Source organism: Salinifilum aidingensis, assembly GCF_054782015.1.
In genome coordinates, this window is sequence record NZ_BAAGTH010000021.1 from 1 (window position 1) to 52,465 (window position 52,465).

49 protein-coding genes and 2 pseudogenes are annotated in these 52,465 nt (G+C 73.2%); 16 read left to right on the forward strand and 35 right to left on the reverse strand.

What is annotated here, in order from left to right:
* Positions 1–229: pseudogene (locus tag ACYVJE_RS21870) on the forward strand (serine hydroxymethyltransferase); the annotation flags it as partial.
* Positions 230–417: 188 nt separating this feature from the next.
* The gene (locus ACYVJE_RS21875; RefSeq protein ID WP_459156705.1) at positions 418–933 is read left to right on the forward strand and encodes a hypothetical protein; all 516 of its coding nucleotides are present in this window, start codon (positions 418–420) and stop codon (positions 931–933) included.
* Between the two features lie 142 nt (positions 934–1,075).
* Here the strand turns inward: ACYVJE_RS21875 and ACYVJE_RS21880 are convergent, their stop codons facing one another.
* The 3 genes from ACYVJE_RS21880 to ACYVJE_RS21890 form a co-directional block, all read right to left on the reverse strand.
* Complete coding sequence (locus tag ACYVJE_RS21880) at positions 1,076–1,759, reverse strand: DedA family protein (RefSeq protein ID WP_459156706.1); 684 nt, start codon at positions 1,757–1,759, stop codon at positions 1,076–1,078.
* Positions 1,760–1,935: 176 nt separating this feature from the next.
* Positions 1,936–2,427 carry a D-alanyl-D-alanine carboxypeptidase gene (locus ACYVJE_RS21885; protein ID WP_461145943.1) on the reverse strand — a complete coding sequence of 164 codons (492 nt, stop codon included), beginning with the start codon at positions 2,425–2,427 and terminating at the stop codon, positions 1,936–1,938.
* Positions 2,428–2,483: 56 nt separating this feature from the next.
* Positions 2,484–3,131, reverse strand: a complete 648-nt coding sequence (locus ACYVJE_RS21890; protein ID WP_459156708.1) for a LysE family translocator — start codon at positions 3,129–3,131, stop codon at positions 2,484–2,486.
* 91 nt (positions 3,132–3,222) lie between these two features.
* Here ACYVJE_RS21890 and ACYVJE_RS21895 point away from each other — a divergent pair, with 91 nt between their 5' ends.
* Both ACYVJE_RS21895 and ACYVJE_RS21900 read left to right on the forward strand, forming a co-directional pair.
* Complete coding sequence (locus ACYVJE_RS21895; RefSeq protein ID WP_459156709.1) at positions 3,223–3,726, forward strand: Lrp/AsnC family transcriptional regulator; 504 nt, start codon at positions 3,223–3,225, stop codon at positions 3,724–3,726.
* 244 nt (positions 3,727–3,970) lie between these two features.
* Positions 3,971–4,405 carry a VOC family protein gene (locus ACYVJE_RS21900; protein ID WP_461145944.1) on the forward strand — a complete coding sequence of 145 codons (435 nt, stop codon included), beginning with the start codon at positions 3,971–3,973 and terminating at the stop codon, positions 4,403–4,405.
* A gap of 72 nt (positions 4,406–4,477) precedes the next feature.
* On the opposite strand, the gene tesB is transcribed toward ACYVJE_RS21900, so the two are convergent.
* The 3 genes from tesB to ACYVJE_RS21915 all read right to left on the reverse strand — a co-directional run bounded on the left by tesB (position 4,478) and on the right by ACYVJE_RS21915 (position 7,887).
* Complete coding sequence (tesB, locus tag ACYVJE_RS21905) at positions 4,478–5,416, reverse strand: acyl-CoA thioesterase II (protein ID WP_461145945.1); 939 nt, start codon at positions 5,414–5,416, stop codon at positions 4,478–4,480.
* A gap of 140 nt (positions 5,417–5,556) precedes the next feature.
* Positions 5,557–6,978: a pyruvate kinase gene (gene pyk, locus ACYVJE_RS21910; protein ID WP_461145946.1), complete on the reverse strand. Its 1,422-nt coding sequence runs from the start codon at positions 6,976–6,978 to the stop codon at positions 5,557–5,559.
* Positions 6,979–7,200: 222 nt separating this feature from the next.
* Entirely contained in the window at positions 7,201–7,887 is a 687-nt protein-coding gene (locus ACYVJE_RS21915) for a DUF2461 domain-containing protein (protein WP_461145976.1), read from the reverse strand.
* A gap of 271 nt (positions 7,888–8,158) precedes the next feature.
* Between ACYVJE_RS21915 and ACYVJE_RS21920 the strand changes: the two genes are divergently transcribed.
* From ACYVJE_RS21920 to ACYVJE_RS21930, 3 genes are all read left to right on the forward strand, one after another.
* Positions 8,159–10,516 carry an ATP-binding protein gene (locus tag ACYVJE_RS21920; protein ID WP_461145947.1) on the forward strand — a complete coding sequence of 786 codons (2,358 nt, stop codon included), beginning with the start codon at positions 8,159–8,161 and terminating at the stop codon, positions 10,514–10,516.
* Positions 10,517–10,707: 191 nt separating this feature from the next.
* Positions 10,708–11,706 (forward strand): transglycosylase SLT domain-containing protein, encoded by a 999-nt coding sequence (locus ACYVJE_RS21925; RefSeq protein WP_461145948.1) that lies wholly within the window; start codon positions 10,708–10,710, stop codon positions 11,704–11,706.
* A 288-nt stretch (positions 11,707–11,994) separates the two neighbouring features.
* Positions 11,995–14,298: a HelD family protein gene (locus ACYVJE_RS21930; protein WP_461145949.1), complete on the forward strand. Its 2,304-nt coding sequence runs from the start codon at positions 11,995–11,997 to the stop codon at positions 14,296–14,298.
* Positions 14,299–14,384: 86 nt separating this feature from the next.
* On the opposite strand, the gene hxlB is transcribed toward ACYVJE_RS21930, so the two are convergent.
* The 4 genes from hxlB to ACYVJE_RS21950 are packed head-to-tail and all read right to left on the reverse strand — an operon-like array spanning position 14,385 to position 17,801.
* Positions 14,385–14,939 carry a 6-phospho-3-hexuloisomerase gene (gene hxlB / locus ACYVJE_RS21935; RefSeq protein WP_461145950.1) on the reverse strand — a complete coding sequence of 185 codons (555 nt, stop codon included), beginning with the start codon at positions 14,937–14,939 and terminating at the stop codon, positions 14,385–14,387.
* Positions 14,936–15,562 carry an orotidine 5'-phosphate decarboxylase / HUMPS family protein gene (locus ACYVJE_RS21940; protein ID WP_461145951.1) on the reverse strand — a complete coding sequence of 209 codons (627 nt, stop codon included), beginning with the start codon at positions 15,560–15,562 and terminating at the stop codon, positions 14,936–14,938. The genes hxlB and ACYVJE_RS21940 overlap by 4 nt, the downstream gene beginning before the upstream one ends.
* A gap of 2 nt (positions 15,563–15,564) precedes the next feature.
* Positions 15,565–16,506 carry a sugar kinase gene (locus tag ACYVJE_RS21945; protein WP_461145952.1) on the reverse strand — a complete coding sequence of 314 codons (942 nt, stop codon included), beginning with the start codon at positions 16,504–16,506 and terminating at the stop codon, positions 15,565–15,567.
* On the reverse strand, positions 16,503–17,801 hold the full coding sequence (locus tag ACYVJE_RS21950) for an MFS transporter (RefSeq protein ID WP_461145953.1): 1,299 nt from the start codon (positions 17,799–17,801) through the stop codon (positions 16,503–16,505). Before ACYVJE_RS21950 ends, ACYVJE_RS21945 begins: the two co-directional genes overlap by 4 nt.
* Before the next feature lie 62 nt (positions 17,802–17,863).
* On the opposite strand from ACYVJE_RS21950, the gene ACYVJE_RS21955 reads away from it, so the two are divergent.
* Positions 17,864–18,742: an IclR family transcriptional regulator gene (locus tag ACYVJE_RS21955; RefSeq protein ID WP_461145954.1), complete on the forward strand. Its 879-nt coding sequence runs from the start codon at positions 17,864–17,866 to the stop codon at positions 18,740–18,742.
* Positions 18,743–18,775: 33 nt separating this feature from the next.
* Here the strand turns inward: ACYVJE_RS21955 and ACYVJE_RS21960 are convergent, their stop codons facing one another.
* Together ACYVJE_RS21960 and gltB are read right to left on the reverse strand one after the other, a co-directional pair.
* Positions 18,776–20,278, reverse strand: coding sequence for a glutamate synthase subunit beta (locus ACYVJE_RS21960; RefSeq protein ID WP_461145955.1), 1,503 nt, complete (start codon positions 20,276–20,278; stop codon positions 18,776–18,778).
* Positions 20,271–24,821 carry a glutamate synthase large subunit gene (gltB, locus tag ACYVJE_RS21965; RefSeq protein ID WP_461145956.1) on the reverse strand — a complete coding sequence of 1,517 codons (4,551 nt, stop codon included), beginning with the start codon at positions 24,819–24,821 and terminating at the stop codon, positions 20,271–20,273. Before gltB ends, ACYVJE_RS21960 begins: the two co-directional genes overlap by 8 nt.
* Before the next feature lie 607 nt (positions 24,822–25,428).
* Here gltB and ACYVJE_RS21970 point away from each other — a divergent pair.
* From ACYVJE_RS21970 to ACYVJE_RS21980, 3 genes are all read left to right on the forward strand, one after another.
* Entirely contained in the window at positions 25,429–26,469 is a 1,041-nt protein-coding gene (locus ACYVJE_RS21970) for an ABC transporter substrate-binding protein (protein ID WP_461145957.1), read from the forward strand.
* Between the two features lie 94 nt (positions 26,470–26,563).
* Positions 26,564–27,619 (forward strand): FecCD family ABC transporter permease, encoded by a 1,056-nt coding sequence (locus ACYVJE_RS21975; protein WP_461145977.1) that lies wholly within the window; start codon positions 26,564–26,566, stop codon positions 27,617–27,619.
* Positions 27,616–28,431: an ABC transporter ATP-binding protein gene (locus ACYVJE_RS21980; protein WP_461145958.1), complete on the forward strand. Its 816-nt coding sequence runs from the start codon at positions 27,616–27,618 to the stop codon at positions 28,429–28,431. Before ACYVJE_RS21975 ends, ACYVJE_RS21980 begins: the two co-directional genes overlap by 4 nt.
* A gap of 63 nt (positions 28,432–28,494) precedes the next feature.
* Here ACYVJE_RS21980 and ACYVJE_RS21985 read toward each other — a convergent pair whose 3' ends face one another.
* From ACYVJE_RS21985 to ACYVJE_RS22020, 8 genes are all read right to left on the reverse strand, one after another.
* Positions 28,495–28,836, reverse strand: coding sequence for a type II toxin-antitoxin system PemK/MazF family toxin (locus ACYVJE_RS21985; protein WP_461145959.1), 342 nt, complete (start codon positions 28,834–28,836; stop codon positions 28,495–28,497).
* On the reverse strand, positions 28,833–29,072 hold the full coding sequence (locus tag ACYVJE_RS21990) for a hypothetical protein (RefSeq protein WP_461145960.1): 240 nt from the start codon (positions 29,070–29,072) through the stop codon (positions 28,833–28,835). The genes ACYVJE_RS21985 and ACYVJE_RS21990 overlap by 4 nt, the downstream gene beginning before the upstream one ends.
* A gap of 131 nt (positions 29,073–29,203) precedes the next feature.
* Positions 29,204–30,253 (reverse strand): prolipoprotein diacylglyceryl transferase, encoded by a 1,050-nt coding sequence (gene lgt / locus ACYVJE_RS21995; protein WP_461145961.1) that lies wholly within the window; start codon positions 30,251–30,253, stop codon positions 29,204–29,206.
* 218 nt (positions 30,254–30,471) lie between these two features.
* The gene (gene trpA / locus ACYVJE_RS22000) at positions 30,472–31,269 is read right to left on the reverse strand and encodes a tryptophan synthase subunit alpha (RefSeq protein ID WP_461145978.1); all 798 of its coding nucleotides are present in this window, start codon (positions 31,267–31,269) and stop codon (positions 30,472–30,474) included.
* Between the two features lie 11 nt (positions 31,270–31,280).
* The gene (trpB, locus tag ACYVJE_RS22005) at positions 31,281–32,537 is read right to left on the reverse strand and encodes a tryptophan synthase subunit beta (protein ID WP_459156727.1); all 1,257 of its coding nucleotides are present in this window, start codon (positions 32,535–32,537) and stop codon (positions 31,281–31,283) included.
* Positions 32,538–32,566: 29 nt separating this feature from the next.
* A complete protein-coding gene (gene trpC / locus ACYVJE_RS22010) occupies positions 32,567–33,376 on the reverse strand; it encodes an indole-3-glycerol phosphate synthase TrpC (protein WP_459156728.1) in 810 nt (269 codons plus the stop codon).
* Between the two features lie 327 nt (positions 33,377–33,703).
* Positions 33,704–34,309: a Trp biosynthesis-associated membrane protein gene (locus ACYVJE_RS22015; RefSeq protein WP_461145962.1), complete on the reverse strand. Its 606-nt coding sequence runs from the start codon at positions 34,307–34,309 to the stop codon at positions 33,704–33,706.
* Entirely contained in the window at positions 34,306–35,862 is a 1,557-nt protein-coding gene (locus ACYVJE_RS22020; protein WP_461145963.1) for an anthranilate synthase component I, read from the reverse strand. Before ACYVJE_RS22020 ends, ACYVJE_RS22015 begins: the two co-directional genes overlap by 4 nt.
* 139 nt (positions 35,863–36,001) lie before the next feature.
* Between ACYVJE_RS22020 and ACYVJE_RS22025 the strand changes: the two genes are divergently transcribed.
* Complete coding sequence (locus tag ACYVJE_RS22025) at positions 36,002–36,652, forward strand: TetR/AcrR family transcriptional regulator (protein ID WP_461145964.1); 651 nt, start codon at positions 36,002–36,004, stop codon at positions 36,650–36,652.
* Between the two features lie 103 nt (positions 36,653–36,755).
* Here the strand turns inward: ACYVJE_RS22025 and hisI are convergent, their stop codons facing one another.
* The 5 genes from hisI to hisH all read right to left on the reverse strand — a co-directional run bounded on the left by hisI (position 36,756) and on the right by hisH (position 39,694).
* Positions 36,756–37,106, reverse strand: a complete 351-nt coding sequence (gene hisI / locus ACYVJE_RS22030) for a phosphoribosyl-AMP cyclohydrolase (RefSeq protein ID WP_461145965.1) — start codon at positions 37,104–37,106, stop codon at positions 36,756–36,758.
* Positions 37,103–37,870 (reverse strand): imidazole glycerol phosphate synthase subunit HisF, encoded by a 768-nt coding sequence (hisF, locus tag ACYVJE_RS22035; protein ID WP_461145966.1) that lies wholly within the window; start codon positions 37,868–37,870, stop codon positions 37,103–37,105. The genes hisI and hisF overlap by 4 nt, the downstream gene beginning before the upstream one ends.
* 212 nt (positions 37,871–38,082) lie before the next feature.
* Positions 38,083–38,817 (reverse strand): bifunctional 1-(5-phosphoribosyl)-5-((5-phosphoribosylamino)methylideneamino)imidazole-4-carboxamide isomerase/phosphoribosylanthranilate isomerase PriA, encoded by a 735-nt coding sequence (gene priA / locus ACYVJE_RS22040; RefSeq protein ID WP_459156734.1) that lies wholly within the window; start codon positions 38,815–38,817, stop codon positions 38,083–38,085.
* A 56-nt stretch (positions 38,818–38,873) separates the two neighbouring features.
* A complete protein-coding gene (locus ACYVJE_RS22045) occupies positions 38,874–39,071 on the reverse strand; it encodes a hypothetical protein (RefSeq protein ID WP_459156735.1) in 198 nt (65 codons plus the stop codon).
* On the reverse strand, positions 39,068–39,694 hold the full coding sequence (gene hisH / locus ACYVJE_RS22050; protein ID WP_461145967.1) for an imidazole glycerol phosphate synthase subunit HisH: 627 nt from the start codon (positions 39,692–39,694) through the stop codon (positions 39,068–39,070). Before hisH ends, ACYVJE_RS22045 begins: the two co-directional genes overlap by 4 nt.
* Positions 39,695–39,782: 88 nt before the next feature.
* Between hisH and soxR the strand changes: the two genes are divergently transcribed.
* Complete coding sequence (gene soxR, locus ACYVJE_RS22055; RefSeq protein ID WP_459156737.1) at positions 39,783–40,256, forward strand: redox-sensitive transcriptional activator SoxR; 474 nt, start codon at positions 39,783–39,785, stop codon at positions 40,254–40,256.
* 205 nt (positions 40,257–40,461) lie between these two features.
* Here soxR and ACYVJE_RS22060 read toward each other — a convergent pair whose 3' ends face one another.
* Together ACYVJE_RS22060 and ACYVJE_RS22065 are read right to left on the reverse strand one after the other, a co-directional pair.
* Positions 40,462–41,142: a response regulator gene (locus ACYVJE_RS22060; RefSeq protein WP_459156738.1), complete on the reverse strand. Its 681-nt coding sequence runs from the start codon at positions 41,140–41,142 to the stop codon at positions 40,462–40,464.
* Entirely contained in the window at positions 41,139–42,764 is a 1,626-nt protein-coding gene (locus ACYVJE_RS22065; protein WP_461145968.1) for a sensor histidine kinase, read from the reverse strand. Before ACYVJE_RS22065 ends, ACYVJE_RS22060 begins: the two co-directional genes overlap by 4 nt.
* A gap of 170 nt (positions 42,765–42,934) precedes the next feature.
* Between ACYVJE_RS22065 and ACYVJE_RS22070 the strand changes: the two genes are divergently transcribed.
* Complete coding sequence (locus ACYVJE_RS22070; RefSeq protein ID WP_459156740.1) at positions 42,935–44,407, forward strand: cation:dicarboxylate symporter family transporter; 1,473 nt, start codon at positions 42,935–42,937, stop codon at positions 44,405–44,407.
* A 47-nt stretch (positions 44,408–44,454) separates the two neighbouring features.
* On the opposite strand, the gene ACYVJE_RS22075 is transcribed toward ACYVJE_RS22070, so the two are convergent.
* The 4 genes from ACYVJE_RS22075 to hisD form a co-directional block, all read right to left on the reverse strand.
* Positions 44,455–44,610, reverse strand: a complete 156-nt coding sequence (locus ACYVJE_RS22075; protein ID WP_459156741.1) for a hypothetical protein — start codon at positions 44,608–44,610, stop codon at positions 44,455–44,457.
* Between the two features lie 34 nt (positions 44,611–44,644).
* On the reverse strand, positions 44,645–45,265 hold the full coding sequence (hisB, locus tag ACYVJE_RS22080; RefSeq protein WP_461145969.1) for an imidazoleglycerol-phosphate dehydratase HisB: 621 nt from the start codon (positions 45,263–45,265) through the stop codon (positions 44,645–44,647).
* Positions 45,262–46,404 carry a histidinol-phosphate transaminase gene (locus ACYVJE_RS22085; RefSeq protein WP_461145970.1) on the reverse strand — a complete coding sequence of 381 codons (1,143 nt, stop codon included), beginning with the start codon at positions 46,402–46,404 and terminating at the stop codon, positions 45,262–45,264. Before ACYVJE_RS22085 ends, hisB begins: the two co-directional genes overlap by 4 nt.
* Positions 46,405–46,482: 78 nt before the next feature.
* The gene (gene hisD, locus ACYVJE_RS22090; protein WP_461145971.1) at positions 46,483–47,856 is read right to left on the reverse strand and encodes a histidinol dehydrogenase; all 1,374 of its coding nucleotides are present in this window, start codon (positions 47,854–47,856) and stop codon (positions 46,483–46,485) included.
* 207 nt (positions 47,857–48,063) lie between these two features.
* Here hisD and ACYVJE_RS22095 point away from each other — a divergent pair, with 207 nt between their 5' ends.
* A complete protein-coding gene (locus ACYVJE_RS22095) occupies positions 48,064–48,816 on the forward strand; it encodes a YqeB family protein (RefSeq protein WP_461145972.1) in 753 nt (250 codons plus the stop codon).
* On the forward strand, positions 48,813–49,634 hold the full coding sequence (locus ACYVJE_RS22100) for a class I SAM-dependent methyltransferase (protein WP_461145973.1): 822 nt from the start codon (positions 48,813–48,815) through the stop codon (positions 49,632–49,634). The genes ACYVJE_RS22095 and ACYVJE_RS22100 overlap by 4 nt, the downstream gene beginning before the upstream one ends.
* 52 nt (positions 49,635–49,686) lie before the next feature.
* Here the strand turns inward: ACYVJE_RS22100 and ACYVJE_RS22105 are convergent, their stop codons facing one another.
* The 4 genes and pseudogenes from ACYVJE_RS22105 to ACYVJE_RS22120 all read right to left on the reverse strand — a co-directional run.
* Positions 49,687–50,505: an IclR family transcriptional regulator gene (locus ACYVJE_RS22105; protein ID WP_459156747.1), complete on the reverse strand. Its 819-nt coding sequence runs from the start codon at positions 50,503–50,505 to the stop codon at positions 49,687–49,689.
* On the reverse strand, positions 50,502–51,215 hold the full coding sequence (locus ACYVJE_RS22110) for an iron-sulfur cluster assembly protein (protein WP_461145974.1): 714 nt from the start codon (positions 51,213–51,215) through the stop codon (positions 50,502–50,504). Before ACYVJE_RS22110 ends, ACYVJE_RS22105 begins: the two co-directional genes overlap by 4 nt.
* On the reverse strand, positions 51,212–52,246 hold the full coding sequence (locus ACYVJE_RS22115; protein ID WP_461145975.1) for an amidohydrolase family protein: 1,035 nt from the start codon (positions 52,244–52,246) through the stop codon (positions 51,212–51,214). The genes ACYVJE_RS22110 and ACYVJE_RS22115 overlap by 4 nt, the downstream gene beginning before the upstream one ends.
* 40 nt (positions 52,247–52,286) lie before the next feature.
* Positions 52,287–52,465 (reverse strand): annotated as a pseudogene (locus tag ACYVJE_RS22120) (NAD(P)-dependent alcohol dehydrogenase); the annotation flags it as partial.

Sequence of the window (52,465 nt, forward strand, 5' to 3'; positions counted from 1 at the left end):
CAACCGCAACGCGGTGCCGAACGATCCGCGGCCGCCGATGGTGACCTCCGGGCTGCGGATCGGCACGTCCGCGCTGGCCACCCGCGGCTTCGGCGCCGAGGAGTTCGGCGAGGTCGCCGACGTCATCACCGAAGCGCTGCAGCCGAACCTCGACGAGGCGAGCACGAAGAAGTTGCGGGCCCGCGTCGAGGCCCTCGCCGCGGCCAAACCGCTCTACCCGGGCCTGTGATCCGTCCGAGGCCGTGAGCAACAGCTGCTGATCTGCCGGTCCCCTCCGCTCCACCGGAGGGGACCGCGGCCCGATCGCGACGGGGCCGCGCTCCCGACCGGGGGCGCGGCCTCGATCGCGGGGCGATTCGACGACATCGCCCGCGAAACGCCCCGCGGACGTGGTCGCGGGTGCCATCCTGACGCGCCATGGAGACGATCACCCCCGACGTGCGAATCGCGCGCGAGCCCTCCGCCGCGCGGCGGATGTGGTGGTTGGCGGGAACGGCCGTCGGCGGACCCGCGCTGGCCGCCTGCTTCGCCGCGAGCCTGCTGATCACCTCGCAGCAGGGCGAGACCTGGTCGTACGGGTGGTGGTTCGGCATCTTCGCCTTCCTCTGCACCGCCCTGCCAGCCGTGCTGCAGGCCGTCGCGTGGCTGCCGGTGCTGCGGATGCGGGACCTGTCGATCACGTTCACCGCCGGCGGGTTGACCTACCGCACGCGGGAGACCCGGCGGACCGTGCGCTGGCCGGACGTGCGCTGGATCCGCCTCGGTCACCGGCCCGTGCTCGGCACCTCCCTGCACGTGCGGCTGAACGCCCCGCGGGGCAGCGCCCGGTGCAACGGCCTGTTCGTGCCGCTGGGCGCCGACGCACCACCACCGCACGAGCTGCGGCGAACCCTGATGCAGCTCAGCGGCAACACGGCGCGGCTCAAGAGCTGATCAGGCGAGCTCCTCGCAGAGCTCGGCCGGCGGTCGACCCGCCCGAGGCGCGCCGGCCGGTGGGGTCGCGCCCGCGAGCGGTCCGCACGCGCGGCGTGCGTCCCAGCTGAACGGAGCCGAAGCGCAGCGGCGGGCACCGCGCTCAGGCGGCCTGCTCGACGTCCTCGTCGGCCGCGACGGGTCCACCGGTCTCCTGCTGCAGCGCGGCCTCCTGCTTGCGGGCGCGCCGGTGGCGCCAGTACCAGATCGACACGCCCCCGACGACCAGCACCGTGGCGAACAGCCAGCTCGCCTGCCCCAGCGCGTGCTCGATCGCCTTGACCGAGGTGCCCGCCGCCCAGCCGACACCCACGTGCATCCCGGACCAGCCGGCGGCGCCGACCACGGAGGCGAGGAGGAAGCGGCCGTAGCCGAGCTGGCTCGTGCCCGCGGCGGCGGGCACGAGCGTGCGCACGACCGGCAGGAAGCGGGCCACGAGCACCGCGCCGATGCCGAAGCGCCGCAGCAGGCGGGTGGCCCGGTCCCAGTGCTGCTGGCCGAGCTTGCGCACGGCTTTGGTCTCGCGCACGCGGATGCCGTAGCGCCTGCCCAGCCAGTAGCCGATGTTGTCGCCGACGGCGGCGCAGAGGGTCACCACCAACGCGAGGGTGAGGAAGAAGCCCCAGCTGTCGACCGTGGCCGCCGAGATGAGCAGCCCGCTCTCCCCGGGCACGAGGAACCCGAGGCCCAGCGTGCACTCGGCGAGGACCAGCCCACCTGTCACCAGTACCAGCAGTGGTCTGGGCAACCCGGCGACGAGGGCCAGGAAGTCGCTGATGAACGCCACGCAATCACCTCGGGGAGCACACCGGCAGGCATCTTCCCGCAACGCTACCGGCCACGTGCTCGAGCACACTCAGGGATGTCCCCCACCTGGGCACGGATCCGCCCGGACACCGCGCACGGGGAACGTTCCCGACTTTCTCCGGCTGTGCGGCCGCGGTGGCGCGGCTCGCGGTGCCCTCACGGCACGGGTGCGCGCACCTCCTCGCCCCTCTCCACTTCCGAACGGTGCCCGGAGACCGCGGGGGAGGCGAGGCGGTCACGCTCTCCACCGTACGCAGCGAGCCGGGGCGCGAGGGCGTCTTCCGCCTCGCTCGGCGCCCGCGGTGTGACGAAGTCGTTGAGCACGACCGCGAACACCGGATCACGTCCGCGTGCCGCCGCGACGCAGCCGGGCAACGCCGACACCCCGCTCAGCAGCCCGTTCTTCGCGCGCACCGAGCCCTCCGCCGCACGAGGGGAACGACCGGCGACCACCGCCCAGTTCCACCGCGTTCGCATCGCACGCCCTCTCCGAGGAGCCCGCCACCGTCGGCGACTCACCGAAGCACGTCCCCGGAGCGTGGTCAACAACACGGCCACCACCGCGTCGGGGAGCCCGCGGGAGCGCCCGCGCGGGCGCGGCGTTCCAGCAGCCCCCGCGGGAGCTCCCGCGGATCGGGGCGGTCGCATCCGCGGCGGAGCGACCGGCCGGCGCCGCGAACGGCGCCACCGGCCGGGGCGGCCGCTCAGCCCATGGCGATGGACCCGGCCATCACCAGCAGCGCACCGCCGCAGCAGCGTTCGAACACGCGCCGCCGCCGCGGCTTCGCCAGCAGCGCGGAGAGCCGCTGCACCGAGGGCACGACGACGAGCCACCACGAGGCGAAGGCGCTCACCGCGACCGCGCTGAGCAGGGCGGCCTGCGGCATCGGCGCTGCGCCGGGGTCCATGGCCTGCGGCAGCAGGGTCAGGAAGGTCAGCATGACCTTGGGGTTGAGCACGTCGGTGAGCAGTGCCCGCAGGAACACCGCGCGTCCGGTCTGCGCCGCGTGCACGGCACCGTTGCCGCTGGTGGGAGGAACGGCGTTGTCGACGGTTCCACCGGAGCGCGTTCGCCGCGCGTTGTGCAGGATCCGCAGGCCCATCCAGCAGAGGTAGGCCACGCCGAGGCCCTTGACCACCCACAGCGCGGCCGGAACCGCCGCGACGAGCGCGGACAGGCCGAGCGTCGCCGCCGTGGCGTGCAGCACGAGCCCCGCCGTCACGCCCATCGCCGCCAGCCACCCCCAGCGGCTGCTGGTCGCCGCGTTGCTGGTGACCAGCACGAAGTCCGGTCCCGGCACGATCACGATCACCAGCAGGGCCAGCAGGAACGGCCCCCAGTCGATAGTCACCACACCTCCAGGTAGTCATTCGTTCGAGCAGTAATCCCATCGTGCCCCTCCAGTTCGCCGAACTTCCACTCGCCGCATACGATGTTCGGCAATGAGCGAAGCAGTGGAACTCGATTCGGTAGACTGGCGGATCCTGGAGGAATTGCAGAACGACGCGACGCTGCCGAACCGGACCCTGGCCGAACGCATCGGCCTCGCGCCCTCCAGCTGCCTGCAGCGCGTGCGGCGGCTGCGCGAGCGCGGCGTGATCACCGGCTCGCACATCGACGTCAACCCGGCGGCCACCGGACTGCCGCTGGAGGCGGTCGTCTCGGTCAACGTGCGCCCGCACACCCGGGACGTCGTCGACAGCTTCCGCGAGTTCGTCCTCTCCCAGCCCGAGACGCGCTCGCTGCTGCACGTCAGCGGGCAGGCGGACTTCCTGCTGCACGTGGCCGTGGCCGACACGACCCACCTGCAGAGCTTCCTCGTGGACAAGCTCGCCGGCCGCACGGAGGTCCGGCACTTCACCAGCTCGATCGTGCTCGAGCAGGTGCACACCCGCGCGCTGACGCCCCCGCCGCAGCTGCGCCCGCAGCGGCGCCGCCGCGAGTGAGCTCCGCGGAACCACGACCCGCTCCCGGCGGGTGCCGGTCAGCACCCACCCGCGGGACCGCGGCCGGCGAGCGGGGTCATCGCGCGGGCGTGCGCACGCGGGCGCCGGGCCGGGCCCGCGCACCGGGACGACGGCCGCGGGCCCGGGCCGGCCAGCAGCGCCGCCCCGGAGCCGACCGACACGCGCACCGCGGTGCGTGCGAACTCCGCGTGCGGTGCGCGGGGTTCTGGAACACTGCACCGCCATGGACCAGCGCACGCACGTGATCACGCTCGCCACCGACGACCTGCACGCGGCCCGCTCGTTCTACGTGGACGGGCTCGACTGGCAACCAGCGCTCGACGTCCCCGGCGAAATCATCTTCTTCCAGACCGCACCTGGCATGCTGCTCGGACTGTTCGACACCGAGCAGTTCCACGGCGACATCGGTTCCGCGACCCCGGGAACAGGTGCCACCGGGATCAGCCTGGCGCACAACGTGGACAGCACCGAGGAGGTCGACGCGACGGTGCGCGCGGCCGTCGAGGCCGGGGGAACGCTGGTCAAAACACCGCAGCGGGCGAACTTCGGGGGTTACCACGGCCACGTCACCGATCCGAACGGCGTGCTCTGGGAAATCTGCCACAACCCGTGGCTGCGCTTCGCCCCGGACGGCACGGCGGAGTTCCTCGCGGAGTAGGTGCTCAGACGCGCACCGGCCCCGGTGCCGGGAGTGGCCTTCCCGCACCGGGGCCGGTGTTCGAGCGGCGTCTCAGTCCTTGACCCGGAGCAGTCCCTCCTGCACCACGGTGGCCACGAGCCGCCCGTCCCGGGTGAAGAACCGGCCGGTGGCCAGCCCCCGCGCGCCGGAGGCGGCCGGCGAGGAGCAGTCGTAGAGCAGCCACTCGTCGGCGCGGAACGGCTGGTGGAACCACATGGCGTGGTCGAGGCTCGCGCCGGAGACGTCGTCCAGTCCCCAGTACACGCCGTGCCGGCCCAGGACCGAGTCGAGCAGGGTCATGTCCGAGGCGAACGCGGCGACGCACACGTGCAGCAGCGGATCGTCGGGCAGGGAGCCGTCGGCGCGCATCCACACCTGGCTCTTCGCCTCCCGCTCATCCTGCTCGCGCCGCACCCACGGCGGGGTGGTCACGTAGCGGACGTCGATCGGGCGGGGCTGGTCGCGCCCCAGCTTCTCGACCAGGTCGCCGATGCTCTCGCCGAACGAGGGCAGCGACTCGGGCGCGGGCACGTCCGGCATCTCGTCGGCGTGCTCCATGCCCTCCTCGGCGGCCTGGAAGGAGGCGGACAGCGAGAAGATCGTCTCGCCGCGCTGCTCGGCGACCACGCGCCGCGTGGTGAACGAGCGCCCGTCGCGCGTGCGGTCGACCTGGTAGACGATCGGGATGTCGGGGTCGCCCGGGCGGATGAAGTAGGCGTGCAGCGAGTGCACGTGCCGGTCGCTGGGCACCGTCCGCCCCGCGGCCACCAGCGCCTGCCCGGCGACCTGGCCGCCGAACACGCGCACCGGCGAACCGGGCGGGCTCACCCCGCGGAAGATGTTCTCCTCGATCCGCTCCAGGTCGAGCAGGGCGACCAGGCCGTCGACCACCGGCTGGCCGCACGGCATCCCGTTCACGTCGCGGGGGACGTCCTCGGTCTGACCAGTCGCTGCCAGATCAGCAGCCGCGGCTCGCGCTGCCTCGGTCACTGCGGACTCCTTGCGTTCGGGCGCCGCGCGGGCGCCGCCGGCCCGGCAACGCGAAGCGCCCGGTCGCACCGCCCCGGTCGACGCGGTGCGACCGAGCGGCGCGACCGGGCGCTCGCGCCGCGCCGGCTACTGTCGATCGTTCACACGTGGTCTTCTTCGCCCAACCGGTGCACCCGGATCAGGTTGGTGGAGCCGACGGTCCCCGGCGGGGAACCGGCCACGATCACCACCATGTCGCCGCGCTGGGACCGCCCCAGCGAGAGCATCGCCTGATCGACCTGGCGCACCATCTGGTCCGTCGTGTCCACCTTAGGCACCCGGAAGGTCTCCGTCCCCCAAGTGAGAGCGAGCTGACTGCGCACGGATTCCTCCGGGGTGAACGCCAACAGCGGCAGGTGCGTGTGCAGCCGCGCGAGACGGCGCACCGTGTCGCCGGACTGGCTGAAGGCCACCAGCGCCTTGGCGTTGAGCCGCTCCCCGATGTCGCGGGCCGCGTAGGAGAGCACGCCGCGCTTGGTCCGCGGGACGTGGCTCAGCGGCGGCGGCGTCGTGGACCCGGCCTCGACCGCTTCCACGATCCGCGCCATGGTCTGCACCGTCTCCACCGGGTACTCGCCGACGCTGGTCTCGCCGGAGAGCATGACGGCGTCGGTGCCGTCCAGCACCGCGTTGGCCACGTCGGAGGTCTCGGCCCGGGTGGGCATCGAGGCGTGCATCATCGAGTCCAGCATCTGCGTGGCCACGATCACCGGCTTGGCGTTCTCCCGCGCGATGCGGATGGCCTTCTTCTGCACCAGCGGGACGTGCTCGAGCGGCAGCTCCACGCCCAGGTCGCCGCGGGCGACCATGACGCCGTCGAAGGCCAGCACGACGGCCTCCAGGTTGTCCACCGCCTCCGGCTTCTCCAGCTTGGCGATCACCGGGACGCGCCGGCCGATGCGGTCCATGACCTGGTGCACCTGGTCCACGTCCGCGGGGCTGCGCACGAACGACAGCGCGATGAAGTCCACGCCCAGGCGCACCGCGAACTCGAGGTCCTCGACGTCCTTCGCGGACAGCGCGGGCACGGAGATGTCCATGCCCGGCAGCGAGAGGCCCTTGTGGTCGGAGACCTCCCCGCCCTCGGTGACCTCGCAGACCACCTCGTTGCCCTCGACGGCGGTGCAGGTCAGCCCGACCCGGCCGTCGTCGACCAGCAGGCGGTCGCCGGGCTTGGCGTCCTCGGCGAGCCCCTCGTAGGTGGTGGACACGCGGTCGTGCGTGCCCTGGACGTCGTCCACGGTGATCCGGACTACCTCTCCCGTCCGCCACTCCACCGGACCGTCGGCGAACGTGCCCAGCCGGATCTTCGGACCCTGCAGGTCGCCGAGGATGCCGACCGCGCGTCCGGACCCCTCGGCCTCGGCGCGCACCAGGTCGTACACGTGCTGGTGATCTTCGTGGGAGCCGTGGCTGAAGTTCATGCGCGCCACGTTCATCCCGTTGCTGACGAGCTCAGCCACCTTCTCCTTCGTGGCGGTGGCGGGGCCCATGGTACAAACGATCTTCGCTCGTCGACTCACGTTGTTCCAGCCTAGTCCGTTGACCGATGTCCGCAGCACTCCGCCGCCTCGATCCGAGCCGATCGAGTGCGCCCGCCGCCGGGCGAATCCCGTTCTCCAGCACCGCGGTGGCGAGCCCGTTCATCCTATTCCTTCCCGGATCAGGTGCGCCCACCGCACCCGCGGGACGGCAGCACCGCGCCGGATCCGCGCCCTCCGGCTCCGCGGCGCGCCCGGGAGCCGTCACCGGCGCCGGCGTTCGGTGACGCCGACGTGCGCTGCGCACCAGTCGTTGAGCGGGCGCAGCTGCTCCCACGAGTTGCGCACCCGCTCCAGGCAGGAGCGGCTGTGCAGCGCGTCGTCCGGTTCCCACGCCCACCAGGCGTGGAGCGTGCGGTGCCGCAGCAGCTCCGACCGCGGGTGGTCGGCGGGGACGCCGCGCGGCCGGGTCGCCAACCGGTCCCCGGCCAGGTGCCAGCCCCGACCGGTGAGCTCGTCGACGTGCCGGCGCAGTTCCTCGCCGTGCGGCTCGGCGTCCACGGCCGCGCGGAACCTCGCCAGCTGGTCGGGTTCGGTGTGCAGGCAGCCGCCCGCGACGAGCATCCCCGCGGAGCTGATCTCGAAGTAGAACGCACCTCCGCCCCGGCCCGGTTCGACGACGGCGGCGCAGTGCGTCTTGTACGGGGACTTGTCGTTGCTGAACCGCACGTCCCGGTGCGGGCGGAACACCTTGCCCGCGCCGAAGCCGGGGGCGAAGGCGGGTTCCAGCTCGGCCAGCAGCGCCTCCGCGGGGCGGCGCACGTGCTCGCGGTAGAGCGCGAGGTTGTCGTTCCAGTACGCCTTGGAGTTGTCCGCTTCGAGGCCCTCGAAGAAGTCGACCGCCCCCTCGCCGAAGCCCTCGAACCGCCGCTGCTCGGCGTCGCCGGCCACCGCACCTCCCGCATCGCCGTGCACCCCGCGCCGCCGCGGCACCTCCCCGGAGGCGCCTTCCGCCGCACTGCGCGGCACCACCGGACCACGCCCCACCTGCCCGGGCCCGGTCCGTCCGGGGGCCAGTCTGCCAAGGGCTCGACCACCCGTTCCTCCGGGGCGGCGCCTCCTCCGCACCTCGGGCACCACCAGACGTGCGAGAGCTCACGCGCCCGCCCATGTCACCGCAAGATCGCAGGTCACAGGGCTCGAACCGGGTTACGCTCGGGGCGTGGTCTCCATCGCGCGCGCCCGCCCCGGCGAGTCCTCGGGCAACCTCCCGGCCGACGTCACGACGTTCGTCGGCCGGCGTCGTGAGATCACCGCGACCAAGCGGCTGCTGGCCGAGTCCCGCGTGGTGACGCTCACCGGCCCGGGCGGTGTCGGGAAGACGCGCCTGGCGCTGCGCGTGGCGGCGAACATGCGCCGCACGTTCCGCGACAAGGCCTGGTTCGTGCAGCTCGAGGACCTCCGCGACGGTGCGCTCGTCCCGGACGCGGTGGTCGAGCAGCTCGGCCTCGGGGGTCCGTCCACCTCCGACGTCGCCACCACCGTCGTCGAGCACCTGCGCCACCGGGAGGCGCTGCTGGTGCTGGACAACTGCGAGCACGTCGTCGACGCGGTGGCGCAGCTGACCAGCGACGTCATCCGCTGGTGCCCGGGGGTCCGGGTGCTGGCGACCAGCCGCCAGTCGATCGGGATCGCCGGGGAGAGCACGATGGTCGTGCCGCCGCTGCAGGTCCCGGACGTCAACCACCTGCCGCCGCCGGAGGCCTACGAGCAGTTCGCCTCGGTGCGGTTGTTCGTCGACCGCGCCCGGGCCGCGGTGCCGGAGTTCGAGGTGAACTCGGACAACGCGCCGGCGCTGATGCGGTTGTGCCACCACCTCGACGGAAACCCGCTGGCGATCGAGATGGCAGCCGTGCGGCTGCGCTCGCTGTCGCCGCAGCAGCTGGAGCAGCGGCTGGCGCAGCGCTACGACGTGCTGGCCGAGGGGCGCCGCAGCGCCCCGCCCCGCCAGCGGACGCTGCGCGCGCTCGTCGACTGGAGCTGGGAGCTGTGCTCGGAGGCCGACCAGCGGGCCTGGTCCCGGGTCTCGGTGTTCTCCGGCGGGTTCGACCTGGAGGCCGCCGAGCACGTCTGCGGCGACGGGTGGTCCGAGACGGACGTGCTGCGCACGCTGCACTCGCTGGTGGACCAGTCGGTCCTCGCCCGCGAGGAGGTGGGCGACGTGGTCCGCTACCGCCTGCCGCACACGCTGCGGGAGTACGGGCAGGAGCGGCTCGCCGAGAGCGGCGAGCAGGAGCGCATCGCCCATCGGCACCGCGCCTGGTACCAGGAGCTGGCGGCGCGTTTCGCCGCGGAGTGGGTGGGCCCGGAGCAGGTGGAGTGGGTCGAGCGCATCCGCCGGGACCAGAGCAACCTGCGGGTGGCGCTGCACACCGCCGCGGGGGACGCGGCGACGACGTCCACCGCGCTGCGGATGGCCGCGGAGCTGAGCACGTACTGGGCCGCTCGGGGCCTGGTGGGCGAGGCGCGGCACTGGCTGCAGATCGCTCTGGAGGGCGCGCCCGCCGACGACCCGGAGCGCGGGCCGGCGCTGCGCTTGACGGCCTGGTTCGCCCTGCTGCAGGGCGACACCGCCGCGGCCGACGGGCTGCTGCACGAGGCCGAGGACCTGCTCGGCGGGGACGAGTCGAGCGCTCCGCGGGCGCACCTGGCGCTCATCCGCGGGCTGCGGCTGCTGTCCGGCGACGATCTCGACGGGGCTGCCGCGCAGCTGGAGCAGTCGCTGTCCGGCTACCGGCGCGGCGAGCTCGTCGCGGGGCAGCTCTCGGCCCTGTTCCTGCTGGGCCTCACCCGCGGCCTGCGCGGGGAGGTCGAACGCGGGCTCGGCCTCATCGGGGAGAACATCCAGATCAGCGCGGAGCGCGGCGAGCTGTTCTGGCGCTCCTACGCCCTGTGGGCCGCCGCGCACGTGAACTTCCAGCGCGGCAAGCGGGAGCGGGCCGAGGAGGCGGCCAAGGACGCGCTGCGCATGCAGCGCCGCATGGACAACCGGCTCGGCATGGCGTTCGCGCTGGACACGCTGGCCTGGATCGCCAGGCGGCAGGGGCGCAGCGCACGTGCCGCGCGGTTGTTCGGCGCGGCCGCGGCCGCGTGGGAAGCGGTGCGGGCGCAGCCGGGCTTCTACGCGACCTTCGCCCGCACGCACGCCGAGGAGGAGCACGCCGCCCGGCAGGACCTCGGGGAGACGGCGTTCCAGGAGGCCTTCGACCGCGGGTACCACACGCCGCACGGCCAGGCGATCGATCTGGCGCTGGAGAGCAAGAAGCACACCCGCGCCCGCAGCGAGAACGTGCACCCGATGCCGCTGACCCGCCGGGAGCGGCAGATCGCCGACCTCGTGGCCGAGGGCAAGACGAACAAGGAGATCGCCGAGGGCTTGGTGATCGCCCAGCGCACGGTCGAGGGGCACGTGCAGAACATCCTCACCAAACTGGACTTCACCTCGCGGGCGCAGATCGCCGGTTGGGTCGCCGGGCAGCGCGCGGATGAGGCGAGCCACACAGAGTCACAAGATCGTTGAAACACTGCGCAGTCGTTTTGCCGTTCTCCGTAATCCCTCGGTGCACATCTAGGTACAGATGCACGTAGAAACCTCCATGTGCGTACACGGTGAGTATCGGGAGCCTCGGAGGCATGGCCCCCGATTCATCTCATTCCCCCGAGGACGAGGGTCGGACGTCCGGTCGAGCGGGATGGCGCTTCTGGGAGAGGGTGGCGCACCCCGCGATTCAGACGACCCAGCGGACGTGCGACTGGTTCCGCTCCGCGTTCGCCGACCAGCACGGCCAGCACCGCGTGCCGCCCCGGATGCGCTCGGTGCAGGTCGGCACCGCCGCCGTCGCGATCGGCGTGCTGGGCGTGTTCGCCACCCCGAGCGAGCACGAGCCGCAGGCCGGTACCCAGCGAGCGGCCGTGCACCAGGCGGCCGAGGCGGCACCGCTGAGCGCCCCCGAGCAGCGCAGTGCTTCCGCCGGTACCGCTTCCGCCGACGCGGGGCGGTCGGCGGACTCCGCGGCCCAGACCCGCGCGGCCGCCGACAGCGGCGGTCACCGCGAGTCCCACCACCCGCGCCAGCGCTCGCAGGACCCCTGGGCCCAGCGCGACGCCTCCCAGCAGGGGGGTGGCGCGAAGCAGGGCGGTGACCGGAAGCGGGACGCGGAGCACCGCGAGGACGACGGCGACGAGAGCAGCGACTCCGGCAAGGGCGGCAGCTCCGACGAGGGCGGCAGCTCCGACGAGGAGAACCGCGCCGACGAGGGCGAGAGCTCCGGCAGGAGCGGCGGCACCGATGAGGACGAGGAGGCCGGCGACCGGGGTGGCGACCGCTCGCAGGCTCCCGCCGGCCCGCCGGAGGACCGGATCGACCGCTGGATCGACCAGGCGACGACCGTGCTGGAGCGCAACGGCGTGCCGCGCGAGCAGCTCGACCACGAGGCCATCCGGATGATCATCGAAAAGGAGTCCGGCGGCGACCCGAACGCCGTCAACAACTGGGACTCCAACGCCTCGGCCGGCACCCCCTCCAAGGGGCTGATGCAGACGATCGAGCCGACCTTCCGGCAGTACGCCGCGCCCGGCCACGGCAACATCCTCCACCCGGTGGACAACATCGTGGCCGCCACGCGCTACGCGATCGACCGGTACGGATCGGTCTCCGAGGTCCCCGGCGTCGACGGCGTCCGCTCCGGAGGTTCGTACCAGGGCTACTGATCGCACCAGGACCCGGCACGGGAACGGGGTGGACGAGCCATGCCACCCCAGATCGGTTCGGGGTTTCGAGTTTTCCGTGTCACACGGGGCACCTCCGCCGCTCGGCGGGGGTGCCCCGCTACGTTCGGCCCGCGTCCCCACCGCCCGCCACCGCGCTCCGCCCCGGAGGCCGTGCTCCGCTCGCGGAAACGGGCACCGCGGAGCACCGCGGTATATTGGTTGGTCGGACGCCGCGCCGAGCGGCCCGGTGACCGCACCCTCGTTGCCGAGCTGGAGCTCCAGTAAACCGTGACAGCATCGCCCGAACCCGTATCGTCCCAGGACCGGGACTCCGCACGTGAGCAGCACATCGCCGCCGAACAGGAGTACGTGGCGATGCTCTACGACAAGCTCGACGCGGTGCGCGAGGACACGACGCGGCGGCTCAAGGCGACACTCGCCGAAACCGGGGGGCCGCCGCAGGCCCGCACCGAGCGGGACATCTCCGCGCGCATGTACACCGAGCGGCTCAACCAGCTCAGCGCGGTCGAGCACGGCCTGTGCTTCGGCCGCATCGACCTCGACAGCGGTGAGCGCTTCCACATCGGACGTCTCGGCCTGTTCGACGAGGACAACGAGTACGAACCCCTGCTGGTCGACTGGCGCGCCCCCGCGGCCAGGCCGTTCTACCTCGCCACCGCCACCTCCCGCGACGGCGTGTGGCGGCGCAGGCACCTGCACACCGGCTGGCGCCGGGTCCGCGACCTCGAGGACGAGGTCCTCGACCTGGACGCGGCCGAGGAGGGCAGCGATCTCGGGCTGGCCGGCGAGGCCACCCTGCTGGCGCGGTTGGATGCCCGCCGCACGGGTCAGATGCAGGACATCGTCGCCACGATCCAGGCCGAGCAGGACGAGATCATCCGCGCACCGCTGAACGGGGTGCTCGTCGTGCAGGGCGGCCCGGGCACCGGCAAGACCGCGGTGGCCCTGCACCGCGCGGCCTACCTGCTGTACACCTTCCGCGAGCAGCTGACCAAGCGCGGGGTGCTCGTCGTCGGCCCGAACCAGACGTTCCTGCGCTACATCGAGCAGGTCCTCCCCTCGCTCGGCGAGACCGGCGTACTTCTGTCCACAGTGGGTGGTTTGTACCCGGGAGTCACCGCCACCGCCGAGGACTCGCCCCGCGCCGCCGAGATCAAGGGGCGCGAGTCCATGGTCAAGGTCCTCACCGGCGCCGTGCGGGACTACCAGCAGGTGCCGAAGGAGTACTTCGAGGTCACCTTCGACCGCGAACCGGTGCGCGTCGACCGCAAGGAGGTCAGCAACGCGCGCACCAAGGCCCGGCGCACCCGCAAACCGCACAACGTGGCGCGCAAGACCTTCCGCAACGAGATGTACTCGGCGCTGACGCTGCGCGTGGCCGACCGGCTCGGGCGCGACCTGCTCGACAGCCGAGACCTCGACGACATCGATCGCGAGCTCCGCGCCGACTCCGCCGTGGACCGAGCGCTGGAGCGGCTGTGGCCGCAGCTGGAACCGACCCGCGTGCTCGACGAGCTGTTCTCCGACACCGCGCGGCTCAAACGGGTGGTGCGCAAGCAGCTCGACGAGGACGAGCGCGCCGAACTCCTCCGCGAAGCCGGCTCCGCGGTCACACCGGCGGACGTGCCGCTGCTCGACGAGCTGGCCGAGCTCATCGGCGAGGACGACAGCGCGGCCCGCGCCGAGCAGGAGCGCCAGGAGCGCGAGGAGCTCGCCTACGCCGAGGGCGTGCTGCACATCATGGAGGAGGACGACGAGATCCGCGACGAGGAGCGCCTGCGGGTCAAGGACGTCCTCGACGCGGAGCTGCTGGCCCAGCGGCACCGCACGAGCAGCGATCTCAGCGCCGCCGAGCGCGCCGCCCAGGACCGCACGTGGACGTTCGGGCACGTGATCATCGACGAGGCGCAGGAGCTGTCGCCCATGGCCTGGCGCGTGCTCATGCGCCGGTGCCCGAGCCGCTCGATGACCGTGGTGGGCGACACCGCGCAGACCGGGGCGCTGGGCGGCGCGAGCTCGTGGGGCGAGGTGCTGCACCCCTACGTGCAGCGGCGGTGGCGGCTGGCCGACCTGACGGTCAACTACCGCACGCCCGCAGAGATCATGGACATGGCCGGCAACGTGCTCGCGGCCACGGACGCGGACGCCTCCACGCCGATGTCCGTGCGCAGCAGCGGTCACGAACCCTGGTTCCGGCGGCCGGCCGCCGGCGGGCTGGTCGCGGAGCTGCCCGCGGTGCTCGCGGCCGAGCGGGAAGTCCTCGGCGACGGCAAGCTCGCGGTGCTCATGCCGGGCGAGCTGCTCGCCGAGCACGGCGAGTCGCTGGCGGCGGCGCTCGGCGAGGCGAGCGTGGGCGCCGAGCCCGAGAACCTCCAGTCCCCGACGGTGCTGCTGAGCGTGGAGCAGGCCAAGGGGCTGGAGTTCGACTCGGTGGTGCTCGTCGAACCCGCGGCGATCCTGGAGGAGTCCGAGCGCGGCCACAACGACCTCTACGTCGCGCTCACCCGCGCGACCCAGCGCCTCGGCCTGGTGCACACCGGCGACCTGCCCGCGGAGCTGCAGGTGGAATGATCCCGGCGGGGCTCACCCGGGCCCGCGCACACCCCGGCGGGCCCCGCGGAAATGTCCACCCACCCGGGTGCGCGCTCGGGGCGCGGTCACTCGCCGGAGACGTGCGCTGCCTTGGCGGCGGCGTTGTCCACGTCGCGCCGCGCGGCCAGGCGCAGGCACACCGCGTCGAACAGCACGTGCGTGCACTGGTCGAACAGACTCGACAGCGGCTGCGCCGTCGCGGCCTCGCCCGCACGCCGGTGCTTGGTCGCGGCGGGCACGAGCAGCACGTCCCGCGCGAGAGCGGCCAGTGACGAGTCCTCGTCGGTGGTCACGGCGAGCACGCGCGCCCCGCGGCCGGCCGCGTCCTCGGCCGCGCGCACGGTTCCGGCGGTGCCCCCGGAACCGGACACCGCCACGAGGACGTCACCGGGGCGCACGACCGGTGCGGTGGCCTCGCCCACGACGTGCGCGGTGAGTCCCAGGTGCACCAGGCGCATGGCGAAGGCGCTCGCCATGAACCCGGACCGCCCCGCTCCGCTCACGAAGACCCGCGAGGCGGCGTCGATCTCGGTGGCGAAGCGGTCGACCGCCTCCCGGTCGGTTCCGGCGAGCACGCCGGCGATCTCGTCGCGGATGAGCTCCAGCGGATCGGTGGTCACGACACTCCTCCCATGGCTGCGGTGAATTCGCGCGCCCGCGCCGCGGGGTCCGCGTCGCGGGTGATCGCCGAGCCGACGATCACGCGCAGGTCCGGGTACCCGCGCAGTCCCGGCAGGTCCGCGCGGCGCAACCCGCCGGCCAGCGCGACGCGGCGGTGCCGCGCCCACGTGCCGAGCGCCTCCGCGGCGGCCGCTCCGCCGCCCTGCACGTCCTTGCCGAGGTGCGCGGCGAAGACGACGTACCCGGGCAGGCGGTCGAGCAGCTCGGTGCGGCGCGCCCCGTGCACGGCCAGCAGGTCGACGACGACCTGCGCCCCGGCCTGCTCCGCCACCTCGGTGCACCGGTCGAGCGTCGCATCGGCGGCGGCTCCGAGCACCGTCGCCGCGCGGGCCCCGTGGTCGAAGGCCATCGTGAACTCGGTCGCCGCGTCGTCGGCGGTCTTCAGGTCGGCCAGCACCGGCACCTCCCCGGCCGCCGCGGAGACCTCGGAGACGCTGCGCATGCCGTAGCGCTTGATCAGCGAGGTGCCGACTTCGACCCAGTCGGCGTGCGGCGCCGTCGCGCCGGCGATGTGCACCGCCTCGTCGAGCGCGATCCGGTCCAGCGCGACTTGCAGCTGCATCGTCATCCCCTCCCGGCCGCCGCCAGCTCGTCCAGGGTGCGGCGTGCGGGCAGTCCGTCCATGTCCCCTTCGCTCGTGGTGGCCAGCGCGCCGACCACGCAGGCCCGCCGCAGGGCGTCGGCGTCGTCGGCACCGTCGAGGCGGGCGCTGATCCACCCGGCGGCGAACCCGTCACCGGCGCCGACGGTGTCGACCACGTCGACGGGGAACGCCGGCTGCCGCACGACCCCGGCGGGGCCGTGCACCGCGGCGCCGTCCCCACCGAGCTTGACGACGACGTGCGAGGCCCCGCGGGAACGGTAGAACGCGGCGATCCCGCCGGGATCATCGGTGCCGGCGAGGATCCGCCCTTCCCCGGCGCCCGGCAGCACCCAGTCGGCGCGCGCGGCGAGATCGTTGAGCACGGCGGTCATCTCCGCCCCGTCCGTCCACAGTGCTGGCCGCAGGTTCGGGTCGAACGACACGGTCGCACCCGAGCTCCGCGCCACCTCCGCCGCGCGGAAGGCGAACTCCCGCGTCCGCTCGCCCAGCGCCGGGGCGATGCCGGTGAGGTGCAGGTGCCGCGTGCGGCGGACCGCGTCCTCGGCCGCAGCGCTCCAGCGCAAGCGGGAACCGGCCGATCCGCGGCGGAAGTACACCACCTCCGGATCGCGGCCGGACACCCGCTCCTTGAGCTGGAAACCGGTCGGGGCCGCGGGATCGGTGGACAGCGCGGAGACGTCGACCCCCTCCTCCCGCAACCGCGCGCGTGCGCGCCGGCCGAACGGGTCCTCGCCGACCACGCCGAGGTAGCGCACGCGGTGGCCGAGCCGGCTCAACCCCACCGCGACGTTCATCTCGGCCCCGGCCAGCCGCGCGTCGAAATGGTCCATTTCGGACAGATCTCCGCCGTCGCGGGCGACGAACATGGCCATGACCTCGCCGAAGGTGAGCACCTCGGTCACCGGTGCGCCACCTCCTCCTGGCCGCCGGCGCGCTCGTACGAGCCGGCGCGCACCAGCGGTGTCAGCACCGCGGAGAGCACGAGGGTGCCCGCCATGAGCACGAACGACGCGGCGTTGCCACCGGTGGTGTCGTTGAGCCAGCCGACGAGGTAGGTCCCCGTGAACCCGCCGACGGAACCGGCCGTGTTGACGACGGCCACCCCGGCACCGGCGAAGTTCGCCGGCAGGCTCTCGGAGACGTAGGCGAAGTACGGCCCGTACGGCGCGTACATCGCGCCGCCCGCCACCACGAGGAGGGCGAACGCGATCCAGAAGTGGTCCGGGCCGACCGCGTAGGACAGGAAGAAGACCAGACCGCCGAGCGCGAGCCACGGCCACACGTACCGCGGACGGCTGCCCGAGCGGTCCGAGGCGCGCGAGTTCACCACCATGGCCAGGGCCGCGACGCCGAACGGGATCGCCGACAGCAGTCCGCTCATCCCGATGCCCCGTCCGGTGCCGGCGGTGACGATGCTGGGCAGCCAGAACACGAGCCCGTACACGCCGATGCTCCACAGCAGGTACTGCAGCGAGAGCACCACCACGACCCGCGAGCGCAGCGCGGCGAGGAACGAGTTCGCCGGTGTCCTGCCGCCGCGCTCGGCGGCCAGTTCCGCGGTCAGCCCGCGCCGTTCGGGTTCGTTGAGCCAGCGGGCCTGCTCCGGGTGGTCGGTGACCAGGGCGCGGAAGACGAACGCCCACACCACGGCGGGAAGCCCCTCGATGATGAACATCTCGCGCCAGCTGGTGAGCTCGACGATGTAGCCCGAGACGGCGTTGAGCCACATCACGGTGATCGGATTGCCCAGGATGAGCACCGCGTTGGCGCTGCCGCGCTCCCGCTTGGTGAACCAGCGCGCGAGGAACACGACCATCGCCGGCAGCACGGCGGCCTCCACCGCACCGAGCAGGAAGCGCACGAGGACGAGCAGCCAGGCGCTGTGCAGCAGCCCCTGCGCCGCCGCGAGCAGACCCCAGGCGAGGGTGCACCAGAAGATCAGCTCGCGGACGCTGCGGCGTTCCGCGTACAGCGTGCCGGGGATCTGGAACAAGCAGTAGCCGAGGAAGAACGAAGCCCCGATGAGCGAGGACACCGCACCGCTGAGCTGCAGGTCCTGCTCCATCCCGCCGGCGACGCCGATGGCGAAGTTGGACCTGTCGAGATACGCCAGCGAGTAGGTGACGAACGCGACCGGGAGCAACCGGAACCAGCGTTGCCTGCCGAGCTCGGCCGGTTCTGCCGCGGAAGTGTGCACGGGCCGACTCCTTCGTCGCCAGTTTCCGCAATACGGGAAACTTTCCTGTATGATGAAAACCTGTGCTGACTTTACGAAGCGGCCACAACGCGGTCAACACCACCACCCGCACCGATACGATGCGCGGCGGCCGACGAGGCGAGGAGGAACAGTTGACGGGCACGTCCGAAAGTCCGGAGCCGCCGGAACCCCCGCGCGGGGACATGGCGGCGAAGGCGCTGCGCCTGATCGCGCTGCTCAGCGAACAGCCGCGCGGAGTCACGCTGTCCGAGCTGGCCCGCCAGGCGGGCTACCCCGTCAGCACCACCCACCGGTTGCTCACCACGATCGCGCGCGAGGGGTTCGCCGCGCTCGACGAGCAGCGCCGCTGGACGCTCGGACTGCGCATGTTCGAGATGGGCCAGCGGGTGCTGCAGGCGCGCGGACTGGCCGACGTCGCCAAACCGGTGCTGCAGCGCGTCACCAGGCACACCGGCGAATCCACGCTCCTATCCGTCCTCGACGGACAGCACCAGCTGTACGTGCACTTCGTCGAAGGCGCCGGCCAGGTGCAGATCACCGGCCAGCCCGGCAGGCGCGGGCCGCTGCACTGCACCTCCATGGGCAAGTGCCTCATCGCGTTCTCCCCCGACGACGTGCGCGAGGAACTGCTCTCCGAACTCGAGCTCACCGAGCTCGGCCCGAAGGCGATCACCGACCGCGCGCGGTTCCGCGAGGAGATCGACGCGGTCCGGCGGGACGGCTACGCCCTCGCCGACGAGGAGCACGAGCAGGGCATCCTGGCCATCGGCGTGCCCGTGCTCGGCGCGAGCGGGGTGGCCGCCGCCGCGCTGTCCACCGCCGTGCCCTCGTTCCGCAGCACCACCGCGCAACTGCACGCGCACCTGCCGGTGCTGCAGCGGGCCGCCCGCGAGCTCGCGGTGGGACTGCCGCACCGGTGAGCGCGCTGCGGCAGGCGGGACGTGCCCGTCCGCTCACACCGCCAGCGGAAGCGCGGTGGGGTGCACCGGCGAGGGCAGCTCCGAGGCGCCCGTCAGGTACGAGTCCACGGCGCTGGCCACCGAGCGCCCCTCGGCGATGGCCCACACGACCAGCGACGCCCCGCGGTGCGCGTCACCGCAGGCGAACACGCCCGGTTCGGTGGTCTGCCAGTCCGCGCCCACGCCGAGCGTGCCGCGGCGCGACAGCTGCAGGCCGAACTGCTCCAGCACCGGCATCCGCTCGACGCCCTCGAAACCGATCGCCAGCAGCGCCAGGTCGCACGGCAGCTCCTCGGCCTCCGCCGAGACCGGCACGACCTGCCGCCGGCCGACCCCGTCGCGGCGCACCTCGACCTCGCGCAGCCGCACCGCCCGGACCCGGCCCTCGCCGTCGTCGACGAACTCCTCGATCGCCACCGCGAACCTGCGCTGACCACCCTCCTGGTGCGCGGGGTAGGTCCGCAGGACGTGCGGCCACGTGGGCCACGGCGAGAGCTCGTCGTCGCGCTCGGTCGGCGGTTGCGGGTAGTTGTCCAGCTGGACCACGTCGCGCGCGCCCTGCCGCAGCGCGGTGCCGTAGCAGTCGGCACCGGTGTCGCCGCCGCCGAGGACCACCACGTGCTTGTCCGCGGCGGTGATCCGCGCGGGGCCGTCACCGGCGCACTCCCGGTTGGCCGGGACGAGGTGCTCCATCGCCAGGTGCACCCCGTCGAGCTCGCGGCCGGGGATGCTCGCGTCGTCGCGTCCGCGCAGCGCGCCGACGGCGAGCACGACCGCGTCGTGCTCGGCGCGCAGCCGGTCCACCGGCAGGTCGACGCCGACTTCGCAGTTCGTGACGAACTTCGTCCCCTCGGCGCGCATCTGGGCCAAGCGCCGGTCCACGACGGACTTCTCCATCTTGAACTCGGGGATGCCGTAGCGCAGCAGGCCGCCGATGCGGTCGTCCCGCTCGAACACGGTGACTTCGTGGCCGGCGCGGGTGAGCTGCTGCGCCGCGGCCAACCCCGCCGGTCCCGAGCCGACCACCGCGACGCGGAAGCCGGTGTCGTCCTCGGGTCCGCGGGTGGCGACGGTGCCGTTCTCCCAGTTGACCTCGGCGATCGTCTCCTCGACGCGCTTGATGGTGACGGGTCCGCCGGCCTCCGGGGAGATGGCGAGCACGCAGGCGGACTCGCACGGCGCGGGGCACAGCTTCCCGGTGAACTCGGGGAAGTTGTTCGTCGCGTGCAACCGCTCCCCCGCCTCGGACCACTGTCCACGGCGGACCAGGTCGTTCCACTCGGGGATCAGGTTGCCGAGCGGGCAGCCCGCGGACCCCGAGTGGCAGAACGGGATCCCGCAGTCCATGCAGCGCGAGGCCTGGGTGCGCACCGCCTCATCGCGTTCCGATGTGGACAGCGCGGCGTACACCTCGCGCCAGTCGCCCAGCCGCTCGTCGGTGGGGCGCTTGGGAGCCTCGGCGCGCTGGAATTCCAGGAAGCCCTTCGGGTCAGCCACGGGAAGCCTCCATGATCGCCTCGTTCACGTCCCGGCCCTCGTTCCGGGCCAGTCGCGTCGCCTCCAGGACCCGCCGGTAGTCGCGGGGCATCACCTTCGTGAAAGCCGTGGAGCGGCGCTTCCAGTCCCCGAGCAGGGAGGCCGCCACCGCGGAGCCGGTCATGTCGTGGTGCCGCCGCACCACCTCCCGCAGCCACTCCAGGTCCTCGGCGTCCGGGGCCTGCAGGTCGACCATCGCCGTGTTCGCCCGGATCGGGTCCAGGTCGAGCACGTAGGCGGTGCCGCCGGACATGCCGGCCGCCGTGTTGCGCCCGGTGCCGCCGAGCACGACGGCGCGCCCACCGGTCATGTACTCGAACCCGTGGTCGCCGACGCCCTCGCACACCAGCAGCGCACCCGAGTTGCGCACGGCGAAGCGCTCGCCGACCTGCCCGCGCAGGAACAGCTCCCCGCCGGTGGCGCCGTAGCCGACCACGTTGCCGGCGATCACCTGCTGCTCGGCGGCGAACCCGGCGTCCTCCGGCGGCCGGACGACGATCCGCCCGCCGGACAGGCCTTTGCCGACGTAGTCGTTGGCATCGCCGCGCAGGTCCAGCGTGACGCCGCGCGGCAGGAACGCGCCGAGCGACTGGCCCGCCGATCCGTTCAGCCCGATGTGGATGGTGTCCTCGGACAGGCCCTCGCCGCCGAAGCGGCGCGTGACCTCGGCGCCGAGCAGGGTGCCGACGGTGCGGTTGACGTTGCGCACCGGCAGCTGCAGGCGCACCGGGTGCGCGTCCTCCAGCGCGGCCTCGGACAGCTGGATCAGCGTGCGGTCCAGCGCCTGGTCCAGGCCGTGGTCCTGCTCGGTGGTCCGCCGCCGGTCCGCGCCGCAGGGCGCCTCCGGCTCGGCGAACACCGGGGCGAGGTCCAGGCCCGCGGTCTTCCAGTGCCGCACCGCATCGTCGGTGCGCAGCGCGGAAACCTGGCCGATCGCCTCGTCCAGGGTCCGGAAACCCAGCTGCGCCAGGTACTCCCGCACCTCCTGGGCGATGAACTCGAAGAAGTTCACCACGTGCTCGGCCTGGCCCGCGTAGCGCTCGCGCAGCTGCGGTTGCTGCGTGGCCACGCCCACCGGGCAGGTGTCCAGGTGGCACACCCGCATCATCACGCAGCCCTCGACCACCAGCGGCGCCGTGGCGAAACCGTACTCCTCGGCGCCGAGCAGCGCGGCGACGATGACGTCCCAGCCGGTCTTGAACCCGCCGTCGGCCTGCACCGCGATCCGGTCGCGCAGACCGTTGAGCAGCAGCGTCTGCTGCGTCTCGGCCAGACCGACCTCCCACGGCGTGCCCGCGTGCTTCAGCGAGGTCAGCGGTGCCGCGCCCGTGCCGCCGTCGTGGCCGGAGACGAGCACCACGTCCGCGTGCGCCTTCGACACGCCGGCCGCCACCGTGCCCACGCCCAACTCGCTGACGAGCTTGACGTGCACCCGCGCCCGATCGTTGGCGTTCTTCAGGTCGTGGACGAGCTGCGCCAGGTCCTCGATCGAGTAGATGTCGTGGTGCGGCGGCGGCGAGATCAACCCCACCCCCGGCGTGGAGTGCCGCGTCCCCGCGATCCACGGGTAGACCTTGCCCCCCGGCAACTGACCGCCCTCGCCCGGCTTGGCCCCCTGCGCCATCTTGATCTGCACGTCATCGGCGTTGACCAAGTACTCGCTGGTCACCCCGAACCGCCCCGAGGCCACCTGCTTGATCGCCGAACGGCGCTCGGGATCGTGCAGCCGCTCGACGTCCTCGCCGCCCTCGCCGGTGTTGGACTTGCCGCCGATGCGGTTCATCGCCACGGCCAGGGTCTCGTGCGCCTCCGCGGAGATCGCGCCGTAGCTCATCGCACCGGTGGAGAAGCGCTGCATGATCTCCGAGACCGGTTCGACCTCCTCGACCGGGACGGGTTCGCGCTGCGGCGCCAGCCGGAACAGGCCGCGCAGCGTGCCGCCCTCCGCGGACAGCCGATTCACCTCGGCGGTGTAGCGCCGGAACACGTCGTAGCGGCCGGACTTGGTGGAGTGCTGCAGCAGGAACACGGTCTCCGGGGAGAACAGGTGCAGCTCGCCCTCGCGGCGGTAGGAGTACTCGCCGCCCGCCTCGAGTTCGCGGTGCACGCGCGCGTTCGGGTTCTGCGGGTAGGCCAACCGGTGCCGCTGCGCGACCTCCTCGGAGAGCGTGTCCAGGTCGACCCCGCCGAGCTTCGAGGCGGTGCCGGCGAAGTAGGCCGACACGACGTCCTCGGACAGGCCGACGGCCTCGAACACCTGCGCGGCGGTGTAGGCGCCGACGGTGGAGACGCCCATCTTGGACATCACCTTGCGCACGCCCTTGACCAGCGCACCGATGTAGTTGCGCACGGCGACCTCTGCGGACACGCCGGTGATCTGCTCATCGGCGAGCAGGTCCTCGATCGACTCGAACGCCAGGTACGGGTTCACCGCGGCCGCGCCGTAGCTCAGCAGCGCCGCGACGTGGTGCACCTCCCGGGCGTCACCGGACTCGACGACCAGGGCCGCGCGCAGCCGCTCCTTGGTGCCCACCAGGTGGTGGTGCACGGCCGAGACGAGCAGCAGCGAGGGGATCGGCGCCCTGCGGTGGTCCGAGTCGCGGTCGGACAGCACCAGCACGCGGGCGCCGCCGGCGATGGCCGCGGAGGCCTCCGCGCAGACGCGGTCGATCGCCTCGGCCAGCGCGGCGCCGCCACCGCCGACCTCGTACAGCCCGGACAGCACGGCGCTGTCGAACCCGGGCAGATCGCCGTCGTCGTTGATGTGGATGAGCTTGGCCAGCTCGTCGTTGTCGATCACCGGCTGCGGCAGCGCGATGTGCCGGCACGACGCCGGGGACGGGTCCAGCAGGTTCTGCTCGGCGCCCATGACCCGCGACATGGAGGTGACGACTTCCTCGCGGATCGCGTCCAGCGGCGGGTTCGTGACCTGCGCGAACTGCTGGACGAAGTAGTCGTAGAGCATCCGCGGGCGCTGCGACAGCGCCGCGGGCGGCGTGTCCGAGCCCATCGAGCCGAGGGCCTCGCCACCGTCCTGCGCCATCGGCGTGAGCAGCAGGTCCAGCTCCTCCTGGGTGTAGCCGAAGGCCTGCTGGCGCCGCCGCACCGAGGCGTGGCTGTGCACCACGTGCTCCCGGTCCGGCAGCTCCTCGAGGCGCAGCAGCCCCGCGTGCAGCCAGTCCGCGTACTGGTGCTGCTCGGCCAGCTCCGACTTGATCTCGTCGTCGTCGACGATGCGGCCGCGCTCGGTGTCCACGAGGAACATCCGCCCCGGCTGCAGGCGCCCCTTGGCGACCACGTCGGAGGGTTCGACGTCGAGCACGCCGCTCTCGCTGGCCAGCACCACGCGGTCGTCGCGGGTGCGCCACCAGCGCCCGGGTCGCAGGCCGTTGCGGTCGAGCACGGCCCCGACCTGCGCGCCGTCGGTGAACGTGACGCACGCCGGACCGTCCCACGGCTCCATCAGGCTGGCGTGGAACTCGTAGAAGGCGCGGCGCTTCGGATCCATCTCCTCGTGGTTCTCCCACGCCTCCGGGATCATCATCAGCACCGCGTGCGGCAGGCTGCGCCCCCCGAGGTGCAGCAGCTCCAGCACCTCGTCGAACGAGGCCGAGTCCGAGCCCTCCTCGGTGCAGATGGGAAACAGCCGGGAGAGCTCGCCCGGGATCGCGTCCGACCGCAGCAGCGCTTCCCGGGCGCGCATGCGGTTGCGGTTGCCGCGGATCGTGTTGATCTCCCCGTTGTGCGCGACGTAGCGGAACGGGTGAGCCAGCGGCCACGACGGGAAGGTGTTCGTGGAGAACCGGCTGTGCACGATCGCGATGGCGCTGGCGGTGCGCTCGTCGGTGAGGTCGCCGAAGAAGTGCGGGAGCTGCCCGGTGGTGAGCATGCCCTTGTACACGACCGTGCGGCTGGACAGGGAGGAGAAGTACAGCTCGAGACCGAGCCGTTCCGCCTCGTGCTCGGCGCGCTTGCGCAGCGCGAACGCGCGGGCGTCGAGTTCGCGGCCCGCCTGCCCGTCCGGACCGGTCAGCAGCGGCATGGCGAAGTGCGGCATGCAGCGGCGCGCTGTCTCACCGACACCGGCGAGGTCCGGGGTGGTGGGGACCTCGCGCCACCCGAGCAGCCGCAGGTCCTCCTCCGCCGCGAGGTCCTCCACCAGCTCGACCGCCCGGGCGCGCTCGTCGGCGGCGGCGGGCAGGAAGGCCAGGCCCGTCGCGTACCGGTGCTGCCCGGCGGAGTCCGGCTGCGGCAGCGCCACCGGGCTCCCCGCCCGCAGCAGCTCGTCGGGCAGTTGGAGGAGAATCCCCGCACCGTCCCCGCTCGTCGGCTCCGCCCCGGCGGCCCCGCGGTGTTCGAGGTTCTCCAGCGCGGTCAGCGCATCGGAGACGATGCCGCGCGAACGACGGCCCTGGACGTCGGCGACCACGGCGACACCGCAGGAATCGCGTTCCGCGGAGGGGGCGTACAGCCCTTGGGCTGGTGGGAAGGCGGAGAAGACCACTGCGCAGACCTCCCTGTGACGAGCGCGTGCTGGGAGCTTCCAGTCAATGGACAGCACACGGGACGGCACTGGCCCGCGAGAACACGTGATCCGGCAGGCAGAAGCTGCCGAAAAAGAAATACCCGGCTGATTTCCCGGCGAAAACCGAGAGCGTTCCGAAACTTTAGCAGCCCTCACCACTCTCGAGCACTAACGGAGAAGTGAGACTCACCTCTTGTTGACAGCGTCCCCGTTGACCGACCGTCCCCGTTGACCGCCTGCTCCGCGGACCGACCGTCCCGGCTGATCCCCGTCGGCGTTGAGCCCTGACGGCGGATCCCGGTCGTCGCACCTGTCGTCGGGAATCCCGCCACCGGTGGCGTCCCCCGCGGGAGCCACCGGCGGGGGCGTCGGCGGAGCTGCGACGCGGTTTCACTCGGACGGGTTGCTGCTCGTCCCGCGCCCCGCGGGACCCGCACACCTTCCCGCGCGTCCCCAGCGGACGCGACTGACCGATCGTCTCCTGATATCTTTCCAGCTCAGACACTCGTTGTCACGGGTGCGCAAGAGGCCGCCCCGGCCGGCCCGCATCCGGGTGGCCACGATCGCAACCGATCCGAGGAATGAGATGACCCGGTTCCGCCGTCTGTTCGCACTGCTCTTCGCCCTGACGCTGCTGTTCGGAGTCGGCGCCTGTGCCAGCCGGCCGCACTCGGACCCGCAGCCCCCGGCGCACGATCCGGCGTCCGCGTTCCCGGTCCGCGTGGAGCTGCCCGGCCAGGACCCCGTGACCCTGCCGCAGCAGCCGAAGCGCATCGTCTCTCTGTCGCCGACCGCGACCGAGACGCTGTACGAGATCGGTGCGGGCAGCGAGGTCGTGGCCGCGGACGAGCACTCGAACCACCCGCAGCGGGCTCCGCGCACGGAGATGTCCGCGCTCACCACCGACGCGGCCGCCGTGGCCGGGCACGACCCGGACCTGGTGATCGCCCCGGACAGCGCGCAGGACCTGGCCGAGGGGTTGCGCGCGGCCGACGTCCCGGTGCTGCTCACCCCCTCCGCCAACGACCTCGACGAGGCGTTCCAGCAGATCGAGGTGCTCGGGCGGGCCACCGGGCACGGGCAGCGGGCCGAACAGCTCACGCAGCAGATGCGCACCGAGATCGATCGCATCGTCGAGGAGACGCCGAAACCCGACCGGCAGCTGAGCTTCTACCACGAGGTCAGCCCCGACGGCTACACCGCGGGGCCGGAGAGCTTCGTCGGCAGCATCTACGAGCGCTTCGGGCTGCGCAACATCGCCGAGGGGCCCGGGAAGTTCCCGCAGTTGTCCGAGGAGCGCGTGGTGCAGGCCGACCCGGACCTGGTCTTCCTGGCCGACACGAAGTCCACCCCGGCCACGGCCGAAGGCGTCCGCAACCGACCGGGCTGGAACACGCTCACAGCCGTGCGGCGGGACAACGTCGTCGAACTCGACGAGGACGTCGCCTCGCGGTGGGGGCCGAGGGTGGTCGACCTGGTCCGCAGCATCGGCAAGGCCGTGACCGAGGCGCAGGGGCCGAGCACCACGCGGAGCCCCGGCAGCGGGAACGCCAGCGGGACGCAGCAGCCCAGCGAGGAGCAGCGATCCGGCGAGGAGCCGGGCCAGGGCGGGAACGGCTCCCCGTGAGCCAGGCGACCCGGCGCACCCCCCGGTGGGCGGCGCCGCCCGCGGCGCGGGCACCGTGGTCGCCGTGTCCACACGCAGGGCGAGCACGAGCGGAGTGAGCGCGCACGGCGCGAGCACGACCGCCCCGCAGGCCCCTGCAGCCCGGCGCTCGCGGCTGCGCGCACGTCACCTGGTGATCGCGCTCGCCGCCCTGGCGGTGAGCGTGCTCGCCTCGCTCGTGCTCGGTGCCGCCGAGCTCGGCGCCGAGCGCGTTCTCGCCGAGATCGGCGCGCAGCTCACCGGCGGCGTCTCCCCGCTGTCCGAGCGCGAAGCCGCCATCCTGTGGGAGCTGCGGGCCCCGCGCGTGGTGCTCGGGGTCCTCGTCGGCGCCGCGCTGGCCGTGTCCGGCGCCGCGTTCCAGGGCGTGTTCCGCAACCCGCTGGCCGACCCGTACCTGCTCGGGGCCGCTTCGGGTGCCGGGTTGGCGGTGACGGTCGTGCTGACCACCGCTCCCGCCGCGGGTTCCTCCGGTCTCGTGCAGCTGGTCGCCTTCGCCGGCGCGCTCGCCGGTGTCGGCCTCACCTGGCTGGTGGGCCGCTCGGCCGGCCGGGACACGGGCACGCTCGTGCTCGCCGGGGTGGCCGTGGGCGCGTTCCTCACCGCGGTGCAGAGCTTCACCCAGCAGCTCAACCTGGAATCGCTCGACGCCGTCTACCTGTGGATCCTGGGCCGGCTGAGCACCACCGGCTGGAGCGAAGTGCTCATCGTGCTGCCGTACCTGGCTGTGGCCGCGGCCGTGCTGCTGCCCAGCGCCCGGCTGCTGGACCTGCTGGGCACCGGGGACGAGGAGGCCGCTTCCCTCGGCGTGCGCCCCGGGCGGGTGCGCCTGCTCGTGCTGGGGGCGGCGTCGCTGGCCACGGCCGCGGCGGTGTCGGTGGCAGGGCTGATCGGCTTCGTGGGGCTCGTCGTGCCGCACCTGGTGCGGCTGGCCGCGGGCGGCAGCTTCCGCATCATCGTGCCGCTGTCGCTGCTGATCGGCGGGATCTTCCTGGTGTGCGCGGACATGCTGGCGCGCACCCTGCTGGCCCCGGCGGAAATCCCGATCGGCGTCATCACCGCGTTCACCGGCGCCCCGTTCTTCGCCGTGCTGCTGCACCGGAGGGGCTCATGAGCGAGCTGCGCGTCACCGACCTCACCGCCGGGTACCGCAGCACGCCGGTGCTGTCCGGCGTGTCCGCCGAAGTGCCCGCGGGCGGCTGGCTCGGCGTCATCGGACCGAACGGCTCCGGCAAGTCGACCCTGCTGAAGGCGATCGCCGGGCTGGTGCGCCACGGCGGGGAGGTCGCGGTGGACGGGCGCTCGGTGGACGTGCTGTCCCGCCGGCAGCGCGCCCGCGTGCTCGGCTACGCCCCGCAGATCCCGCAGCTGCCGATCGGGCTGACCGTCACCGACTACGTGCTGCTCGGCCGGACCCCCCACCTGGGACCGCTCGGCCGCGAGGGGCCCGCGGACCTCGAGCTGGTGCGTGAGCTCCTCCACAGGCTCGACCTGACACGACTGGCCGACCGGTGGCTGTCCACGCTGTCCGGCGGCGAGCGGCAGCGGACCGTGCTGGCGCGCGCCCTGGCCCAACGGGCCGGGGTGCTGCTACTCGACGAACCCACCACCGGCCTGGACGTGGGTCACGCGCAGGGGCTGCTGGACCTCGTCGACGAGCTGCGGCGCGAACTGGGCACGACGGTCGTGTCCACCCTGCACGACCTCACCCTGGCCGCCCAGTACGCCGAGCGGGTGCTGTTCCTGCACGAGGGCGGTGTGGCCGCCGCGGGCGCGCCCGGGGAGGTGCTCACCGCCGAGACGCTCGGCGAGCGCTACGCGGCGCGCGTGACCGTGCTGCACACCCCGCAGGGAGCGCCCGTGGTCGCGCCCGTGCGCCCGGACGGGTCCGCTCGGTCGGAGAGCCCCCTGCCTTCGGAGGGGTGAGCCCGCCGCGGAGCAGGCCGGGCCGGCCGCGCGCAGCACCGCGGCACCAACCGGGTGCTTCGGTCACATGTGCAGCATGCGCGCCAGCGCGGAGCGGATCTCCGCCATCTCCTCGTCGTCCGGGTCCAGCTCGGCGGCCCGGCGGCGGAACCTGTCGCGGGCGAGGGTGCGCACCTGCTCGGTCATGACACACCCCCCGGAGGAGAGCCGAACATGATGCAGCCACCCGGGACGCGCGCGGTTCGTCATGGGCAGCACGGTGACGAGTTCGCCGCCGGTGGCGGTCAGGTGCAGAGCACTGGACATGACCAGCACGGGCCGATCGCCAGCTTGTTCGCGCCCGCGAATCGGGTCGAGGTCGGCGAACCACGCGGCGCCCGCGACGACGGCCTCGCCCCCGCTCATTCGGACGCCTCGTCGGGCACTGGTGCTTGCGCATCGGCGGTGTGCTTGGCCTCGGCGATGTAGGCGGCCCAGTCCTCGGGCTCTTCCTGGCGCGTGCGGTGCACGGCTTCAACGACGGTGCGTTCCCAGTGCTCGTCCAGGAGCCGCTGAATCGTCTCGTCGGCCGAAGCGCCGCCGAACTCCTCACGCCCCAGCTTCTGCACGCGTCGACGGGTGTCGTCGCTGACTCGAATCATACCGCCAGTCTACACATAGGTTTACAAAAGCGGTAAACAGCATTCGTCGACAGGCGGGGCGACTCCCGCGAGCGGTCGCGCCGCCCCAGAAGCCCCGGGACGCGCCGGGACTCCGTCGCCCTCGAACCCTGCTAGGAACCGCCGCCGCTCCCTCCGGAGGGCCGCTCGTCCTCGGCGGAGCCGCCGCGCTCCTGCTCGGGCCCCCCGGCGGAGCCTTCCGCCGCGTCGCCGTTGCGCGCGGTGGCGAGGTCCTGCTCGTCCTCCTCGCCCGGCGCCGGCAGTCCGCGCAGCTCGGACGGGTCCTCCCGCCGGCCGCGGACGAGGAGGAGGTAGGCAACGGCGAGCAGGAACACGATGGCCGAGGTGAACACGTTGATGCGCACGCCGAGGACGTGCGTGGCCTCGTCGGTGCGCATCATCTCGATGAAGAACCGGCCGAAGGTGTAGCCCGCGACGTAGAGCGCGAACACCCGGCCGCGGCCCATGCGGAGCGCGCGGTCGGCCACCACGACGGCCACGCAGACGAGCACGTTCCACACGAGCTCGTACAGGAACGTGGGGTGCACCACGGCGATCGGGGTGTGGTCCAACGCCACCCCGCCGATCGGGTCGGCCAGCCCCGTCGAGGGGTCGATGCGGCGGTAGATCTCCAGCCCCCACGGCACGTCCGTGGACGCGCCGTAGAGCTCCTGGTTGAACCAGTTGCCGAGCCGGCCGATGCCCTGGGCGAGGACGACGCCCGGGGCCACCGCGTCGGCGAAGGCGAGCAGCGGGATGCGCCGGCTGCGGCAGCCGAGCCACGCGCCGAGCGCGCCGAGCGCGACCGCGCCCCAGATGCCGAGGCCGCCCTGCCACACCTTGAGGATGTCGAGCGGGTTCTGCCCCGGCCCGAAGTACTTGTCGTAGTCCGTGGCCACGTGGTACAGCCGTCCGCCGACGAGGCCGAACGGAACCGCCCACACCGCCACGTCGATGACCGTGCCCGGACGGCCGCCGCGGGCCACCCAGCGCCGGCTTCCCCACCAGACGGCGACGATGATGCCCGCGACGATGCACAGCGCGTACGCGCGGATCGGGACCGACACGTCCAGTCCGGGTACCGGTACGTACCAGACCCCCCGATCCGGGCTGGGGATGGTGGCCAGATGCGCGTTCGCCGAGGCGACAACCGGGGCACTCACGAGGCACACCGTATCGCCCCGGACCGCCCGCACGGGTCCGGGGCCGCAGTCGGTGATCAGCGGGCCGGGCTCCGCGCGGAGCGCTCCGGAGGCGGGTCGGCGCGGGTGCGCCACGGGCGGTGCACCGCACCGCCGCTCCCCCGAGCCCGGCTCGGGGACCGCTGCCGCGCCGGTGCTGCGCCACCGCGAGCTCCCACCGCGGCGGCTCGAACGGACGATCAGCCGCGCACGGCCTCGCGGCCGCGCGCCACGCCCCCGGCGAGCTCGGCGGCCAGCTCGCGCACGCGCTGCACCGCCTCGTCGGTGGAGCCGGCAGCGCGGACCCGGTCGACGAACGCCGAACCGACGATGACGCCGTCGGCGAAGCCGGCCACCTCCGCCGCCTGCTCCGCCGACCGCACGCCCAGTCCCACGCACACCGGCAGGTCCGTGTGCGCCCGGGTGCGGGTGACGAGTCCGGAGGCCGCGGCGCCTACGCTGTCGCGGGCGCCGGTCACGCCCATGACCGAGGTGGCGTAGACGAAGCCGGTGGTGGCCTTTGTGGTCAGCGCCAGCCGCTGCTCGGTGGAGGACGGAGCGACGAGGAAGATCCGGTCCACGCCGTGCGCGTCGGTGGCGGCGATCCACTCCTCGCCCTCGTCCGGGACGAGGTCCGGGGTGATCGCTCCGAGCCCGCCGGCGGCGGCGAGGTCGCGGGCGAAGGCGTCCTGGCCGTAGCGGTGCACCGGGTTGAAGTAGGTCATCGTGACCGCGCGTCCGCCCGCGGACGACACCGCGGAGACGACGTCGAACGCGTCCGCGGTGCGGAAACCGGCGCGCAGCGCCGTCGTGGTGGCCGCCTGGATCGTGGGCCCGTCCATGACCGGGTCGGAGAACGGGAGGCCCACCTCGACGAGGTCGCAGCCGCCCTCGACCATCGCGGCCAGCAGCCGCTTCGACTCGGCGGTCGTGGGGAAACCGGCGGGCAGGTAGCCGATGAGCGCGGCCCGCCGCTGCTCGCGGCACTCGTGGAACATCGCGTGCAGGCTCACGCCGTCTCCTCCCCGTCGACCAGCCCGAAGTAGCGGGCGGCGGTGTCCATGTCCTTGTCGCCGCGTCCGGAGAGGTTCACCAGCACGACCCCGTCCGGCCCGAGATCCGGGCCGATCCGCAGGGCGCCGGCGAGCGCGTGCGCCGACTCGATGGCGGGGATGATGCCCTCGGTCCGGCACAGCAGCTGGAACGCGTGCATGGCCTCGTCGTCGGTGACCGGGCGGTACTCGGCGCGACCGCTGTCCTTCAGGTACGAGTGCTCCGGCCCCACGCCCGGGTAGTCGAGCCCGGCCGAGATCGAGTACGCCTCGGTGACCTGCCCGTCGTCGTCCTGCAGCAGGTAGGACCGCGCGCCGTGCAGCGTGCCGGCGCTGCCCTCGCTGAGGGTGGCGCCGTGCTCCCCGCTGTCGATTCCGTGCCCGGCGGGTTCGCAGCCGACCAGGCGCACGTCCGGGTCGTCGAGGAAGCCGTGGAAGATGCCGATGGCGTTCGACCCGCCGCCGACGCAGGCGGCGACCGCGTCCGGCAGCCGGCCGAGCCGTTCGAGGCTCTGGGCCCGGGCCTCCTCGCCGATGACCCGGTGGAGGTTGCGCACCATGAGCGGGAACGGGTGCCCGCCGGCGGCGGTGCCCAGCAGGTAGTGCGTGGAGTCGACGTTGGCGACCCAGTCGCGCAGCGCCTCGTTGATCGCGTCCTTGAGCGTGGCCGAGCCGTTCTCGACCGGGACGACCTCGGCGCCGAGCAGCCGCATGCGGGCCACGTTCAGCGCCTGCCTGCGGGTGTCGACCGCGCCCATGTAGATCACGCAGTCCAGCCCGAGCAGGGCGCAGGCGGTGGCCGTGGCCACGCCGTGCTGGCCCGCGCCGGTCTCGGCGATGACGCGGCGCTTGCCCATCCGCCGGACGAGCAGCGCCTGCCCGAGCACGTTGTTGATCTTGTGCGATCCGGTGTGGTTGAGGTCCTCGCGCTTGAGCAGCACCCGCGCGCCCGCGTGCTCGCCGAACCGGCTCGCCTCGGTCAGCAGCGAGGGGCGGCCCGCGTACTCGCGGAGCAGCCGGTCGAGCTCGGCCAGGAACTCCGGGTCCCGCTGCGCCTTGGCGTACTCCTCGGCCAGCTCGTCCTGCGCGGCGATCAGCGCCTCGGGGAGGAACCGGCCGCCGTACTCGCCGAAGTGCCCGGCCGCATCGGGGTCGTGACCTTCGGGGACCGGCTTGCCCGGCTGGTGCGTACGGCCGATGTCCGCGCCGCTCATCGCTGCTGCCTCCTGCTCTCCTCGTCCGGTCAGCGGCTCGACCGCGGACAGGCGGGGTGCGACCCCGCCGTGACCAGCTGCGTCACCGCCGTCTTGGGGCTGTCACTGGTCACCAGGCCTTCGCCGACCAGCACCGCGTCCGCCCCGGAACCGGCGTAGGCCATCAGGTCGCTCGGTCCGCGCACCCCGGACTCGGCGACCTTGAGCAGCTCCAGCGGCAGGCCGGGCGCGATCCGCCCGAACACGTCCCGGTCGACCTCCAGCGTGTGCAGGTTCCGGGCGTTGATGCCGACGATCTTCGCACCGGCCTCCATGGCCCGGTCGGCCTCCTCGGCGGTGTGCACCTCCACCAGGGCGGTCATGCCGAGCGACTCGACCCGGTCCAGCAGGGCCTCGAGGACGTTCTGCTCCAGCGCGGCGACGATGAGCAGCACCATGTCCGCGCCGTGCGCCCGCGCCTCGTGCACCTGGTACGGCGTGACCACGAAGTCCTTGCGCAGGATCGGCACGTTCACCCGGCTGCGGACCGCGTCGAGATCGGCCAGCGAGCCGCCGAACTTGCGGGGCTCGGTGAGCACGCTGATCACGCGCGCCCCCGCGGCCGCGTAGTCCGCGGCGAGGTCCGCGGGCTCGCCGATGTCGGCCAGTTCGCCCCGCGAGGGGCTCTGCCGCTTGACCTCCGCGATGACCCCCACGCCGGGTTCGCCGAGCGCGGCGAGCGCGTCGCGCGGCGGCTGCGCCAGAGCGGACAGCCGCTTGATCTCCTCGAAGGAGACCGCGGCCTCCCGCTCGGCCAGGTCCTCGCGAACGCCGTCGATGATGGATTCCAACACGCTCACGCGAACACCTCGCAGGCCGATTCCGGAAGAACCCGCGGTTGTGCGTTGACGAACTCGTTGCGCCAGATCACGACACTCCCCTTCCCGCCGTGCCGTCGCATCGCTGATGCTAAACCTCGCGCACCGCCGGCCCGTCCCAGGGGTCGTCCGAACGTCCCAGCACACCAGGGACCTTGGTCCGTGTTTCGCAGTGGTCGTCCGCACCCGAGTGCCCTCCGCGAGCGGGACCGCGCCCGCACCGCAGCCCTGCGGTTCCGCGCGCCGCGCCGGCGCGGCGGCACGACCGGAGGCCGTCCGATCCGTCCCGCTGCGGGCGCCCTGACCGATTCAGTGGCGATCGTCCTCGTCCCGGACTGTGGGATCGCGCCCCTCGTCCAACTCGTCCCACAACACCCGATCGGGGTCCTTCGGTCGTTCCTTCGCCGCGCCGGGGGCCGAGTACTTCGCGCCCATCACGGGCAGTCGGTGCGCCCAACCGAGCACGAGCGCGCCCGCCACGAGCAGCACCACTCCCGCGGCGAGCGCGAGCAGCGCACCGAGCGGGTGAACCTCGGGCCGCCCCAGCGGCGTCGTCCCCGCGGGCACGCGGTCGTCGCCGAGCGCCCCGCCGAGCACGCGAGCGGCGACCCGCCACACGAGCAGACCACCCGCCAGGGCGACGAGCACGCCCACGAGGCGCCGCAGCCACCGGGCCGTCGCCAGCACCGCCGCGACCGCCGCCAGCGCGGCCAGCGCGATCGGCACCAGCTCCGGGAACAGCCGCGCGCCGTCGGCGGTGACCGCGTCCTGCCGACCGAAGGTGTCCCGGTACGCCTGCTCGACCCAGGTCGTGGAACTCGCTCCCCAGAGCAGCCCGGCCGCGGCGAGCGCGAGCAGGACGACCGCGCTCAGCAGGCCGCGGCTCGCCGTCCGGGGCGCCGAGCCGGTGCTCAACCTCGTCCCCCCTGCAGTTCGGAGTCCGCGGGCAGGCGCAGGGTCTCCGCGGTCGCCACCGCGTTCAGCACCGCCCGGGCCTTGTTCAGGCACTCGTCGTCCTCGGCCGCCGGGTCCGAGTCGGCGACGATCCCGCCGCCCGCCTGCACGTAGGCCGTGCCGTCCCGCACGAGCCCGGTGCGGATGGCGATGGCCGTGTCCGCGTTGCCCGCGAAGTCGAGGTAGCCCACGACCCCGCCGTACAGGCCGCGCCGCGTCGGCTCGAGGTCCTCGATCAGCTGCAGCGCGCGCGGTTTCGGCGCGCCGGACAGGGTTCCGGCGGGGAAGCACGCGGTCACCGCGTCGAACGCCGTGGCCCCCTCGGCCAGCGCCCCGGTCACGGTGGAGACCAGGTGCATGACGTGGCTGTAGTGCTCGATCCGGAAGAAGTCGGTGACGCGCACCGATCCCGCCTCGCACACCCGCCCGAGGTCGTTGCGCCCCAGGTCGACGAGCATGAGGTGCTCGGCCCGCTCCTTCTCGTCGCCGGCGAGCTCCTTCTCCAGCCGCAGGTCCTCGTCCTCGTCCACGCCGCGCCACCGGGTGCCGGCGATCGGGTGCGTCGTGGCCTGGCCGTCCCGGACGGTGACCAGCGACTCGGGGCTGGAGCCGACGATGTCGAACGGCGTCCCGCCCTCGTCGCTCATGCGCAGCAGGTACATGTACGGGCTGGGGTTGGTGGTGCGCAGCACGCGGTAGATGTCCAGCCCGTCGGCCCCGGTGTCCATCTCGAACCGCTGCGAAACGACGACCTGGAAGGCCTCGCCCGCGCGGATGGCCTCCTTGGCCCGCTCGATCGCGCCGAAGTGCTCCTCCCGGGTGCGCCGCCGCCGGAAATCGGGGCGGGGCCGGGAGAACGTCGCCACGGTCGGTTCGCTGGCGGTGCACAACCGCTCGGTCATCTCGTCGAGCCGGCGCACCGAGTCGTCGTAGGCGGCGTCGACCCGCTCGGGGCTGTTGTCCCAGTTCACCGCGTTGGCGATGAGCGTGATCGTGCCCTCGTGGTGGTCCAGCGCCGCCAGGTCCGTGGCCAGCAGCATGCCCATCTCGGGGATGTGCAGGTCATCGGTGGTGTCCGCGGTGATGTCCTCCAGCCGCCGCACGATGTCGTAGCCGAGGTAGCCGACCATGCCGCCGGTCAGCGGGGGCAGCCCCGGCAGCGGTTCGGTGCGCAGCAGCCGGTCGGTCTCCCGCAGGGCGGCCAGCGGATCGCCGTCGGCGGGCAACCCGACCGGCGGCGTGCCCGTCCAGTGCGCCTGCCCCTCGCGCACGGTCAGCGCGGCGGCGCTGTGCACGCCGATGAAGGACCACCGCGACCAGGAGCGCCCGTTCTCCGCCGATTCGAACAGGAACGTGCCCGGGCGGTCCCCCGCCAACTTGCGGTACACGCTCAGCGGGGTTTCGTCGTCCGCCAGCAGCCGCCGCACCACCGGGATCACCCGGTGGTCGGTGGCCAGCTCGCGGAATTCCTCGCGTCCCGGGCTGACGCTGCCGATGTCGCCGTCGCCGACCATGGCAACATTGTGCCTGCCGTCCCGGTCCCGCTCGGCGGCGGCTCCGCCGAGCAGGCCGACCCCGGCGGCACCGCTCCCCCGCGCACCCCGCGCCGGGGAGGCCGTTGCCCACCCGCGTTCGCCCGGCGAGGATGCACCCGTGCACGATTCCGAGTCCCGGGACCGCGAGGCGCGCCGCGGGCGGCGCGGTCGCGAGGAGGACACGCGCGCCGCACTGCTGGAGGCGGCGCGCGCGGTGTTCCACGAGCACGGCTACGACCGCGCCACGGTGCGGCTGATCGCCGGGCGCGCCGGGGTGGACCCCGCCATGGTCAACCACTGGTTCGGCGGCAAGGACGGGCTGTTCACCGCCGCGGTGGCGCTGCCGGTCAACCCGGCGGAGCAGGTCTCCCGCGTGCTGCAGGGGGACCCGGAGCGGATCGGCGAGCGCATCGTGCGCCGGTTCCTCACCGCCTGGGACGAGGCCGGCGGCGGCGCGTTCGCGGCGCTGGTGCGCAGCCTGGCCGGGCACGAGCAGGCGGTGGCGATGCTGCGCGAGTTCCTGCAGAGCGCCCTGTTCGAGCAGGTCACCACGTGGCTCGGGGCGGACCGCCCCGAGCTGCGCGCGGCGCTGTGCACCACGCAGATGATCGGTCTGGGCATGGCCCGCTACGTGCTGCGGCTGGATCCGCTGGCCACGGCCGGGCACGACGCGGTGGTGGCCTCGATCGCCCCGAACCTGCAGCGCTACCTCACCGGCGAACTGCCCGCCGAGACCGTCGCGGGCACCTCCGCGAACGCCCCCGAGTGACGCACCGCGCGGCGGTGCGGTCGGGCAGAGGGGTGGTACTCATCGCAGGCGGGTGGGCATCCAGGGGCACGAGCCACCACAGGGCCCGCGAGCCACCCCGGCCTCAGCTCTCGGGCGCCAGCAGCACGTCCTGGTCGAAGCAGGTGGGATCCCCGGTGTGGCAGGCGCCGTCGACCTGGTCGACGACGAGCAGCACCGCGTCCCCGTCGCAGTCCAGCCGCACCTCGTGCACGTACTGGGTGTGCCCGGACGTCTCGCCCTTGACCCAGTGGCTGCCGCGGCTGCGGGAGTAGTAGGTGGCGCGCCGGGTGGTCATCGTGCGGTGCAGCGCCTCGTCGTCCATCCACGCCAGCATGAGCACCTCGCCGCTGCCGCGCTGCTGCACGACCGCGCTCACCAGCCCCTGCTCGTTGCGCTTGAGGCGGTCGCCCACCGCCGGGTCGAGCCCGCTCATCGCACCGTGATCCCTTCCGCCGCCATGGCCGCCTTGACCTCGCTGATCCGCATCTGTCCGAAGTGGAACACGCTGGCGGCGAGCACCGCGTCGGCCCCCGCGTGCACCGCGGGGGCGAAGTGCTCCACCGCTCCCGCACCACCGCTGGCGACCAGCGGCACGTTCACCACCTCGCGCACCGCGCGGATCATCTCCAGGTCGAACCCGGCCTTGGTCCCGTCGGCGTCCATCGAGTTCAGCAGGACCTCGCCGACGCCGAGCTCCTGCCCGCGGCGGGCCCACTCGACGGCGCACACGCCGGTGCCCCTGCGGCCGCCGTGCGTGGTCACCTCGAACCCGGAGGCCGTCTCCGCCTCCTGCGCCCGGCGCGCGTCCACCGACAGCACGACGCACTGGGCGCCGAAGCGCTCCGAGGCCTCGCGCAGCAGCTCCGGGCGGGCCAGCGCGGCGGTGTTCAGGCTCACCTTGTCCGCCCCGGCGCGCAGCAGCCGGTCCACGTCGTCGGTGCTGCGCACCCCGCCGCCGACGGTCAGCGGGATGAAGACCTGCTCGGCGGTGCGGCGCACCACGTCGAAGGTGGTCTCGCGGTCAGCGGAGGACGCGGTCACGTCCAGGAAGGTCAGCTCGTCCGCGCTCTCCCCGTTGTAGAGCTGCGCCAGCTCGACCGGATCGCCCGCATCCCGCAGATCGGCGAAGTTGACGCCCTTGACGACTCGTCCCGCGTCGACGTCCAGACACGGGATCACGCGCACCGCGACGGCCATGGCCGCAGAATACCCGGCCGAGCGCGCGCACCGGAGGGCCCGCGGTGGTCCCGGCCGGGAGGCGCCCGGCCGACCACGGGCACATTTCCCGCGACCTGCACGCGCCCCTGGCCAGGTGGGGTGCCGCTGGGAGCTGGTGGAGCGGGGCGCGGGAAAGCACCTCGACGTGTGCACCATCCCCGCGGCAACCATCGCTGCGGGTGAAGCGGTTCCTAACCGGAGACGGCGGCGAAGGCCTCCGCCAGCGTGAAGTTGCCGGCGTAGAGGGCCTTGCCGACGATCGAGCCCTCCAGGCCCTCGTCCGACAGCCGCGCCAGCGCGCGCAGATCATCCACGCTGGAGACACCTCCGGAAGCGACCACGGCGGCGTCGGTGCTGCGGCAGACCGCGCGCAGCAGCTCCGTGTTCGGACCGCCGAGCGTGCCGTCCTTGCTGACGTCGGTGACCACGTAGCGGCGGCAGCCGGCGGCGTCCAACCGGGCCAGCACCTCCCACAGGTCACCGCCCTCGGAGGTCCAGCCGCGCGCGGCCAGCCGGTGGCCCTGCTCGGTGATGCGCACGTCGAGCCCGACGGCGACCCGCTCGCCGTGCTCGGCGACGACGCGGTCGGCCCACTCGGGGTTCTCCAGCGCCGCCGTGCCCAGGTTGACCCGCGCGCAGCCGGTGTCCAGCGCGGCGCGCAGCGAGTCGTCGTCACGGATGCCGCCGGAGAGCTCCACCCGCGTGTCCAACCGGCGCACCGCGTCGGCGAGCAGCTCGCGGTTGCTCCCCCGCCCGAACGCCGCGTCCAGGTCCACCAGGTGGATCCACTCGGCACCGGCCCGCTGCCACGTCAGCGCGGCCTCGAACGGGTCGCCGTAGGACGTCTCGGTTCCGGCCTCGCCACGCACCAGGCGCACCGCCTGGCCGTCGGCCACATCGACTGCGGGAAGCAACGTGAAGCTCACGGGCCCAGCCTACGACGCCCGCGGCCGCCGCCCGACGCGCGGTCCGCCCGCGGCGGTCAGCGGCGCTCGGAGCGCGCCACCGCGTACACCGGCAGGCCGATGACGAGCATCGCCAGCACGAGCACGCCCCACATCGGCACACCCGCCTGGGACAGGTGGGGCAGCCCGAAGCCCGCGGCGAGGCCGAACACGAGCAGCACCGCGACCACGCGGGTCGCCTTGCCCTGGCCCATCAACCCGTAGCGTCGTGTCACAGTCCCGCCACCCAGTTCCGCAGCAGTTGCCCTCCGGCCGCACCGGACTTCTCGGGGTGGAACTGGGTGGCCGCCAACGGCCCCTGCTCCACCGCCGCCACGAACGGCGCACCGTGCTCGCCCCAGGTCACATGCGCGCGCGAGAAGGAGGACCCCTCGGAGGACCAGCCCAGCACGCCGTAGGAGTGCACGAAGTAGAACCGCGTCCGCGCGTCGAGGTCGGCGAACAGGGTGCTGCCGGCGGGGGACTGCACCGTGTTCCACCCCATGTGCGGCAGCACCTCGGCGTGCAGGCGCTGCACCGTGCCGGGCCACTGGCCGCAGCCGTCGACGGCCATGCCGTGCTCGACACCGCGCTCGAACAGCACCTGCATGCCGACGCAGATCCCCAGCACCGGCCGCCCGCCGCACAGCCGCTGGTCGATCATCCTGTCACCGCCCACGGCGAGCAGGCCGCGCATGCACGCCGCGAACGCGCCCACCCCGGGCACGACGAGCCCGTCGGCCTCCACGGCGGCACGGTGATCGGAGCTGACCTCGACCTCGGCGCCGACGTGCTCCAGCGCGCGCTCGGCGGAGCGCAGGTTGCCCGATCCGTAATCCAGTACGACCACTCGTGCCACGAGCGCCAGCGTACCGCCCCGCCCCCGGGCGCAGGCGGCCCGCCCGCACATCTCTGAAGTATGGTCGAAGTTCGCGTAGGCTGCGGGCATGGTCAAACGAGCGGAGCAGCTGACGATCGGCGAGGTGGCCCGGCGCAGCGGGATCCCGCAGACGGCGCTGCGCTTCTACGAGGACCGCGGCCTGATCACCTCCAGCCGAACCAGCGGCAACCAGCGCCGCTACGAACGCGCGGTGCTGCGCCGGCTGGCGTTCATCCGCGCCGCCCAGCGCGTCGGACTCAGCCTCGAGCAGATCGCCGAAGCGCTGGACACCCTGCCGCACGAGCACGCGCCCACCAAGGCCGACTGGGCGCGCCTGTCGCGGCGCTGGCGCGACGAGCTCGACGCGCGCATCGACGGGTTGCAGCGGCTGCGCGACCGGCTCACCGGTTGCATCGGTTGCGGCTGCCTGTCGCTGCGCGCCTGCTCGCTGCACAACCCGGACGACGCGCTCGCCGCGCAGGGCCCCGGCTCACCGGTGCTGCAGCCCCGCGCCGACCGCCGGGGCCGCACCGGCGAGTGAGCCCACCGCGGCACATCCGCGCCCCTGCTGACCCCGCGCGCAGCAGCAGGAGCAACAGCGCTCCGCTTCGTCGCTGCCCGTTGCCGGTCGCACGTGTTCCCCGCTTCGACGTGCCAGCTCGCGGCCTCCCGGCCGCCCCGAGCGCCCGCCCTGAACGGAACGCACAACAACTCGAGGCACTCCTGCGGGCTCGTTCCGCACCGGCTCACTCCGCGTCGGTCCACTGGTAGGTCACGGCCGGCCTGCCCACGCCGCCGTAGTGCGGTGCGCGCACCGCCGTGCCCTGCTGCACGAGGTACTCGAGGTACCGGCGGGCGGTCACCCGCGAGGTGCCGGTCTCCCGCCCGACCACCCCGGCGGAAACCCCCTCCGGGTGGGCGCGCACCACGGCGACCACCGCGTCCAGCGTCTCCTCGCCCATGCCCTTGGGCAGGGCGGTCGGGCTCTCCTCCCGCAGGGTGGCGAACGCGCGGTCGATCTCGGCCTGCCCGCTGACGTCCCGGTCGTCGCCGAGCGTGGCGCGGAACCGGGCGTAGTGCTCCAGCTTGTCCCGCATGGCGGCGAACGTGAACGGCTTGAGCAGGTACTGCACCACGCCGCTGGAGACCGCGGCGCGCACCACCTTCAGGTCGCGGGCCGAGGTCACCGCGATCACGTCGGCACCGCTGCCGGTGGTGCGCAGCGCCCGCGCCACCCGCAGCCCGTCCATGTCCGGCAACCGCACGTCCAGCAGGACGAGATCGACCGGGTGCCGCTCGACGAACTGCAGGGCCTCCTGCCCCGTGGTGACCCTGCCCGCGACGGTGAACCCGTCGATGCGGCGCACGTAGCTGTCGTGCGCCTGCCCCGCCACGGGGTCGTCCTCCACCACCAGCACCGAGATCACACCTGCCCCCCTTCGCTGCCGCGCTCCGCTCCGGTGCGCTCCGCGGCCGGCAGCCACGCCGTGAACACCGCCCCCTCGTCGTGCTGCACGTCGACGCTGCCGCCGTGGCGGCGCACGGCCTGCCCCACCAGGGCCAGCCCGAGGCCGCGACCGGACCCGTCGCGCGTCGACCAGCCGCGCTGGAACACGCTGCGCACGGACTCGGCGTCGACGCCGGGGCCGTTGTCGGCGACCTCGAACCACACGCCGTCCGGTTCGGACCGCGCGTCCACGGTCACCTGCGGATCCGGCCGGTCCTGCACCGCCTCCACCGCGTTGTCGATGAGGTTGCCGACGATCGTGACCAGGTCACCCCGCCGGACGTGCTCGATGGTGGCATCGTCGACCTCGATCCCCTCGGCGAGCACGAGCTCCACGCCGCGGTCGGCGGCATCGGCGCTCTTGCCCAGCAGCAGCGCCGCCAACACCGGTTCGGTCACCGCCCCGACGACGCGGTCGGTGAGCTCCTGCGCCGCGGCGAGCTCCGCCGTCGCGAACTCGACGGCCCGCTCGGTGCGGCCGAGCTCGATGAGCGAGACCACCGCGTGCAGCCGGTTGGCGGACTCGTGCGCCTGCGCGCGCAAGGCCTCGGCGAACCCGCGCACCGAGTCCAGCTCGCCGCTCAGCGCCTGCAGCTCGGTGTGGTCGCGCAGGGTCACCACGGTCCCCTCCTGCATCCCGGAGCTGCGCACCGGGGAGACGTTGACGACGACCACCCGGTCGTCGGTCACGTGCACCTCGTCGCGCACCTGTCCGCCGCCGGTGAGCGTCTCCGTCAGCTGCCCGGGCAGGCCGAGGTCGGGCACCCGCGCCCCGCCGAGCCGCTCCACGGGGCGGGAGAGCAGCTCGGCGGCGCCGTCGTTGCACAGCAGGATCCGCCCGTCCGCGGAGACCAGCAGCATCCCCTCCCGCACCGCGTGCAGGGTGGCCTCGTGGAACTCGGCGCGCCGCGCGAGCTCCTCCGGGGTCAGCCCGTGGGTGTGGCGGCGCAGCCGGGCGCTGACCAGCGCGGTGAGCGCGCCGCCCGCGGCCAGCGCGCCGACCGCCACGGCACCGAGGGCGATCAGCTGCGCGCGCAGCTCGCTGCTCAGCACGTTCAGCTTGATGCCCGCGGAGATGAAGCCGTGCAGCCGGCCCTCGTCGTCGTTGACCGGCACCACCGCGCGCGCCGACGGCCCGAGCGTGCCCGTGTAGGTCTCGGTGAGGTGCCCGCCGCCCTGCGGGATGTGCCCGACGAAGTGCTCGCCGATGCGCCGCGGATCGGGATGGGTGTAGCGCACGCCCTCCGGCGACATGATCGTGATGAAGGCGACCCCGGTCTCGGCGCGCGCCTCCTCCGCCAGCGGTTGCAGCGCGCGGCTCGGATCCGGCCCGCGCACGGCGCGCCGCACCTCGGGCAGGGACGCCAGCGTGCGCGCCACCGCCGTGACCTCCTCGGTGGCCTCGCGGTGGGTGCGCCGGGACGCGTCGTACCAGGCCAAACCGGCACCGGCCAGGACGACGAAGGCGACGACGACCACCTGCAGCACGAACAGACGGCGCGCCAGGCTCCACCGCCGCAGCCGCGCCGGACGATTCCGCACGCTGCGTGACCGGAAGGCGTCAGCAAAGTAACTCGAACGTGAACTCAATGAACACAACCGTGACGACGGGGACAACCGGCTCCGATAGTTTCCTCCGGTTTACGCCGTGACCCGCGCCACGCTCCCCGGCGCAGCGGGTCACGAGCCTCTTCGGCGGCAAAGGAGTGTGCATGACTGCGCGTGCAGAGGCGCCCGCGCGGCGTCGGGACCGGACGCATTACCTCTACATCGCGGTGATCCTCGCCGTGCTCGGCGGCATCGCGGTGGGATTCGCGGCCCCCGACGTGGGCATGGCGCTGAAACCGCTGGGCAGCGGATTCGTCGAGCTGATCAAGATGATGATCTCGCCGGTCATCTTCTGCACCATCGTGCTCGGCGTCGGCAGCATCCGGCAAGCGGCCAAGGTCGGCAAGGTCGGCGGGCTCGCGCTCGCCTACTTCATGGTCATGTCGCTCGTGGCGCTGATCATCGGCCTGCTCGTGGGCAACGTGCTGCACCCCGGCGAGGGGATGCAGATGACCCAGGAAATGGCCAGCCAGGGCGCGCAGCAGGCCGGCGAGGGCGGCGAGTCCACCACGGAGTTCCTGCTCGGCATCATCCCGACCTCGCTGGTGTCCGCGCTGACCGAGGGCGAAGTGCTGCAGACCCTGCTCGTGGCGCTGCTGACCGGCTTCGCGCTGCAGGCCCTCGGCGACGCGGGCAAACCGATCCTGCGCGGGATCGAACACCTGCAGAAGCTCGTGTTCAAGATCCTGTCGATGGTCATGTGGGTCGCCCCCGTCGGCGCGTTCGGCGCGATCGCGGCCGTGGTCGGCGCGACCGGCGTGGACGCGCTGCAGGGCCTCGCGGTGATCATGCTCGGCTTCTACGTCACGTGCGTGCTGTTCGTGTTCGTCGTGCTGGGGCCGATCCTGTGGTTCGTCGCCCGGGTGAACATCTTCGCGCTGCTGAAGTACCTCGCCCGCGAGTACCTGATCATCGTGGCCACCTCGTCCTCGGAAGCCGCGCTGCCGCGCCTGATCGCGAAGATGGAGCACCTCGGGGTGAGCAAGCCGGTCGTGGGCATCACCGTGCCCACCGGCTACTCGTTCAACCTGGACGGCACGGCGATCTACCTGACCATGGCCTCGCTGTTCGTCGCCTCGGCGATGGGTGATCCGCTGGCGGTCGGCGAGCAGGTGTCGCTGCTGCTGTTCATGGTCATCGCCTCGAAGGGCGCCGCCGGCGTCAGCGGCGCGGGGCTGGCCACCCTGGCCGGCGGCCTGCAGTCGCACCGCCCGGAGCTCGTCGACGGCGTCGGCATGATCGTCGGTATCGACCGGTTCATGTCCGAGGCCCGCGCGCTGACGAACTTCACCGGCAACGCCGTGGCCACCGTGCTCGTCGGCGCGTGGACCAAGGAGGTCGACCGCGGCCGCATGAACGCGGTGCTCACCGGCGAGGCACCGTTCGACGAGGCCACCATGCAGGACTCCGCGGCCGCCGACGGCGAGGACTCACCGGGTGGGGAGTCCCTGCACGAGGCGGATCCGGGAAGCCGCGGGAGCCCCGACGAGGGGAGCGCGGACAGCAGCGGGAGCCCGGCGGGCACCGGCGGTTCCGCACCCGCCTCGGCGTCCGCACCGGCCCGGACCTCCCGCTAGGCCCACCGGGCACCTCGTCGGGTAGGGGCGTTTCCCGGGAAGCGCCCCTACCCGACGAGCCAGCCGAGGCCGCCCGCGAGCGCCATCACCGCGGCGACGACCAGGACGACCGCGAACCCCCGCGACGTCTTCCACGTGGCGTAGGCGCCCCCGGCCAGGAACCCGGCCAGGCCCAGCAGCAGGATCGGCAGGAAATCTCGCATCGCGCGCGCTTCTCGCGGTCTCAGCGGCGCCGCTTCACAGGCTGCCCTTGGTGGAGGGGACCGCGTCCGCGAACCGCGGGTCCGGCTCCACGGCCGCGCGCAGCGCGCGGGCGATCGCCTTGTACTGCGCTTCGGTGATGTGGTGCGGATCCCGCCCGTGGACCACCCGCGCGTGCAGGTTGATCTGCGCGTGGAAGGCGATCGACTCGAACACGTGCCGGTTGAGCACGAACGGGTAGTTGCCGCCGATGGTGAACGCGTCGTACTTCTCCGGCTCGCCGTCCAGCACGCAGTACGAGCGGCCGGAGACGTCGACGGCCGCGTGCGCCAGGGTTTCGTCCATCGGGATCCACGCGTCGCCGAACCGCCGGATGCCCCTCTTCTCGCCCAGGGCCTGGCGCAGCGCCTGCCCCAGCACGATCGCGGTGTCCTCGACGGTGTGGTGCGCGTCGATGTGCGTGTCCCCGCCGGCGCGCACCGTCAGGTCGAACGCCGCGTGCGTGCCCAGCGAGGTGAGCATGTGGTCGTAGAACGGCACCGTGGTGTCCACATCGGCCGCTCCCGTGCCGTCCAGGTCCACTTCGACCAGGACCGAGGACTCCTTGGTGGTGCGTTCCACCTTCCCGACGCGGGTTCCGGGTTCGAAAGTCGTCACTGTGCACCTCGTTCCAGTTCGTCGAGCACGCCCTTGCTCGCCGCCAGGAACGCGTCGTTCTCCTCCGGCGTGCCGACGGTCGTGCGCAGGTAGTGCGTGATGCCCATGTCGCGGATGAGCACATCGGACTCGAGGTACCGCTGCCAGGCGCGGTGCTGCTCGGCGAACCGCCCGAACAGGATGAAGTTGGCGTCGCTGGGCACCACGGAAAAGCCCATCCCGCGCAGCGCGGTCGCGACCCGGTCGCGCTCGTCGGAGAGCCGCCGCACCGAGCCGAGCGTGGCGTCGGCGTGCCGCAGGGCCGCGCGCGCGGCGGCCTGGGTGACCACCGACAGGTGGTACGGCAGCCGCACCAGCAGCAGCGCCTCGATCACGGCCGGGGCCGCGGCCAGGTAGCCGAGCCGCCCGCCGGCGAAGGCGAACGCCTTGCTCATGGTGCGGCTGACGACGAGCTTCGCGGGGAACTCGGCGAGCAGGTGCAGCGCGCTGGGTTCCGAGGAGAACTCGGCGTAGGCCTCGTCGACGACGACCACGCCCGGAGCGGCCTGCAGCACCCGCCGCAGCTCCGCCAACCCCAGCGACTGGCCGGTGGGGTTGTTCGGGCTGGTCACGAACACCACGTCGGGCCGCTTCTCGGCCACCAGCGCGGCGGCCCGCTCCCCGTCGAGGCCGAAGTCCGCGCGGCGCGGCGCGGACACCCACTCGGTGCGCGTGCCGGAGGCGAGGATCGGGTGCATCGAGTAGGACGGTTCGAAACCGAGCGCGGTGCGCCCCGGACCGCCGAAGGCCTGCAGCAGTTGCTGGAGCACCTCGTTCGACCCGTTGGCCGCCCACAGGTTCTCCGTGCCCAGGGACACGCCCGTGGACCGCGTGAGGTACGCGGCCAGGTCGGCGCGCAGCGCGACCGCGTCGCGGTCCGGGTAGCGGTGCAGCGCGCTCGCCGCTTCGCGGACCGACTCGGCCACGTCGGCGACGAGCTCCGCCGGCGGCGGGAACGGGTTCTCGTTCGTGTTCAGCCGCACCCTCGTCTCCAGCTGCGGCGCGCCGTAGGGGCTGCGCCCGCGCAGGTCCTCGCGCAGCGGCAGGTCGGACAGGGCGGTGCCGCTTCCCGGCAGGTCCGTGCCAGGCAGGTCGTTCATGGGTTCAATCCTCGGGTTGTTCTGCGGCACCCGGTGCCCGCGCGGGCACCGGGCCGGCTGGTGCTCACCCGCGGCGCCTCACTGCTCGCCGCGGCCTTCGAGTGCGGGGTCGAGCTCCCCGGCCAGCGCCCGGTACTCCGCCGGGAAGCGCAGCGCGACGGCCTGCCCGTGGGCGGGCAGGTCCTCGGCCGAGGCCAGCGCGAGCACGTGGTCGGCGCTGTCGCGCAGCGCCTGCTCCGAGTAGGAGACCACGTGGATGCCGCGCAGGAAGCTCTGCACGCTCAGCCCGGAGGAGTGGCGGGCGCAGCCGCCGGTGGGCAGCACGTGGTTCGACCCGGCGCAGTAGTCGCCCAGCGAGACCGGGGCGTACGGGCCGACGAAGATCGCACCCGCGTTGCGCACCCGCGCGGCCACGTCCTCCGCGTCGGCCGTCTGGATCTCCAGGTGCTCGGCGGCGTAGGCGTCCACCACGCGCAGCCCGTCGTCGATGCTCGACACGAGCACGCATCCGGACTGCTGCCCGGTCAGCGCGGTGCGGATCCGCTCGTCGTGCCGGGTGCGCGCCACCTGGCGCTGCAGCTCCGCGTCGACCGCGTCGGCGAGCCGCTCTGAGGTGGTCACCAGCACGCTCGCGGCGAGCGTGTCGTGCTCGGCCTGGCTGACCAGGTCCGCGGCGACGTGCACCGGGTCGGCACCGTCGTCGGCGAGGATCGCGATCTCGGTCGGGCCGGCCTCCGAGTCGATGCCGATGACGCTGCGCAGCCGCCGCTTGGCGGCGGTGACGAACACGTTGCCGGGGCCGGTGACCATGTCGGCGGGGGCGAGTTCCGCGCCGTCGGTGTCGTGGGCGCCGTAGGCCAGCAGCGCGACCGCCTGCGCCCCGCCGACGCCCCACACCTCGTCGACGCCGAGCAGCTGCGCCGCGGCGAGCACCGTCGGGTGCGGCCGTCCGCCGAAGGCGGCCTGCGGCGGGCTGCACACCACCAGCGACTCGACCCCGGCCTCCTGCGCGGGCACGACGTTCATCACCACGCTGGACGGGTAGGCGGCCAGCCCGCCCGGTGCGTACAGCCCCACGCGGCCGACCGGCACCCAGCGCTCGGTCACCGTGCCGCCGGGCACGACCTGGGTGCGCACGTCGCTGCGGCGCTGCTCGCGGTGCACCGCGCGGGCGCGGGCGATGGACTCCTCCAGCGCTTTGCGCACCGCCGGGTCGAGCTCGTCGAGGGCGCGGCGCATCGCCTCGGCGGGCACGCGGACCGCCTCGGGGCGCACCCCGTCGAAGCGCTCGGTCAGCTCCAGCGCGGCCTCGGACCCGCGTTCCCGGACCGCCTGCAGCACGGGCTCGACCTTCTCCCCCACGTGTTCGACGTCCACCTCGGCGCGCGGCAGGCCCGCGCGCAGCTCGACGGTGGACGGGACACGACCGCGCAGGTCGGAGCGGCTAAGCATGGGCATCCTTCCAGAACCGAAGACCGTCCCCGCTCAGGGTAGTCGTCGGCGAGCAGCGCCGGTCACGCTCCCGGCGCACGCCACACCGCCGCCCGGCCTGCGCGGGGCTCCACCTCGGCTGCGCGGCGCGCGGCGGAGACGCAGCTCACACGCACCCGGTCCGCGGGGCCGCACCGCCCTGCCGGGCGGGACGCCCATACTGGCGTCATGAGCACCGGGTCCCCCACTTCCGCTTCCGAGCCGGCAGCCGCGGGCGGGCAGGCCGCGGCCGGGCGCACCGTGCGGGCCTCCGCGTGGGTCCGCCGCGGCGCGTGGGTGCTGATGCCGGTGGTCGGCGCGGTGATCGCCCTGCTCGTCCGGGTGGCGGCCGAGTGGATCACCACGCTGGAGTGGTTCCCGTTCCAGGGCGTGTTCGAGCTGGCGGTGCACTTCGACGAACCGTGGGCGAGCGCCACCGCCGCCGCGGTCGGGGCGGCGATCGGCCTGGGCTTTCCCGGCCTGTGGGCGCGGGAACGGGTGAGCCTGACCGCCTCCCGCGAGGCCGTGGCGGTGCACCAGGGCGCGCGCACCCGGCGGTTCGAGGCGGATGCGGTGGGCACCGCGTTCCTGGACGGGAGGCAGCTGGTGCTGCTCACCCCGCGCGGCGCGGAGCTCGCCCGGTACGCGACGAAGCTCGACGCGCGGCAGCTGCGGTTGGCGTTGCAGGAGCACGGCTACCGGTGGGCCGCCGAGGACCCGCACGCCGGCCGGTACCGGCGGTGGGACGCGGACGACCCGGACCTGCCGCTGCGCGTGAACGCGCTGCTCGCCGAGCGGCAGCGGGCGCTGCGGCCGAACAACCACGCCGACCCGGAGGCGCTGCGCGTGCGGTTGCGCGAGCTCGACGTGGTGGTGCGCGACCGCGGCCGCGAGCAGTGCTGGCGCTTCGCCGAACCCCGGTCCGGGGAGGCGGCGACATGACCACCGAGCGGGCCGACCTGCGCGGTGCCGCGGCGACGCTGCTGGTGACGTTGTACATGCGGGCGCGGGACGCGCGATCGCCGCGCCCGATCCTCGGCGACCGCTACGCGGCCGACGTGATGGGACGCATCGACTACGACTTCCACCGCCTGCGCCTCGCCGCCGGCGACGCGCCGCTGGTCTGCACCCGCGCGCGGTGCCTGGACACCTGGACCGTGCGGTTCCTCGCCGAGCACCCGCGCGGGCAAGTGCTGCACCTCGGGTGCGGTCTGGACAGCCGCCCGCTGCGCGTCGCACCGCCGGCGGCGGTGCGCTGGGTCGACGTCGACTACCCGGACGTGATCGACCTGCGCGAGCGGCTCTACGACCTGCCTCCCTCCGTGGAGCTGGTCCCGTCCTCGGTCACCGATCCCGGCTGGTGGGACCGGGTGGCGTCCGACCGCCCGACGCTCCTGCTCGCCGAGGGCCTGCTGATGTACCTGCACCCGCACGAGGTGCACGCGCTGCTGGACCGGGCGGTGAGCGCGCTCCCGTCCGGGCGGCTCGCCTTCGACACCGTGGCCCCGTGGACCGCGCGCGCCGCCGGGCTCACCAAGTACTTCCTGCCGCAGGACATCCGCTTCTCCTGGGTGTACCGGCAGCACGAGTTCGCCTCCCGGCACCCCGACCTGCGGAGGTGGGACGACCGCAGCGTCACCGGCCTGGCCACCGCGGCCGCGCGCAACCCGCTGCTGCGGGCGACCTACCGCGCCTACAGCTCGGTGCCCGCCCTCCGCGACGCCATGCGCCTGCGGTTGTTCGGCTTCGGCGGGAGCTGACCGGGCAGATCAGCCGGCCCGAGGCCCGGCAGCGCACCTGGCCGCACGACGCCTACCCGCGCGCGAGCGCCCGCGTGGCGCGCGCCGCGCCCTGCCGGACGGCGTGCTCGAGGTTCCACCTCCGCGTGCGGAAGTCGTGCGTGGTGAACGACAGCGCCACGGAGGCGACCACGGCGCCGGTGGGATCGTGCACCGGGGCGGCCATGCACGCCAGGCCGTCCTGGAACTCGCCGACCTCGAGCGCGATGCGGGAACGCCGCACGTGCGCCAGGTGCGACTCGAGCCGTTCCCGGTCGCGGATCGTCGCCGCGGTCAGCGGCAGGAGCCCCGCGTTGTCCAGGTACTGCTCCCGGGTCTCCGGGACCATGGCGGCGAGCATGATCTTGCCGAACGCCGTGGCGTGCGGGGCCCGGTGGAAGCCGACGTCGAGCGGCTGCACCCGCGGGCGCTGCGGGGAGTCCTCGACGTGGGCGATGACGACCTCGGTCCCCCGGTAGATCGCGTAGTACGCCGCGGCATCGGCGTGGTGGTGCAGCCCGCGCACGCACGAGGCGATCTCCGCGGGCACGGCCAGCTGCTCCGACAGCGCCTGCCCCAGGTAGCGGGCCTTGTACCCGAGCCCGTAGACGTGCTGGTCGCTGAGGTGCACCACGTGCCCGGCGTGGATCAGCGTCGCCAGCAGGTGGTACGTCGTGGACAGCGTCAGCCCCAGGTCGGCGGCGATCCGCTTGGCGCTGAGCCCGCCGGGCGCTTCCGCGATGGCTTCGAGCACGCGCAGCGCGCGGTCGACCGACTGCAGGACGGGACCCGGCGACCTGCCCCTCGCGGCGGGCGGTGCCGGGTCCCGCGGGGTGTGCGACTGCGTGGTCATACCTCCGACGTTAGGTCGCTGCGCTCGGGCGGGCAGGACGCGTACCGCGTGTCCAGCAGCCCGCGGCACCATCCGGCGTTCGCCTCGATGCTGACCCGCGTGGTCCGGGCCAGCCGCAACCGCAGCGGCAGCGTGTCCTCCTCGAGCGGCTGCCCGTGCTCGTCGAGCAGCAGCGGGGCGTCCGGCCCGTTCGGCAGCCCGAGGCGCTCGCGGCGCCGTTCGAGCCGTTCCCGCTCGGCGTCCGCGGGCAGGTCGCCGAGCCGCGCCCGCAGCAGGTCCCCGTGGTCGAAGCCCTGCCGGAGCAGCCGCGTGGCCAGCTGCTCCTGGTACACCGCGTGCGCCTTGGCCAGGAACGTGCGCCGCAGTTCGTCGAGCTCACCGGCGCTGAGCCCGGAGAAGGCGGCGTCGAACCCGTCGCCGGCCGCGACGCCCGCGTTGATCTGCTCGGCGGCGAAGTGGTCGAGCAGCCGGACGTGCACCTGCTCGGTGCCGGGCAGCTCGCCCACGACGTCGTGCGCGTCGGCCACCATGAGGTAGGCGAAGTTCGGCGCGCAGAAGTACGTCGGCAGTCGCAGCTCCACGTCGACCCGGCCGCCGTCGACGACCAGGCCGGCGACGAACCCGAGCTCGGTGATCGACTCGTCGAGCTCCGGGTCGAGCACGGTGCCGAGCGCGCGCCAGGCCGCGGTGTCGCTGTCCAGGCGGGTCATGCGTTCATCACCACCGGGGAACCGGCCTGCTCGCCCGGCCGCTGCTGCGGCACCGCGGCCTCCGCGGGCACCTCGATGTCGTAGAGCCGGGCCGCGTTGAGCCCGAGGATCCTGCGCTTGACGTCCGGCGTGAGCGCGCCGTACTCGGACTGCATGTCCTCCGGGATCTGGAAGTCGACGAACTCCTCGACCAACCACTTCGGCGTCCAGATCGCGTAGTCGCTGGCGAAGGTGATCCGGTTCTCGTCGAGCCAGAACAGCAGCTCCCCGAGGATCTGGGCGAAGTAGCGCGGCCGCGAGTGGATGAAGGGCATCGCCACGGCGAGTCCACCGTAGACGTTGGGTTCCTGCGTGGCGATCCAGCAGAAGTCCTCCAGGCGCGGCAGACCGACGTGCTCGACGATGAAGTTCAACTCGGGGAAGGCCGTCGCCACGTCGTCCACATCGGCCACGTCGAAAGCATCGCGGTTGAGCGGGTAAATCGTTGGTCCTTTGTGGACGTGAATGTTGCTGATGCCGAGTTCCCGGCACTTCTCCAGGTAGCGGTACGACCACGGGTCGGAGAGCTTCCAACCCTTCGACTCGCCCTTCCACTCGGCGGTGTAGAGCTTGATCCCGCGCGGCTGCCAGCGCTCCACGAGGCGCTCCAGCGCGGCGAGGCCGGCCTCCCCGTCGCGGGGGTCGAACGAGCCGTTGACGAGGAACTTGTCCGGGTGCTTCTCGGCGAGCGCCCCGTCCTGCTCGGTGGTGTTGAACCCGTTGATGAAGAAGTCCGCGAGGTAGGTCGGCTGCATGATCGCCTTGTCCACGTAGCCGACTTCGAACAGGTCGTGCAGCACGTCGGCTTCGCTCTGCTTCTGGAAGTGCTCCAACGACCACACCTCGGACTCCGGGCTGAGGTTGCGGTGGTAGTCGTAGAAGCAGTTGATGAATCCCTCGCCGTAGCGGTTGGCCTGGTTGGCCGGCGTCCCGTCCCAGAAGTGGACGTGGCTGTCGACGATGAAGTACTTCTCGCCGTCCTTCTCGTACATGCTGGCTCCGTCCTTTCCGTTGCTGCTCGCGGGAGCGCGGTCAGGGAACGAGGATCGCCCGCCCGCCGGGGATCCGGCCGTGCTCGAGGTCCTCGAGGGCGGCCACCGCGTCGTCCAGCGGATAGGTGTGCGTGCGCAGCGACACCGCGCCGCGGGCGGTGAGCGTCATGAGCTCGTCGAGGTCGTTGTAGGAGCCGACGAGGTTGCCGATGATGTTGA

What these genes read in the sequence shown, in the direction of transcription:
- ACYVJE_RS21875 (WP_459156705.1), top strand. Translation starts at nt 418, where the DNA reads ATGGAGACGATCACCCCCGACGTGCGAATCGCGCGCGAGCCCTCCGCC.
- ACYVJE_RS21885 (WP_461145943.1), bottom strand. Translation starts at nt 2,427, where the DNA reads ATGCGACCGCCCCGATCCGCGGGAGCTCCCGCGGGGGCTGCTGGAACG.
- ACYVJE_RS21895 (WP_459156709.1), top strand. Translation starts at nt 3,223, where the DNA reads ATGAGCGAAGCAGTGGAACTCGATTCGGTAGACTGGCGGATCCTGGAG.
- ACYVJE_RS21900 (WP_461145944.1), top strand. Translation starts at nt 3,971, where the DNA reads ATGGACCAGCGCACGCACGTGATCACGCTCGCCACCGACGACCTGCAC.
- ACYVJE_RS21940 (WP_461145951.1), bottom strand. Translation starts at nt 15,562, where the DNA reads ATGCAGCTGCAAGTCGCGCTGGACCGGATCGCGCTCGACGAGGCGGTG.
- ACYVJE_RS21970 (WP_461145957.1), top strand. Translation starts at nt 25,429, where the DNA reads ATGACCCGGTTCCGCCGTCTGTTCGCACTGCTCTTCGCCCTGACGCTG.
- ACYVJE_RS21980 (WP_461145958.1), top strand. Translation starts at nt 27,616, where the DNA reads ATGAGCGAGCTGCGCGTCACCGACCTCACCGCCGGGTACCGCAGCACG.
- ACYVJE_RS21985 (WP_461145959.1), bottom strand. Translation starts at nt 28,836, where the DNA reads ATGAGCGGGGGCGAGGCCGTCGTCGCGGGCGCCGCGTGGTTCGCCGAC.
- ACYVJE_RS21990 (WP_461145960.1), bottom strand. Translation starts at nt 29,072, where the DNA reads ATGATTCGAGTCAGCGACGACACCCGTCGACGCGTGCAGAAGCTGGGG.
- trpA (WP_461145978.1), bottom strand. Translation starts at nt 31,269, where the DNA reads ATGTTCCACGAGTGCCGCGAGCAGCGGCGGGCCGCGCTCATCGGCTAC.
- trpB (WP_459156727.1), bottom strand. Translation starts at nt 32,537, where the DNA reads ATGAGCGGCGCGGACATCGGCCGTACGCACCAGCCGGGCAAGCCGGTC.
- ACYVJE_RS22020 (WP_461145963.1), bottom strand. Translation starts at nt 35,862, where the DNA reads ATGGTCGGCGACGGCGACATCGGCAGCGTCAGCCCGGGACGCGAGGAA.
- hisI (WP_461145965.1), bottom strand. Translation starts at nt 37,106, where the DNA reads ATGAGCGGGCTCGACCCGGCGGTGGGCGACCGCCTCAAGCGCAACGAG.
- hisF (WP_461145966.1), bottom strand. Translation starts at nt 37,870, where the DNA reads ATGGCCGTCGCGGTGCGCGTGATCCCGTGTCTGGACGTCGACGCGGGA.
- soxR (WP_459156737.1), top strand. Translation starts at nt 39,783, where the DNA reads ATGGTCAAACGAGCGGAGCAGCTGACGATCGGCGAGGTGGCCCGGCGC.
- ACYVJE_RS22070 (WP_459156740.1), top strand. Translation starts at nt 42,935, where the DNA reads ATGACTGCGCGTGCAGAGGCGCCCGCGCGGCGTCGGGACCGGACGCAT.
- ACYVJE_RS22075 (WP_459156741.1), bottom strand. Translation starts at nt 44,610, where the DNA reads ATGCGAGATTTCCTGCCGATCCTGCTGCTGGGCCTGGCCGGGTTCCTG.
- ACYVJE_RS22085 (WP_461145970.1), bottom strand. Translation starts at nt 46,404, where the DNA reads ATGAACGACCTGCCTGGCACGGACCTGCCGGGAAGCGGCACCGCCCTG.
- hisD (WP_461145971.1), bottom strand. Translation starts at nt 47,856, where the DNA reads ATGCTTAGCCGCTCCGACCTGCGCGGTCGTGTCCCGTCCACCGTCGAG.
- ACYVJE_RS22095 (WP_461145972.1), top strand. Translation starts at nt 48,064, where the DNA reads ATGAGCACCGGGTCCCCCACTTCCGCTTCCGAGCCGGCAGCCGCGGGC.
- ACYVJE_RS22100 (WP_461145973.1), top strand. Translation starts at nt 48,813, where the DNA reads ATGACCACCGAGCGGGCCGACCTGCGCGGTGCCGCGGCGACGCTGCTG.
- ACYVJE_RS22105 (WP_459156747.1), bottom strand. Translation starts at nt 50,505, where the DNA reads ATGACCACGCAGTCGCACACCCCGCGGGACCCGGCACCGCCCGCCGCG.
- ACYVJE_RS22110 (WP_461145974.1), bottom strand. Translation starts at nt 51,215, where the DNA reads ATGACCCGCCTGGACAGCGACACCGCGGCCTGGCGCGCGCTCGGCACC.
- ACYVJE_RS22115 (WP_461145975.1), bottom strand. Translation starts at nt 52,246, where the DNA reads ATGTACGAGAAGGACGGCGAGAAGTACTTCATCGTCGACAGCCACGTC.